The 56,225-nt window shown below is 62.1% G+C and carries 52 protein-coding genes and 1 pseudogene; 30 read left to right on the top strand and 23 right to left on the bottom strand.

Annotated elements, in window-relative coordinates; genetic code table 11:
* Nucleotides 1-133 precede the first annotated feature (133 nt).
* The 9 genes from pyrB (at nucleotide 134) to Q0063_RS04335 (ending at nucleotide 9,073) form a co-directional block, all read left to right on the top strand.
* Nucleotides 134-1,054: an aspartate carbamoyltransferase gene (gene pyrB / locus Q0063_RS04375; RefSeq protein ID WP_297870762.1), complete on the top strand. Its 921-nt coding sequence runs from the start codon at nucleotides 134-136 to the stop codon at nucleotides 1,052-1,054.
* A 16-nt stretch (nucleotides 1,055-1,070) separates the two neighbouring features.
* Nucleotides 1,071-1,496 carry an aspartate carbamoyltransferase regulatory subunit gene (locus Q0063_RS04370; protein ID WP_297870761.1) on the top strand — a complete coding sequence of 142 codons (426 nt, stop codon included), beginning with the start codon at nucleotides 1,071-1,073 and terminating at the stop codon, nucleotides 1,494-1,496.
* Nucleotides 1,497-1,505: 9 nt separating this feature from the next.
* Nucleotides 1,506-2,027, top strand: coding sequence for a M48 family metallopeptidase (locus Q0063_RS04365; RefSeq protein WP_297870760.1), 522 nt, complete (start codon nucleotides 1,506-1,508; stop codon nucleotides 2,025-2,027).
* 250 nt (nucleotides 2,028-2,277) lie between these two features.
* Entirely contained in the window at nucleotides 2,278-3,186 is a 909-nt protein-coding gene (locus Q0063_RS04360; RefSeq protein ID WP_297870759.1) for a DUF5104 domain-containing protein, read from the top strand.
* A 10-nt stretch (nucleotides 3,187-3,196) separates the two neighbouring features.
* The gene (locus Q0063_RS04355) at nucleotides 3,197-3,895 is read left to right on the top strand and encodes an IMP cyclohydrolase (protein WP_297870758.1); all 699 of its coding nucleotides are present in this window, start codon (nucleotides 3,197-3,199) and stop codon (nucleotides 3,893-3,895) included.
* 507 nt (nucleotides 3,896-4,402) lie between these two features.
* Nucleotides 4,403-5,134, top strand: a complete 732-nt coding sequence (locus Q0063_RS04350) for a glycerophosphodiester phosphodiesterase (RefSeq protein WP_297870757.1) — start codon at nucleotides 4,403-4,405, stop codon at nucleotides 5,132-5,134.
* Between the two features lie 120 nt (nucleotides 5,135-5,254).
* Complete coding sequence (locus Q0063_RS04345; protein WP_297870756.1) at nucleotides 5,255-6,481, top strand: L-serine ammonia-lyase, iron-sulfur-dependent, subunit alpha; 1,227 nt, start codon at nucleotides 5,255-5,257, stop codon at nucleotides 6,479-6,481.
* 56 nt (nucleotides 6,482-6,537) lie between these two features.
* Entirely contained in the window at nucleotides 6,538-7,650 is a 1,113-nt protein-coding gene (locus tag Q0063_RS04340) for an Ldh family oxidoreductase (protein ID WP_297870755.1), read from the top strand.
* 250 nt (nucleotides 7,651-7,900) lie between these two features.
* Nucleotides 7,901-9,073: an NADP-dependent malic enzyme gene (locus Q0063_RS04335; protein ID WP_297870754.1), complete on the top strand. Its 1,173-nt coding sequence runs from the start codon at nucleotides 7,901-7,903 to the stop codon at nucleotides 9,071-9,073.
* Nucleotides 9,074-9,280: 207 nt separating this feature from the next.
* Here the strand turns inward: Q0063_RS04335 and Q0063_RS14685 are convergent.
* Nucleotides 9,281-10,075: pseudogene (locus Q0063_RS14685) on the bottom strand (AraC family transcriptional regulator); the annotation flags it as partial.
* Nucleotides 10,076-10,333: 258 nt separating this feature from the next.
* Here Q0063_RS14685 and Q0063_RS04330 point away from each other — a divergent pair.
* The 4 genes from Q0063_RS04330 (at nucleotide 10,334) to Q0063_RS04315 (ending at nucleotide 15,133) form a co-directional block, all read left to right on the top strand.
* Nucleotides 10,334-11,263, top strand: a complete 930-nt coding sequence (locus tag Q0063_RS04330; RefSeq protein ID WP_297870753.1) for a sugar phosphate isomerase/epimerase — start codon at nucleotides 10,334-10,336, stop codon at nucleotides 11,261-11,263.
* A 41-nt stretch (nucleotides 11,264-11,304) separates the two neighbouring features.
* Nucleotides 11,305-12,483 (top strand): Gfo/Idh/MocA family protein, encoded by a 1,179-nt coding sequence (locus Q0063_RS04325; protein ID WP_297870752.1) that lies wholly within the window; start codon nucleotides 11,305-11,307, stop codon nucleotides 12,481-12,483.
* A gap of 79 nt (nucleotides 12,484-12,562) precedes the next feature.
* Nucleotides 12,563-14,197: a solute:sodium symporter family transporter gene (locus tag Q0063_RS04320; RefSeq protein WP_297870751.1), complete on the top strand. Its 1,635-nt coding sequence runs from the start codon at nucleotides 12,563-12,565 to the stop codon at nucleotides 14,195-14,197.
* 21 nt (nucleotides 14,198-14,218) lie between these two features.
* Complete coding sequence (locus Q0063_RS04315; protein ID WP_297870750.1) at nucleotides 14,219-15,133, top strand: sugar phosphate isomerase/epimerase; 915 nt, start codon at nucleotides 14,219-14,221, stop codon at nucleotides 15,131-15,133.
* A 326-nt stretch (nucleotides 15,134-15,459) separates the two neighbouring features.
* Here the strand turns inward: Q0063_RS04315 and Q0063_RS04310 are convergent, their stop codons facing one another.
* From Q0063_RS04310 to Q0063_RS04275, 8 genes are all read right to left on the bottom strand, one after another.
* Entirely contained in the window at nucleotides 15,460-17,955 is a 2,496-nt protein-coding gene (locus Q0063_RS04310; protein WP_297870749.1) for an ABC transporter permease, read from the bottom strand.
* Complete coding sequence (locus Q0063_RS04305; protein ID WP_297870748.1) at nucleotides 17,952-18,623, bottom strand: ABC transporter ATP-binding protein; 672 nt, start codon at nucleotides 18,621-18,623, stop codon at nucleotides 17,952-17,954. Before Q0063_RS04305 ends, Q0063_RS04310 begins: the two co-directional genes overlap by 4 nt.
* 106 nt (nucleotides 18,624-18,729) lie before the next feature.
* Nucleotides 18,730-19,833, bottom strand: a complete 1,104-nt coding sequence (locus Q0063_RS04300; protein ID WP_297870747.1) for a HAMP domain-containing sensor histidine kinase — start codon at nucleotides 19,831-19,833, stop codon at nucleotides 18,730-18,732.
* Nucleotides 19,821-20,492, bottom strand: a complete 672-nt coding sequence (locus tag Q0063_RS04295) for a response regulator transcription factor (protein WP_297870746.1) — start codon at nucleotides 20,490-20,492, stop codon at nucleotides 19,821-19,823. Before Q0063_RS04295 ends, Q0063_RS04300 begins: the two co-directional genes overlap by 13 nt.
* A gap of 125 nt (nucleotides 20,493-20,617) precedes the next feature.
* On the bottom strand, nucleotides 20,618-21,670 hold the full coding sequence (locus tag Q0063_RS04290) for a DUF4179 domain-containing protein (RefSeq protein WP_297870745.1): 1,053 nt from the start codon (nucleotides 21,668-21,670) through the stop codon (nucleotides 20,618-20,620).
* A complete protein-coding gene (locus Q0063_RS04285; RefSeq protein ID WP_297870744.1) occupies nucleotides 21,654-22,151 on the bottom strand; it encodes an RNA polymerase sigma factor in 498 nt (165 codons plus the stop codon). Before Q0063_RS04285 ends, Q0063_RS04290 begins: the two co-directional genes overlap by 17 nt.
* A 644-nt stretch (nucleotides 22,152-22,795) precedes the next feature.
* Nucleotides 22,796-23,122, bottom strand: coding sequence for a hypothetical protein (locus tag Q0063_RS04280; protein ID WP_297870743.1), 327 nt, complete (start codon nucleotides 23,120-23,122; stop codon nucleotides 22,796-22,798).
* Nucleotides 23,123-23,671: 549 nt separating this feature from the next.
* Nucleotides 23,672-24,067, bottom strand: coding sequence for an immunity 22 family protein (locus Q0063_RS04275; RefSeq protein WP_297870742.1), 396 nt, complete (start codon nucleotides 24,065-24,067; stop codon nucleotides 23,672-23,674).
* Nucleotides 24,068-24,294: 227 nt separating this feature from the next.
* Here Q0063_RS04275 and Q0063_RS04270 point away from each other — a divergent pair, with 227 nt between their 5' ends.
* The 3 genes from Q0063_RS04270 to Q0063_RS04260 are packed head-to-tail and all read left to right on the top strand — an operon-like array spanning nucleotide 24,295 to nucleotide 27,028.
* Nucleotides 24,295-25,290, top strand: coding sequence for a PhnD/SsuA/transferrin family substrate-binding protein (locus Q0063_RS04270; protein ID WP_297870741.1), 996 nt, complete (start codon nucleotides 24,295-24,297; stop codon nucleotides 25,288-25,290).
* 53 nt (nucleotides 25,291-25,343) lie between these two features.
* The gene (locus Q0063_RS04265; protein WP_297870740.1) at nucleotides 25,344-26,645 is read left to right on the top strand and encodes a methionine gamma-lyase family protein; all 1,302 of its coding nucleotides are present in this window, start codon (nucleotides 25,344-25,346) and stop codon (nucleotides 26,643-26,645) included.
* A 5-nt stretch (nucleotides 26,646-26,650) separates the two neighbouring features.
* Nucleotides 26,651-27,028, top strand: coding sequence for an SMI1/KNR4 family protein (locus Q0063_RS04260; protein ID WP_297870739.1), 378 nt, complete (start codon nucleotides 26,651-26,653; stop codon nucleotides 27,026-27,028).
* A 165-nt stretch (nucleotides 27,029-27,193) separates the two neighbouring features.
* On the opposite strand, the gene Q0063_RS04255 is transcribed toward Q0063_RS04260, so the two are convergent.
* From Q0063_RS04255 to Q0063_RS04225, 7 genes are all read right to left on the bottom strand, one after another.
* Complete coding sequence (locus Q0063_RS04255; protein WP_297870738.1) at nucleotides 27,194-28,054, bottom strand: DUF368 domain-containing protein; 861 nt, start codon at nucleotides 28,052-28,054, stop codon at nucleotides 27,194-27,196.
* Between the two features lie 209 nt (nucleotides 28,055-28,263).
* Nucleotides 28,264-28,545: a hypothetical protein gene (locus Q0063_RS04250; protein ID WP_297870737.1), complete on the bottom strand. Its 282-nt coding sequence runs from the start codon at nucleotides 28,543-28,545 to the stop codon at nucleotides 28,264-28,266.
* A 60-nt stretch (nucleotides 28,546-28,605) separates the two neighbouring features.
* Nucleotides 28,606-29,970: a penicillin-binding transpeptidase domain-containing protein gene (locus Q0063_RS04245; RefSeq protein WP_297870736.1), complete on the bottom strand. Its 1,365-nt coding sequence runs from the start codon at nucleotides 29,968-29,970 to the stop codon at nucleotides 28,606-28,608.
* Nucleotides 29,971-30,088: 118 nt separating this feature from the next.
* Nucleotides 30,089-31,816, bottom strand: a complete 1,728-nt coding sequence (locus Q0063_RS04240) for an FtsW/RodA/SpoVE family cell cycle protein (RefSeq protein ID WP_297870735.1) — start codon at nucleotides 31,814-31,816, stop codon at nucleotides 30,089-30,091.
* 171 nt (nucleotides 31,817-31,987) lie between these two features.
* Nucleotides 31,988-33,193 carry an S-layer homology domain-containing protein gene (locus Q0063_RS04235; protein ID WP_297870734.1) on the bottom strand — a complete coding sequence of 402 codons (1,206 nt, stop codon included), beginning with the start codon at nucleotides 33,191-33,193 and terminating at the stop codon, nucleotides 31,988-31,990.
* Nucleotides 33,194-33,256: 63 nt separating this feature from the next.
* Entirely contained in the window at nucleotides 33,257-34,414 is a 1,158-nt protein-coding gene (locus Q0063_RS04230; RefSeq protein WP_297870733.1) for a DUF4317 domain-containing protein, read from the bottom strand.
* Nucleotides 34,415-34,459: 45 nt separating this feature from the next.
* Nucleotides 34,460-34,843, bottom strand: coding sequence for a hypothetical protein (locus Q0063_RS04225; RefSeq protein WP_297870732.1), 384 nt, complete (start codon nucleotides 34,841-34,843; stop codon nucleotides 34,460-34,462).
* A gap of 230 nt (nucleotides 34,844-35,073) precedes the next feature.
* Here Q0063_RS04225 and Q0063_RS04220 point away from each other — a divergent pair, with 230 nt between their 5' ends.
* The 14 genes from Q0063_RS04220 to Q0063_RS04155 all read left to right on the top strand — a co-directional run bounded on the left by Q0063_RS04220 (nucleotide 35,074) and on the right by Q0063_RS04155 (nucleotide 50,535).
* Complete coding sequence (locus Q0063_RS04220) at nucleotides 35,074-36,609, top strand: DUF1538 domain-containing protein (RefSeq protein ID WP_297870731.1); 1,536 nt, start codon at nucleotides 35,074-35,076, stop codon at nucleotides 36,607-36,609.
* Nucleotides 36,610-36,675: 66 nt separating this feature from the next.
* Nucleotides 36,676-37,353, top strand: a complete 678-nt coding sequence (locus Q0063_RS04215) for a P-II family nitrogen regulator (protein WP_297870730.1) — start codon at nucleotides 36,676-36,678, stop codon at nucleotides 37,351-37,353.
* Between the two features lie 830 nt (nucleotides 37,354-38,183).
* Nucleotides 38,184-39,152 carry a LacI family DNA-binding transcriptional regulator gene (locus Q0063_RS04210; protein ID WP_297870729.1) on the top strand — a complete coding sequence of 323 codons (969 nt, stop codon included), beginning with the start codon at nucleotides 38,184-38,186 and terminating at the stop codon, nucleotides 39,150-39,152.
* A gap of 114 nt (nucleotides 39,153-39,266) precedes the next feature.
* A complete protein-coding gene (locus Q0063_RS04205) occupies nucleotides 39,267-41,150 on the top strand; it encodes a PTS transporter subunit IIBCA (protein WP_297870728.1) in 1,884 nt (627 codons plus the stop codon).
* Between the two features lie 234 nt (nucleotides 41,151-41,384).
* The gene (locus Q0063_RS04200) at nucleotides 41,385-42,323 is read left to right on the top strand and encodes a carbohydrate kinase family protein (RefSeq protein ID WP_297870727.1); all 939 of its coding nucleotides are present in this window, start codon (nucleotides 41,385-41,387) and stop codon (nucleotides 42,321-42,323) included.
* A gap of 16 nt (nucleotides 42,324-42,339) precedes the next feature.
* Complete coding sequence (locus Q0063_RS04195; RefSeq protein WP_297870726.1) at nucleotides 42,340-44,208, top strand: amylosucrase; 1,869 nt, start codon at nucleotides 42,340-42,342, stop codon at nucleotides 44,206-44,208.
* The gene (locus Q0063_RS04190) at nucleotides 44,205-45,038 is read left to right on the top strand and encodes an MBL fold metallo-hydrolase (RefSeq protein WP_297870725.1); all 834 of its coding nucleotides are present in this window, start codon (nucleotides 44,205-44,207) and stop codon (nucleotides 45,036-45,038) included. Before Q0063_RS04195 ends, Q0063_RS04190 begins: the two co-directional genes overlap by 4 nt.
* 32 nt (nucleotides 45,039-45,070) lie before the next feature.
* Nucleotides 45,071-45,265: a hypothetical protein gene (locus Q0063_RS04185; RefSeq protein WP_297870724.1), complete on the top strand. Its 195-nt coding sequence runs from the start codon at nucleotides 45,071-45,073 to the stop codon at nucleotides 45,263-45,265.
* 103 nt (nucleotides 45,266-45,368) lie between these two features.
* A complete protein-coding gene (locus Q0063_RS04180; protein ID WP_297870723.1) occupies nucleotides 45,369-46,853 on the top strand; it encodes a glycoside hydrolase family 32 protein in 1,485 nt (494 codons plus the stop codon).
* Nucleotides 46,854-47,326: 473 nt separating this feature from the next.
* Entirely contained in the window at nucleotides 47,327-47,539 is a 213-nt protein-coding gene (locus Q0063_RS04175) for a 4Fe-4S binding protein (protein WP_297870722.1), read from the top strand.
* Nucleotides 47,536-48,159 (top strand): 4Fe-4S binding protein, encoded by a 624-nt coding sequence (locus Q0063_RS04170; protein ID WP_297870721.1) that lies wholly within the window; start codon nucleotides 47,536-47,538, stop codon nucleotides 48,157-48,159. Before Q0063_RS04175 ends, Q0063_RS04170 begins: the two co-directional genes overlap by 4 nt.
* A gap of 47 nt (nucleotides 48,160-48,206) precedes the next feature.
* On the top strand, nucleotides 48,207-48,512 hold the full coding sequence (trxA, locus tag Q0063_RS04165; protein ID WP_297870720.1) for a thioredoxin: 306 nt from the start codon (nucleotides 48,207-48,209) through the stop codon (nucleotides 48,510-48,512).
* A 12-nt stretch (nucleotides 48,513-48,524) separates the two neighbouring features.
* The gene (locus Q0063_RS04160; RefSeq protein ID WP_297870719.1) at nucleotides 48,525-48,839 is read left to right on the top strand and encodes a rhodanese-like domain-containing protein; all 315 of its coding nucleotides are present in this window, start codon (nucleotides 48,525-48,527) and stop codon (nucleotides 48,837-48,839) included.
* A 1-nt stretch (nucleotide 48,840) separates the two neighbouring features.
* The gene (locus tag Q0063_RS04155) at nucleotides 48,841-50,535 is read left to right on the top strand and encodes an FAD-dependent oxidoreductase (protein WP_297870718.1); all 1,695 of its coding nucleotides are present in this window, start codon (nucleotides 48,841-48,843) and stop codon (nucleotides 50,533-50,535) included.
* A 63-nt stretch (nucleotides 50,536-50,598) separates the two neighbouring features.
* Here Q0063_RS04155 and Q0063_RS04150 read toward each other — a convergent pair whose 3' ends face one another.
* The 7 genes from Q0063_RS04150 to Q0063_RS04120 form a co-directional block, all read right to left on the bottom strand.
* A complete protein-coding gene (locus Q0063_RS04150; RefSeq protein ID WP_297870717.1) occupies nucleotides 50,599-51,258 on the bottom strand; it encodes a Crp/Fnr family transcriptional regulator in 660 nt (219 codons plus the stop codon).
* Nucleotides 51,259-51,367: 109 nt separating this feature from the next.
* Nucleotides 51,368-52,114 (bottom strand): esterase family protein, encoded by a 747-nt coding sequence (locus Q0063_RS04145; RefSeq protein WP_297870716.1) that lies wholly within the window; start codon nucleotides 52,112-52,114, stop codon nucleotides 51,368-51,370.
* Nucleotides 52,095-52,592: an isocitrate lyase/phosphoenolpyruvate mutase family protein gene (locus Q0063_RS14680; RefSeq protein WP_367180325.1), complete on the bottom strand. Its 498-nt coding sequence runs from the start codon at nucleotides 52,590-52,592 to the stop codon at nucleotides 52,095-52,097. The genes Q0063_RS04145 and Q0063_RS14680 overlap by 20 nt, the downstream gene beginning before the upstream one ends.
* The gene (locus Q0063_RS04135; protein ID WP_297870714.1) at nucleotides 52,498-52,977 is read right to left on the bottom strand and encodes an isocitrate lyase/phosphoenolpyruvate mutase family protein; all 480 of its coding nucleotides are present in this window, start codon (nucleotides 52,975-52,977) and stop codon (nucleotides 52,498-52,500) included. Before Q0063_RS04135 ends, Q0063_RS14680 begins: the two co-directional genes overlap by 95 nt.
* A 327-nt stretch (nucleotides 52,978-53,304) precedes the next feature.
* Nucleotides 53,305-54,522 carry an FprA family A-type flavoprotein gene (locus Q0063_RS04130; protein ID WP_297870713.1) on the bottom strand — a complete coding sequence of 406 codons (1,218 nt, stop codon included), beginning with the start codon at nucleotides 54,520-54,522 and terminating at the stop codon, nucleotides 53,305-53,307.
* 21 nt (nucleotides 54,523-54,543) lie between these two features.
* Nucleotides 54,544-55,380, bottom strand: coding sequence for a DUF1963 domain-containing protein (locus Q0063_RS04125; protein WP_297870712.1), 837 nt, complete (start codon nucleotides 55,378-55,380; stop codon nucleotides 54,544-54,546).
* A gap of 9 nt (nucleotides 55,381-55,389) precedes the next feature.
* On the bottom strand, nucleotides 55,390-56,225 hold an 836-nt coding region (locus Q0063_RS04120; RefSeq protein WP_297870711.1), incomplete at its 5' end, for an FAD-binding protein.

Here is a 56,225-nt window from a genome sequence, read left to right as displayed (position 1 = left end):
GAATGAGGAATGAGGAATTTTTCCATCATTTCAGTTATTCCTAATTCCTAACTCCTAATTCCTAACTCCTAATTCCTAATTTCTAATTTCTACCTCCTAATTCCTGATTTCTAATTGACAGAAAGGACGAATTATGCCCAGAAACATCATTGACGTGGTAGACCTCACCGTGGAGGAAATCGACGAACTGATTGCCACGGCGGAGGACATCATTCAAAACCCCGCCAAATATCAGGAGGCCTGCCGGCACAGGCAGCTGGCCACCCTCTTCTTCGAGCCCTCCACCCGGACCCGGCTCTCCTTCGAGTCCGCCATGCTGGCCCTGGGGGGCAGCGTGCTGGGCTTCTCCGAGGCCAATTCCAGCTCCACCGCCAAGGGCGAGACCGTGGGGGACACCGTCCACACGGTCAGCTGCTATGCCGACATCATCGCCATGCGCCACCCCAAGGAGGGCGCTCCCTACGCCGCCGCCCAGTTCAGCGAAGTGCCCATCATCAACGCCGGAGACGGCGGCCACAATCACCCCACCCAGACCCTTACCGACCTGCTCACCATCCACCGGGAAAAGGGCCGGCTGAACGGCTTTACCGTGGGCTTCTGCGGCGACCTGAAATTCGGCCGGACGGTCCACTCCCTGGTAAACGCCCTGAGCCGGTACGACGGTATCAGATTCGTGCTGGTATCCCCGGCAGAATTGAAGCTCCCCCGCTACGTGAAGGAGGAGGCCCTGAAAAAGCGGAACCTGCCCTATGTCCAGACCACCGACCTGGATTCCGTCATGCCGGAGCTGGACCTGCTCTACATGACCCGGGTCCAGAAGGAGCGCTTTTTCAACGAGGAGGATTATCTCCGTCTGAAGGACAGCTATATCCTCACCCCGGAAAAGCTGGAGCGGGCCAAAGCGGACCTCTCCATCCTGCACCCCCTGCCCCGTGTCAACGAGATTGCCGTGGCGGTGGACAGGGACCCCCGGGCCGCCTACTGGAAGCAGGTGAAAAACGGAAAGTTTATCCGTATGGCCCTGATTTTGAAGCTGCTGGACATCCATGTGTAAAAAGGGGGAGGAGCTTATGAATATCGACAGCATCCAAAACGGCGTGGTTCTGGACCACATCCAGGCCGGGAAAAGCATGGACATCTACAAATACCTCCACCTGGACCGGCTGGACTGCTCCGTGGCCATCATCAAAAACGTCCGCAGCGGCCGGATGGGGAAAAAGGACATCATCAAAATCGACACGCCTCTGGAGCTGGACCTGGACGTACTGGGGTATATCGACGCCAACATCACCGTCAACGTCATCCGGGACGGCGTGCGGGTGGAGAAAACCCATCTGGAGCTGCCCCAAAAGCTGGTGAACATCATCCGCTGCAAGAACCCCCGGTGCATCACCGTGGCGGAACCCCAGCTGGACGCCGTGTTTCTCCTCAGCGACCCCGCCCGCCACACCTACCGCTGCGCCTACTGCGACACCGCCAAGGACCGGAAGCGCTGACCGGAGCATATGGAATCCTTTGAGCTGATCCGCTCCCGGCGGAAGACCCTGGCCCTGGAAATCACCCGGGAGGGCCGTTTGCTGGTCCGGGCCCCCCTGCGCTGCTCCCGGGCCCGGATCGACGCCTTTGTGAAAAGCCATGCCGCTTGGATTGAAAAGCACCTGGAGACCCAGCGGCAGAGGGCGGCCCTCCGCCCACCGCCCCCCACCGAGGCGGAAATTCAGGCTCTGAAAGAGAGAGCCCGGGCGGAGCTGCCGGGAAAAGTGGCATACTGGAGCGAAAAAATGGGCGTGAGCCCCACCGGGTTCAAGGTCACGGCGGCCCGGCGGCGCTACGGCAGCTGCTCGGCAAAGAACAGCCTGTGCTTTTCCTGCTTCCTGATGAACTGCCCGCCGGAGGCGGTGGAGCTGGTGGTGGTCCACGAGCTGTGCCACATCCGGGAGAAGAACCACGGCCCCGGGTTTTACGCGCTGCTGGAGACGTATCTGCCGGACTGGCGGGAGCGGAAGAAACAGCTTTTTATGAATTAGGAATGAGGGGTGAGGAATTGCCCCCTTATGATGGCTGATTCCTGATTCTCAGCTTCTGATTTCTAGGGTCTGTTCACATAAACCACATGTGCGGATTTTCGAGCAAATTTTAGCCGGATGCGAGGCAAAAATTTGCAGGCGTACTGGCGTACGGCAAAAATTTTTAACGAAGCAGGCGGCAAAATTTGCCGAAAAGACGTGCGCGTGGGCTTATGTGAACAGGCCCTAATGGAAAGGGAGGGCGCTGCCTATGAAAAAGACCGCACCGGCGGTGCTGCTGGGTCTCCTGCTTCTTCTGACCGGCTGCGGCCTGGTTCAGCGGACCGCAGATGGCCTTTCCGAGGGGCTCCGGGACGCGGCCCTGGGGGCCCTGGAAGGCCTGTCCGGCAGCCGGTGGAGCCTGCAGGACCCCATCGACGAATTTTTTGCCGCCGTGGATGCCCGGGACGCGGAGGCCGTCCGGGCTCTGTTCTCCCCCAATGTCCGGGAGGCGGACGGGGACCTGGACGAGAGCATTCAGGCCCTGTTGGACCTGTATCCCGGCCCCACGGAGGACTGCGAGATGCTGACCCCCGTGGGGGCCTCCAAGCACCTGGAATACGGACGGCAGACCATGGTGGATGTGCACAATTCCCTGCCGGCGGTCTGCGGGGGCGTGAACTACTACTGTTCCTTCAGCTATGTGACGAAGGACGAGGAGGACCCCGGAAACGTGGGACTGAGAAAGGTGGTCGTCGCCACGGAGGCGGCGAGGTGCCACCCGGACTACTACCAGAACAGCCTGGACCTGGAGGACGGCCTCAGCGTCGTCACCGCCCCCGCCGCGGAGGGGGAGACCCGCCGCATCGGAGACGAGCCCTTCGCCTTCACGCCCTATGACCGGACCGTCACCCGGGAGGAGCTGCCGGCATTCCTGGAAACGGACGACAGCTGGGAGGGCTTCACCGCCCGCTTCGGCCCGCCCAACGCGGAAGGCTGGCTTGGCACAGGCTATTATTACGAGCTGGTTCCCGAGGACGGGCAGGCCCGGTACGTCCACATCTACACCCATGATTTCGGGGACGGGGCGCGGCGGGTCTGGTCCGTGTACCTCTACAACGGCCGTGATTCCCGGGAGCTGGAAACGGTCTGGAAGAATCCAAAAGGAGAAGAAACATAAGGAGCTTGTTATGAAAAAAGAGAATCTGTCCGCCCTTCTGGAAAGCAATCCCTATCCCGGCCGGGGCATCGTTCTGGGGAAGAGCGGCGAAAGCGCCGTGGCGGTGTACTTCATCATGGGCCGCAGCGAGAATTCCCGAAACCGGGTGTTCGTCCCCACGGAGGACGGCATCCGCACCCAGGCCCATGACCCCTCTAAAATGACGGATCCCAGCCTCATCATCTACCATCCTGTCCGTGAGGCGGGCCGGGGCCTCATCGTCACCAACGGCGACCAGACCGACACCATCCGAGACTATATTTTCAGGGGCCGCACCTTTGCCGAGGCCCTGAAAAGCCGGACCTTCGAGCCCGACGGCCCCAACTGGACCCCCCGCATCTCCGGCCTGCTGAGCCCCGACGGCAGCTTCCAGCTGTCCATTCTGAAAAGCGCCGACGGAAATCCCGACTGCTGCTGCCGCTATTTCTACCACTATGACGCTCCTCTTCCCGGCGAGGGCCGCTTTATTCACACCTACACCGGCGATGGGAACCCTCTGCCCTCCTTCGAGGGGGAGCCGAAGCGGGTGGCTCTGGAGGAGGATACGCCGGAGGCGCTGGCGGACCGGGTGTGGGCCGCCCTGAATCCGGAAAATAAGGTGTCCCTGTTCGTACGCTTTGTCTCCCTGGCGGACGGAACCTGCCGGGAGGCCATCCGCAACCGCTATTGAAGCCCCGGGAAGAGCCGCCCTGGACAGGGCGGCTCTCAGCATCCCGGACCGGCAAAACACCCAAAGCCGCCCCATGAATCCTGTGCCTTTTGTATGAATTACCTGCGGATTTGAGAAATCCCCTTGCCAGAGAGACGCCGGGATGCTATAATCGGGCTATCGTCAATTCTGGAGCGCAGCCCGCTGAAAGACGCCGGCGGAATTTCAGGCGGACCGCGCAGATGGACGGAATGGACGCAGCTGCCAAAAAGAGTATCGCCGCATGGAGTTTGTGAGACATGGCAATTGACACCGTAGACATACGGTGCCTGTTGTCGTGTTTTTCTTTCAATTTTCACACGGGAACAGGCAGCGAACGCAGGCATCTCTGTATGCCGGGTCCGTGGGGCCCGGCGGAACCGACGGAGGCCGAAACAGGGAAATTCTGACTATAAGGAGGTACGTCCCAACCGCTTCCCGGCCGGCATGGGCCCGGGCGGACTGGAGCGGTTTGAACGAACAGGCATCATGACGAAAAATTTTGCACACCGCGGCTACAGCGGCAAATATCCCGAAAATACGATGCTGGCCTTCCGCAAGGCGGTGGAGGCCGGCGCGGACGGCATTGAACTGGACGTTCAGCTCACCCGGGACGGGGAGCCCGTCATCCTTCACGACGAGCAGGTGGACCGCACCACGGACGGAACGGGCTGGGTGAAGGAGCTGACCCTCGCGGAGCTTCGGAAGCTGGACGCCTCCTATCTCTATACCGGGCAGTATGGGTTCAATCCGGTTCCCACCCTTCGGGAGTACTGCGAATTCATCAGGGACCTGCCGGTTATTACCAATATCGAGATGAAAACCGGCGTTTTTGAGTATCCCGGCATGGATGAAAAGGTCTGGGACATGATTCAGGAGTACCATCTGGAGGAAAAGGTTATCATCTCCAGCTTCAACCACTACACCATTCTGCGGATGCGGGAGCTTGCGCCGGCGCTGAAGTACGGCTTCCTCAGCGAGACCTGGATCATCGACGCGGGCAGGTACTGCCATGAGCACGGCGTCGCCTGCTATCACCCGATGTTCCGCAGCCTGACTCAAGAGGCGGTGGCGGAGCTCAAGCAATACGGCCTGGAAATCAATACCTACACCGTCAACACAGAGGAGGACGTGCGGGACCTGGCGGCCAAGGGAATCGACGCCGTCATCGGGAATTTCCCCGAAATGACCCGGGACGTGCTGGCTTCCTTGCAGAGCTGAGAACGCAAACAAAATAAACAAAAAAGCAATATAAGCTAAAAAAGCAAAAAACAAAAGAACCGCTGTGAGGCTCCGGCAGGCGCTGTCCCGCCCGGCCGGACCAGGAAGGAGTGACACACCATGAAGTCTATCCGCGACATCTACAAAATCGGCAAGGGACCCTCCAGCTCCCACACCATGGGGCCGGTCAAGGCCGCCGCGATCTTCCGGAGCGAGACGCCGGAAGCCGACGCCTACCGCGTTTTTCTCTACGGCTCCCTCGCCAAAACCGGAAAGGGCCACGGTACAGATCGGGCGGTCACCGACACCCTGGCTCCTGTCCCAACAGAAGTGGTGTTTTCCCAGGAGGCGCAGGAGAACCTGCCCCACCCCAACACGCTGGACTTCGTTGCCCTCCGGGAGGGGGAGGAAATTGCCCGGCAGCGGTTCTACAGCATCGGCGGCGGCGATTTGACGGTTGAGGGCCGTCCGCAGCCACAGAAGGCCGAGGAGACCTATCCCGAAAATTCCTTTGCCGAAATCAAGGAGTTCTGCAATTTCCGCTATGTCAGTCTGGTGGACTACGTGGAGATGAACGAGGGAAGGGAAATCTGGGACTATCTGGCAGAGGTCTGGGAGACCATGCAGAAGTCCATCCGGGAGGGGCTGGCCGCCTCCGGCGAGCTGCCCGGAGGACTGCGCATCAACCGCAAGGCCAAATCCATTTATGACCACATTCTGGTCAACAAACACCCGGAGATTGTGGAGTGTCAGATGGTCTGCTCCTACGCTTACGCGGTTTCCGAGCAGAACGCCGACAACGGCACGGTGGTCACGGCCCCGACCTGCGGCGCCTGCGGGGTTCTTCCGGCAGTGCTGTATTATATCAAAAATAAACGGGGCCTCAGCGACGAGGACGTGATTCACGCACTGGGCGTGGCGGGCCTCTTCGGTGAGCTGGCCAAGTGCAACGCCTCCGTGTCCGGAGCGGAGTGCGGCTGTCAGGCGGAAATCGGCGTGGCCTGCGCCATGGCCGCCGCGGCGCTGGGCTATCTCTTCGGCTACTCCATTAAAATGATTGAGTACGCCGCCGAGGTGGCTCTGGAGCATCACCTGGGTCTGACCTGCGACCCCATCTGCGGGCTGGTGCAGATCCCCTGCATCGAGCGCAACGCCGTCGCCGCCATGCGGGCCATTAACTCCGCGAACCTGGCCTATTTCCTGTCCGATACCCGGCGCATCAGCTATGACATGGTGCTCCGGACCATGTATGAAACGGGGATTCATCTGAACCGCGGATACCGGGAGACCTCGGAGGGCGGCCTTGCCCGAATTTACTCCCGCCGGAGCGGAGAGCCCGCCTCTTGATTTGCCATGTGCGCCCCGCATTGGCGCACACCAAAAAATAAAAGGAGATCAACGCTATGGAGACAAGACCTTATGTATCCTGGGAGCTGATGAACAGCTTCCTCATCGACGCCTTTAAGGGCTACGGCGTGCCTGAGGACGACGCACGGATCTGCGCCGACGTCCTGCTGGAATCCGACCGCCGGGGCATCGAAAGCCACGGCTGCAACCGCTTCAAGCCCATCTATATTGACCGTATCGTCAACGGCACCCTGCTGCCGGAGACCAAAATGGACATCGTAAAGGACACCCCCACGACGGTGGTTATGGACGCCAACAACGGAATGGGCATGGTGGCCAGCTACCACATGATGGAGCTGCTGATTGAAAAGGCCGCCAAATACGGCATGGCCGGCGGCGCGGTCTTCAACTCCACCCACTACGGCATCGCGGGCTATTGGACCACCATGGCGGAAAAGGCGGGCATGATCGGCATAACCGGCACCAACGCCCGGCCCTCCGTGGCCCCCACCTGGGGCGTGGAGCCCATGATGGGCACCAATCCCCTGACGTTTACCATGCCTACCGACGAGGAATTCCCCTTTAACTTCGACTGCGCCACCTCCACCATCCAGAACGGCAAAATTGAGTACTATCAGCGCATCGGCCACGAGACGCCGGCGGGTCTGGTGGTCACCGCCGACGGCGGCACCATGACCGACTCCGGTCAGATTCTCAAGGATATGCGGGCCGGCAAGTGCGCGCTGGTGTCCGTGGGCGGCCCCGGCGAGGAAACCGGCGGCTATAAGGGCTACGGCTTTACCACCATTGTTGAGATTCTCTCCGCCGCCCTGGCCGGAGGCCCGAGCCTGAAGGAGCTCAGCGGCAAGGCTCCCGACGGAAGCAATCAGATGTACCGCCTGGGCCACTTCTTCTTTGTCATCAACCCCGAATTCTTCATGGGTCTGGACACCTTCAGGAAGACTGCCGGCGACATCTGCCGCGGCCTCCGGAACTCCAAAAAGGCCCCCGGCGCCGAGCGCATCTACACCGCCGGCGAGAAGGAATGGCTGGCCTGGCAGGACCGCAGGGACAAGGGCGTGCCCGTCAGCGAGTCCGTCCAGAAGGAAATTCTGGAGGTCCGGGACAAGCTGGGCCTGGCCCAGTACAAGTTCCCCTGGGAGACATAAGAGATGCCCGTCAGTCCCGCGCCGAAGGCGGCCGTTCAGGCCGTCGCGGATATGGACGTCCGGGAGGGAATTCCCATCAGCGTGAGGATGCCATCTTCTCCGAAGACTGCGGCGTGCCGGCCACCGTATTTATGCTGCTCCGGCACGCCGGCGTTTCCGAAGAGGACGTAAGAGAGAAAATTCTCAGCACCTGTGACCGGGCGCTGAACCGTTACAATAAAAATGGAGAAATGCAGGAGGAAGATCAATTATGGATTACGCAAAGGAATCCCTTCGGCTCCACGGCGAGTGGAAGGGTAAAATCGAGGTTATCGCCACCGTTCCCGTGGAGACCAAGGACGACCTGAGCCTGGCCTACACCCCCGGCGTGGCCCAGCCCTGCCTGGAGATTCAGAAGGACATCAGCAAGAGCTATGAGCTCACCCGGCGGCACAACCTCTGCGCCGTCATCACCGACGGCTCCGCCGTCCTGGGCCTGGGAGACATCGGCCCCGAGGCCGGTATGCCCGTCATGGAGGGCAAATGCGTCCTCTTCAAGGCCTTCGGCGGCGTGGACGCCTTCCCCCTCTGCGTGAAGACCCACGACGTGGACGAGTTTGTCAACGCCGTCTATCTGATGTCCGGGTCCTTCGGCGGCATCAACCTGGAGGACATCGCCGCCCCCCGCTGCTTTGAGATTGAACGGAAGCTGAAGGAAAAGTGCGATATTCCCATCTTCCATGACGACCAGCACGGCACCGCCATCATCACCCTGGCGGGCCTGACCAACGCCCTGAAGGTGGTCGGAAAGAAAAAGGAGGACGTGAAGGTGGTCACCTCCGGCGCAGGAGCCGCCGCCATCTCCATCGTAAAGCTGCTGCTGTCCGCGGGCTTCAAAAACGTCACCATGTGCGACCGCAAGGGCGCCATTTACCAGGGCCGTGAGGGTCTGAACTGGATCAAGGAGGAAATGGCCCAGGTGACGAACCTGGAAAAGAAGGCCGGTTCCCTTGCCGACGTCCTGGTGGGCGCGGATGTGTTCATCGGCGTCTCCGCCCCGGGCACCGTCACCGCGGACATGGTGAAAACCATGAACAGGGACGCCATCGTCTTCGCCTGCGCCAATCCCACGCCGGAGATTTTCCCCGACGAGGCCAGGGCCGGCGGCGCGGCGGTCATCTCCACCGGCCGCAGCGACTTCCCCAACCAGATCAACAACGTTCTGGCCTTCCCCGGCGTGTTCCGGGGGACCTTCGACGTCCGGGCCAGCGACATCAACGAGGAGATGAAAATGGCCGCCGCCCGGGCCCTGGCGGAGCTGATCTCCGACGAGGAGCTGAACGCCGACTACATCATTCCCAAGGCCTTCGACAAGCGGGTGGGTCCCGCTGTGGCCAAGGCCGTGGCCGAGGCCGCCCGGGCCTCCGGCGTGGCCCGTCTGTAAGCGCCGTCGGACCAGGGCGGACACGCTCTCTGTGAAAAAGCCGTTCCCGAACGATTGCAAAGAATCGTCCGGGAACGGCTTTTCCCTGTCTCCTTTTCCGGAAATACAGGAAGGGACTGTGATAGCCGGCGTCCTGGGAAATCCGGGCAGCGGCGGAAAAGCGGCCTGCTTCCCCCGCATCATTTCCAGATACCACCGCCGGTATTGGACCGCCGGCAGGCCCGCGACCTGTTTGGACATGCTGCTGAAATGGCTGGCGCTGTCATAGCCCGCCATGACGGCAATCCGGGCGGCGCTGAAGTCCGTGGAAATCAGCAGGTTCTGCGCCTCGCCCATCCGGCAGCGAATGACGTACTGAATGGGGGAGGAGCCGGTGATCTCCCGGAACACATGGGCGGCGTGACAGGGGGAGACCGCCTCTCCGATGCGCTCCAGGGCCAGCGGCTCTGCGTAATGGGCGGCGATGTACTGGCCAATCCGGTTGACCAGAATCACGGACCCCGTCTGCGCCCCGTTTCTGTCGTCGGCGGGAAGACTCAGCGCCAGAGGCAGCAGCGCCGAAAACAGATGCTGGGCCACGGTTCTGCCCTGGGCGGTGCCCAGCTCCAGCTGGTCGTACAGCAGCCGGCACAGGGCTTTCATCTGCTCCCGGCTTCCCCCGGACGGGCGGATAAAGCCGTCCTCCGCCTGGGTCAGACAGCCGGGCGGCAGCCCCTTCAGCGCCAGGTTTCCAATGCCGAAGCAGATGGTTCCGATTTCCCTGTGGGTGGCGGACTGGACCTCGTGGAGGTCCCCCTGGTTGCTCAGCAGAAAATCCCCGGGATAAATGGGGCTGCTGCGCCCGTTCAGAATGTAATAGCCCTCTCCCGCGTTGACAAATACCAGCTCGCAGACATGGCTGTGGGAGTGGAGAACCCGGTTGATCTTGGGGTCCTCCTCCCGCTGCAGCGTGGCGTACAGCAGAGTGGGCTGACGGTGAGCAAACGACGTATGGGCATTCATGGCATATCCTCCCTGCGCCGGCAAATCGCCCTGCGCCACCATTATTGCAGAATTCAGGCGGAACCGCAAGAATCAGTAATGTCCAAAAATTTTGAACAAAATTTGTGCAGTTTACAGCGGATTTATCAGAAATGCCCCGCAAGAAACCGTAAACATTCCGCTGGCTCTTCTGCTAAAATCAAAATTGTTCAGGAGAGAAGATTCAGGAAGAGAACGGATACAGCATGGAGAAAACTTGTATATTGGGGAGGAATGACCATGATTCAGATTTGCGGCGCACCCTGCTGCTGGGGGGTGGACGACCCGAAAAATCCCTATCTGCCCCCCTGGAGGCGGGTGCTGGAGGAGGCCGGTCAGGCCGGCTACAGCGCCATCGAACTGGGGCCCTACGGCTATCTGCCCATTGACGCGGCGGCGGTGTCTGCGGAGCTCAGGAAGAACGGCATCGCCATTGTGGCGGGCACCATTTTTCACGACCTGCTGGACCCCGCCAATCAGGAAAACGTCCTGAAGGCGGCGGACGACATCTGCCGCCTGATTACGGACCCGGCCCTGCCGGGCCTGCCGGTTCATGAGGGCCAGAAGTTCCCCACGCCCTATATGACCGTCATGGACTGGGGCCATGACGAGCGGGACTACGCCGCCGGACACCCGGACCGGGCCCCCCGTCTCTCTCCGGAGGAATGGGCGGGCTTCATGGACAACCTCTGGGCGGTCTGTGAGCGGGCCAACCAGTACGGCGTCCGGCCCGTCATCCATCCCCACGCCGGGGGCTACATCGAGTTTGAGGACGAGATTGAGGCGGTGGTCCGGGATATCCCCTATGAGACCGCCGGGCTGTGCCTGGACACCGGGCACCTGTATTACTCCCGCATGGACCCGGCGGCCTTCCTGAGAAAGTACGCGGACCGTCTGGATTACGTCCACTTCAAGGACGTCAACGAGGCCGTCTATCAGGAGGTTCTGGGGCAGCGCATCCGCTTCTTCGACGGCTGCGGCAAGGGGGCCATGTGCCCCATCGGCACGGGGAGCCTGGACTATCCCGGCATCAAGCAGGCCCTGGAGGACATCGGCTACAGCGGCTACATCACCATTGAGCAGGAGCGGGACCCCCGGAATGTGGAGGGGAGCCTGAGGGATGTAAAAGCCAGCGTGGAATACCTGAAAGGCGTGGGCTATCAAATCTGATTGAGCAGACAGCATATAAACACTGCAAGGAGAGATGTACTATGATTAACGGCTCCAAGGTCCTGGATCATCCCATCCGCTGGGCCATGGTGGGGGGCGGCAAGGGCAGCCAGATCGGCTATATCCACCGTTCCGCCGCCCTGCGGGACCATTCCTTCCAGCTGGCGGCGGGGGCTTTCGACATCGTGCCGGAGCGGGGCATTGCCTTCGGCCGGGAGCTGGGTGTGGCCCCGGACCGCTGCTACCCGGACTACCAGACCATGTTCGCCGCCGAGGCCGGGCGGCCCGACGGCATTGAGGCGGTGTCCATCGCCACCCCCAACGGCACCCATTACGCCATCTGCAAGGCCGCTCTGGAGGCGGGCCTCCATGTGGTCTGTGAAAAACCCCTGTGCTTTACCTCCGCCCAGGCGGAGGAGCTGGTTTCCCTGGCGAAGGCGAAGAATAAGGTCGTGGGCGTGACCTACGGCTATTCCGGCCACCAGATGATTCAGCAGGCCCGGCAGATGATCCGCCATGGGGACCTGGGGGAAATCCGGGTCATCAACATGAGCTTCGCCTTCGGCGGGTACAACGTGAAGGTGGAGGATACGGTGCCCGCCGCCAGGTGGCGCTTTGACCCCGAGAAGGCAGGGCCCTCCTTCGCCCTGGGGGATGTGGGCACCCACCCGCTGTTCATCATCGAGGCCATGATTCCGGACCTGGAAATCGACAGTCTCATGTGCACGAAGCGGGCTTTTGTAGAGGGGCGGCAGCTGGAGGACAACGCCTTTGTCATCATGAATCTCAAGGGCAGCACATCCGTCCAGGCCGGCGCTCAGGTCTACTGCTGGGCCAGCTCCATCAACTGCGGCGCCCGGCACGACCACAAAATCCGCATCGTGGGCTCCCGGGCGTCCCTTGAGTGGGACGATGAGCGGCCCAACCAGATGACCTATGAGATTGAGGGCGAGCCGGTGCGGGTCCTGGAGCGGGGCGCGGGCTACCTCTATCCCGAGGCCAGGGTGGAGGACCGCATCGGCGGCGGCCATGCCGAAGGCCTGTTTGAGGCCTGGGCCAACCTGTACCGCCGGTTTGCCATCGCCATGTCCGGCGCGGGACAAGAGGAGTACGGCGATTTCTGGTATCCCAGCGTGGAATCCGGGGCGCAGGGCGTGAAGTGGATTGAAAAATGCGTGGAATCCGCGGACCATGGCGCCTGCTGGGTGAGCTTCAACTGAATCCCGGGAACAGGCTGACGCTGTCAGCCTGTTCCTGCGCGGACCGCGCTTCCCCATGAAACAATCGAGAAAGAAGGGTATGCACATGCTATTTACCGTCGTAACTTTTGTGGCGTTTACCGTACTGGTGGCCGTGCTCTCCTGGTGGAAGACCCGGGACGACGACCTCTCCACCAAGGAGGGCTATTTCCTGGCGGGCCGGGGGCTCCCGGGCATCGTCATTGCCGGCTCCCTGATGATGACCAACCTGTCGGCGGAACAGCTGGTGGGCACCAACGGCCAGTCCTTCGCAGGCAACATGAGCACCATGGCCTGGGAGGCCACCTCGGCCTTTGCCCTGGTGGTGCTGGCCTTCAGCTTCCTGCCCAGGCTCCTCCGGGGCGGCATCGCCACCATTCCGGAGTTCTTCGAGATGCGCTATGACACCTTCACCATGCGCCTGTTTTCCCTGCTGTTCCTGGTGGCCTATGTCATCACCATGCTGCCCACCATTCTCTACTCCGGAGCGGTGGCCCTGGTGAAGATTTTCGACATTGAGAGCATGTTCGGCATCAGCTATTTCACGGCCATCACCTGGATCTGCGTGGGCACCGGCATGGTGGGCATGTGCTATGCCGTCTTCGGCGGCCTGAAGGCCGTGGCCTACTCCGACACCATCAACGGCGTGGGCCTGATTATCGGCGGCTTCGCCATTCCCATTCTGGCCTTTGTGGCCCTGGGCAGACTGGACGGCGGCGGCTTCATGGCGGGCGTGGAGCACTTCATCACCGCCACGCCGGAGAAGATGAACGCCTGGTCCGCCCCCGGCGCTCTGCCTCCCGAGATTCCCTGGCCCCTGCTCTTCACCGGCATGTTCGTCAACAATCTCTTCTACTGGGCCACCAACCAGTCCATCATCCAGCGCTCCCTGGGAGGAAAGAACCTGGCCGAGAGCCAGAAGGGCGCCATCTGGGCGGGCTTTTTCAAGTGCCTGGACGTGTTCGTCATCGTCATCCCCGGCGTCATGGCCTTCCAGCTTCTGGCCGCCGAGGGCCAGATGGACGCCACCGTGGGTCTGGCCGCCGACCAGGCCTATCCCCTGCTGGTGATGGAGGTCCTGCCCAAACCCCTGATGGGCTTCTTCGCCGCCGTGATGTTCGGCGCGATTCTGTCCTCCTTCAACTCCGTGCTGAATTCCGCCTCCACCATTTTCAGCCTGAACCTCTGGCAGCCCATCTGGGGCAAACATGCGGACGCCAAAAAGGTGGTGAAAACCGGCCAGATTTTCGGCACGGTGGTTGGCGTGGTGGCCATTGCCATTTCTCCCTTTGTCATGTACTTCGGCACCGGCATCATGAACTTCATCAACGAGTGCTGGGGCTTCTTCTCCATGCCTCTGCTGACGGCGGTGCTCTTCGGACTGCTGACCCGGCGGGCTCCCGCCATCGCCCCCAAGATTGTGGTGCCCATTCACATGGTGCTCTACGGCCTGAGCAAGGTGATTCCCTTCTTCGACCGGTTCCATTACCTCTATGTGGTCTTCGCCCTGTTCGTTCTGGAGTGTGTGATTTACGCCGTGTGCATCAAGGTCTGCCCCCGGAAGGAAGCCTGGGAGATGCCCGACGCCGGGGTCATGGATATGACCCCCTGGAAAACCGGAAAAATCTGGGCCGCCGTGGGCGTCGGCGTGGTGGTGGTCATGTATATCATTTTCTCCCCCCTGGGAATCGGCTGATTGCGGAAAGGAGCAATTGACATGAAAATCGCTTTTGACGTGGACGTACTGGCTAAGCAGATGCCCATTCGGGACTATGTCCGGAAGGTGGCCGACTGGGGCTACAAGTACATCGAGCAGTCCCCCCATCCCCGCATCAATCCCTTCTACAAGCATCCCCTGTTCTCCAGGGAGTGCGAGGAGGAGTACCGCAAGGCCCTGAAGGAGACCGGCGTGGAAATCTCCAGCTTCATCGTGGTCTACCGCTGGTCCGGCCCCACCGAGGAGCAGCGCCAGCACGCCGTGGCCAACTGGAAGCGGATGATTCAGATTGCCGTGGACATGGGCGTGCCCGTCATCAACACGGAGTTCTCCGGAGACCCCAATCAGCAGGAGATTTGCAACGGCATGTTCTTCCGCTCCATGGAGGAGCTTCTGCCCATCATTGAGCGGGAGGGCCTCCGGGTGGAAATCCAGTCCCATCCCTATGACTTCTGCGAGCTCAACGACGAGACCTGCGACATTGTGAAGTCCTTCCGCTCCAAGAACCTGGGCTATGTCTACTCCGCGTCCCACGGCTTTTTCTACGACCAGGGCAAGGGCGACGTGCGGCACATGCTGAAGTGCGCCGGGGACGAGCTGACCCACGTGCTTCTGGCGGATACCTGGAACCAGACCAAGGACTGCCGCTATATCCTGAATCCCCCCTGGCTGAACCAGCGGGGCCGTGCGGACGCCACCATCCACCAGCACACCGCCATGGGCGAGGGGGAAGTGGACTTCGACGGCATCTTCGAGACCCTGCGGGAGATGGATTTCGTCAATAAACAGCTGAAGTCCGACGCCCCCAAGGCGGGCGGGGACAACATCATCTGCGTCAGCTACTTCGGCTTCCCGGAGAAGATGGACAAACAGGCCCCCGAAGCCCTGGAGCGCATTAAGAAGGAGCTTTTGTAAACTGGAGGCAGTCCTGGCCGCTCAAAAATCCGCGGATGTTTGAGTGAGAGCCGGAGGAAATGAAGCGGAACGGACGCCTGCCCAAAAGGGCGGGCGAAGCGGACCGGAATTTCTGACGGCGAGGACCCCGAGGCCCTGGAGCGCATCAGGCGGGAACTTCCGTAGGCCGGAGGCGGCCCGGACCGCCGCAATCTCCGGGGAAACCGGCGGGCCAGGCCCGCCGGTATGACACAGCTGTAAGGCGGCCCACTCGCTTTACATATCTTTTTCTCCACCGAGACGCTCAACCGGACTGTCCGGCTGGGCGTCTCGGTGATTTTGCGGCGTTATTCCGCCGTCTCTATGGAGTCCACAATGCTCATGGCGCTGATTCTCCTCAGAGGGACGCAGGTGGCCAGCAGGCAGGCGGCGGTGGCCAGCGCCGAGGCCTCCAGCATGGGCAGGACCGGCACGGCGGCAAGCCGCAGTTCGTCCGTCACCGCGGCCTCCACAAGCACCGTGCAGAGATACCCGGCGATGCTCCCCGCCGCCGACGCGATGATGCCGTAATAGGCCCCTTCCCACAAAAAGACCCTGAACAGGCTCCCCGCGCTCATGCCTACGGCCCTCTGCATCCCAATCTCGGCCACCCGGGTGTGGATGTTGGTGTAGACCGTGTTGACAATGTTCAGAAGGCCGATCAGCGCCACGAACAGAATCAGCCCCCAGGCCAGAAGCTGAATCTGCCGGAAGCTCTCCGCCAGCTGCCGGTCCGTGTCCTCAAAGGACAGCCAGAGGGTGCCGGGGACCCGCCCCGCCAGGGCCTCCGCCGCGGCGTCAAACTCCGCCCGGTCCGTCCCCTCCGCCAGGGCGGGCAGCAGCCAGTTGTATTCCCTCCGCCCTGTGAGGGCGGCGTACAGCTCTTCGTTCACAATCATCTGAACCCCGTTGGTAAAGCCGTTGTTGCCCACGCTCAGATAGGTGTCATAGCCGTCCAGAGTGTGCAGCACCGTCAGCTCCCGGCCCGCCACGGTGACGGTATCGCCGGTCCGGATGCTGGTGCGGGGAATCTCCTGGCCCTCATAGACCAGGGGAATGGGGTTCCGGACCATGCAGCCCTCCCCGGCCTTTAAGCGTTCCAGAGTCTCCGGGGGCAGGGCGGAAAAGGCCCGGTCCCAGTAGGCCCCGTTGAGCCCGACCACCTGAAAGGTCTCCGCCGGCTGGAGGGGGACGCTGAAGCCGATGCCCTCCGGACAGCCGCCGCTTCCCTGCTCATAGAGGGAAAACTGCATGGCGGCCAGCGTCTCCACCCGGGGGTCCTCCGCCATGGCCCGGTACTCCTCCGGGGAGAAGCCCGCCGTCTCGTTGGTGATGGAGTAGTCACCGTAGTGCTCCGCCGTGCGTTCTCCGGCGCTGTTCAGCAGACCCACGGCGCTTTGCAGGGTGATGAACACGGTGATGCTCATGACCAGGGAGAGAACGGTGATGGCGGTGCGGCCCGGGCTGCGCCTGAGATTGAGCCGGGCATAGAAGGCCTCGAAATTCCGAATGCTTTTTGCGCGCCGGCCCCGGCGGCGGATGCGCACCCGGGGCCCCGCCATGGCGGCGGTGGGGGCCACCCTGGCGGCGTACCGGGCGGCAGGGAGGGCGGCGGCCAGGGCAAAGACCAGGGTGACGGCGGCGCTGGCCAGCAGGAAGGCGCCCTTGCCGCCGCTGTTCTCCGCAATCAGGCGGTTCAGCTCCCCGGCGTCATTCACCAGGAAGATCTTCGGGGACAGCAGCCCCGTGGCGGCAGTGAGGATGCCTTTTGCCGACAGGGCCCCCAGCAGCAGGCCCAAGGGGATGCCCAGGGCGCACAGCAGCAGAACCTGCCCGGTCACAAGGGAATAGAGCTGTCTCCGGTCCGCCCCCAGGCAGCGGAGGACGCCGTACTGGGTCATGCGCCGGGAGACGGCGATCTTCAGAATGTTGTAAATCACCAGACCCGCCGCCAGCAGGACGAGGCCGCCCACCAGGGCCCCTGCCGCCGCCATGAAGGGGAACCCGTCCCCGGAGACGTCACCGGCGGCTTCTGCGCTGTACCGGATGCCCAGGGCGTCCAGCAGCGGAATGTTATAGAGGGCGTCCAGCTCGTGGACGTTCAGGGCGGACACGATATCGTCCATAACCGCCTGGAAGGTCCCCTTGTCCGCCATGCGGACGTCCACGTTATAATAGATATAGTCCTCCGGGAGAAGGGCCTCCACCGTCCCCGGTCCCACGATGCCGTTGACGACTCCGGCGGCGTAGTTCATGTAATTGCTCTCGGTGATTCCAACCAGGGTGAATTCCGCGGTGAAATCAAAGGTCTGCGTCATGACGCCGTGGCGCAGGGCCTTGGAGGGGGAGAGGGTCAGGGTGTCCCCCAGACGGCCCGCAAAGCCCAGATAGCCCAGTACATCCTCCGGCAGGGCAATCTCCATGGGGGCCTCGGGGAGACGGCCCGATTTCAGCGAGGAGATGGAGGGGTAAACGGCGCTGACGTCCTCCTGAAACTCGCTGAGGCCCAAGTTCAGGGTGTTGTCCAGCCGGACGTTGCCCAGCACCACCGTGGTGCCCACAAAGGACAGGCGGGGGTCGTTTCTCAGGGTCTCCACCTGGGCGGCGTCCATCTGGACAAAGCCGGCGTGGCGGTTGCCGCCGATGGCAATGGCCTGCTGCTGCCGCATGGCGGAGAGGACCCCCAGGGACTGGCCGATGACCGCCGTCATCATGGTGGACAGGACCACGGCCAGAAGAATCAGAACCGAGGTGACCCGCTGGGCCAGCAGCTCCCTCAGGGCCAGGGTATGCCAGCGCCTCATTCCGCCACCTCCGACAAAACGCCGTCCACAATGGTCAGCCGCCGGGCCGCCATGGCCGCAATGCGGCTGTCGTGGGTGATGACCACCAGGGCCTTCCCCAGCTCCTTCCCCACGGTTTTCAGCAGTTCCATCACCTCGCCGCCGCTTTTGCTGTCCAGATTCCCCGTGGGCTCGTCGGCAAAGATGACGTCGGGCCCGGCAATCAGGGCCCGGGCAATGGCCGTCCGCTGCTGCTGCCCGCCGGAGAGCTCATGGGGCAGGTGGGTCAGCCGGTCCCGGATGCCCAGCATGCCGGCCAGCTCCTGGAGATATCTCTCGTTGGGCTGCTTCCGGTCCAGAAGCAGGGGCATGATGATGTTCTCCCGGGCGGTCAGCACGGGCAGCAGGCGGAACTGCTGGAAGATGAACCCGATGCGCCGGCGGCGGAAGGCGGACAGCTCCCTGTCGGACAGGCTGTAGATGTCCCGGCCGTCATAGGTCAGACGGCCGGAGGTGGGCCGGTCCAGACCGGACAGCAGGTGCAGCAGCGTGCTTTTCCCGCTGCCGGAGGGGCCCATGATGGAGATAAAATCCCCGGGGGCGATGGACAGGGATGCCCGGTCCAGGGCCGTCACCCGGTTTTCGCCTCCGCCGTAGACTTTGGAAAGGTCCTTTGCTTCGATGTTCATAAAATACACCCTCCTTATATGGAATAAGGAGAGTGTAAGGGGCAAATCTCAAGAAAGTATCAAGAAAATCAAAAAATCGAAAAAATCAGGAAAATCTCAAAAAGCTTCAGAATTCACGATTTATTTTCAGGGAGGCGAGGGCGGCAGCGCCGGTTCCCGGCCGGTTCTCCAGCCGGAGCCCGCCGCCGTGCTTCCGGCACAGAAGGGCGCTGGAGTACAGTCCCATGCCGAAATGCCCCTCCCCGGTTTTCCCGAAGGGCTTCGGGCCGCCTTTCAGCAGCTCCGGGGGAAAGCCGGGGCCGTCGTCCTCGACGGAGAGAAGGAGATGGTCCCGCTCCAGGGTCAGGGTGAGCGCCAGCCGCTTCCGGGCGAACCGGGCGGCGTTGCCGGTGAGGTTTTCCGCCACGGTGAGAAACATCCCGTGGTCCAGCTCCGCCGTGCCCTCCTCCGGCCCCCGGACCGCCGTTTCCAGCGCCGGGGCCAGCAGCCGGGCCGTCTCCTCCAGCTCCGTTTTCAGCACGGACAGGGAGACCGTCTCCGGCCTCACCGGCAGCTGCTCCAGCCGCTGGATGGAGCTCATGGCCTCCACATACTGTTCGATTCTCCACGTATAGCGCTCCAGCCGGTCCAGGGCCTGTTCGTCGGAGGGATTCTGCCGCAGCAGGCTGACGCTGCCCTTCAGAACCGTGATGGGGTTGCGCAGGTCGTGGGCGAAGGCGGCGTTGAGGCGGCGGCGCTCCTCCGCCTGCCGCCACAGCTCCCGGTTCGTTTTCAGCAGCTCCCGCCGCATGTTCTCAAAGGCGGCGCAAATCTGCCCCAGCTCGTCCGGCGGCGTCGGAGGGATGGAAAAATCCAGGTCGTGGGCCTGAATGCGCCGGGTCCCCTCCAGCAGCAGGGCAATGGGCTCCTTCAGCTTCCAGCGGTAAAAGAGGGCCCCCGACGCCGCCAGCCCCATCACCGGAAACAGGATCCAGCCCAGCAGGCCGGCGATGTCCAGCGCCCGCAGCATCCGCAGCTGCTCCGGCGTGGGCTGGGGCAGGGGCGTTATGGTTCCGTCGACGTCGATGCTCACCCCGCCCAGGGGATACCGGGAGTAAACGGCCCTGCACCCCATCCACAGCGCCGCCGCCAGGGCCGCCGCCGCCAGCAGGCCGCAGAGGGCCAGCAGGAAGAAGGCCCGCCGCAGGCGCATCTGTTTCAGCCGTTCCATTTGTATCCGCACCCCCAGACGGTTTCGATGTAGCTGTGCAGCGTATGGCGGGCCAGCTTGGCCCGGATTTTCCGGATGTGCTCCATGACCGTGGCGCTGCTGCCCTCGCCGTCGATGCCCCACACGGCTTCATAAATCCGTTCCCGGTCGAAGACCTGGCCCCCGTTCAGGCTCAGCAGCTCCAGAATGTCAAACTCCCGCCGGGAGAGGGGGACGGCCTCGCCCCGGATGGTGACGGTCCGGGCAGAGTAGTCCACGGCGCAGTCCCCGAAAAAGCGGACGGCGGAGGAGCGGTTCCGCCGCCGCTCCCGGCGGAGGTGGGCGGCGACCCGGGCCGAGAGCTGGTCCAGGTCGAAGGGCTTGACGATGTAGTCGTCCGCCCCCGCCTGAAAGCCCATGATCTGGTCGGCGGATTCAATGCGGGCCGTCAGGAATAAAATGGGGCAGGCCACATGCTCCCGGATGGTCCGGCAGACGGTCAGACCGTCCATGTCCGGCATGTTGATGTCCAGCAGAATCAAATCCGGCTGCCTCTCCGCCTTCTGAACGGCCTCCGGCCCGGAGCGGGCCGTGAGAACCTCATACCGGGGGGAGAAATAGGCGTTCATGGTGTCCACAATGCCGGGCTCGTCGTCTACAATCAGCAGCGTCTGTTTCAAGGGGATGCTCCTCTCCGAGTGGTTTTGTTTATTGTACCACACAAATCTCAAGAAACTTTCAAGTTTTCAAATTTTCTGAAAAACGGAGAACGGGACCCTGCCGGGTCCCGTCCGTGTCCTTGGGGTTACGCCTGGGGGATGTCATACACCACGCCGCCTACGGAAATGCTCCGCAGCTCCTCCAGGGGAATGATCTCCTCCAGCACCTGGCCCTTGACGCAGCGGGAGACGTCCTGCCCGGCGTCCGGGCTGATGACGCCGCCGGAAAGGCTCAGGTCGACCACCGTGCCGTCGGTTTTGGTCAGGAGAAGTTCGACGTTCTCCAGATACCGCTGGGCCTGGCGGCCATCCTCCGGGTCCTGCCGCCCGCTGGGGGCGTCGCTCCAGACCACCGCCTCGTCCGCCGTATAGGCCGCCCGGACGGCGATGGGGGAGACGCTGATCTCGTCAATGGTGAAGTTCAGGCCGTCCTGGGAGAAGGTCTCGCCGCCGCCCAGACGGACGGAACAGTCCTCGTAGTCCACCTCGAAGCGGAGCTTCCATGTGCCGGAATAGAGGGGCTCGGCCTGCCCGGTCTCCGCGTTCCAATATTGCAGATTCTCAAACCTCGCGCTGGCGGTGCCCTTGGTCATGGCCGTGTCGGAGCTGGCGGTCTCCACCAGCTGAACCCTGTTGTCCTCCGGGTCCTCGTCCACAAACCAGGACCCGCCGTGGGTGCCGCCCCTGACCCAGCTGGCCCCGCCGAAGCCGCCCATCAGAAGAGAGGCCGCGTCCGCGCCCTGGGGCAGAAACCGCTCCCCGTCGTCCCGGGTGAGGGTGTAGACAATGACGGCGTTGTATTGGTCGCCCATGATGGCGTCCGCCGTGATGGTGATGCCGCCGTCCGAGTCGCTGGCCCCGATGGGACGCCCGATTTTGTCAATGACCTCCGTCTGAGCCGCGGCCCCGCCGAAGAGGGGGGCGAAGACGTCGATGGGCTCCGGCAGGATGCCCGCCGCGCTGGACCCCACCGCCAGGGCCATGGCCAGCACGGCGGCAATCAGGGCCGTGCGGAACACGGGGCGCTTCGCCTTTCTCCCCCGGGCGGCAGAGGCTGCGGCCTCCGCCAGGGCTTTCTTCTGAATCTCTGTAAAACGCAATGCGCTCATCTCCTTTTTGTAATCAAACAGATCGCTCATAGTCGGTCCCTCCTAAGATGTCCTTGAGCCTTGCCCGGCCCCGGGCCAGGCGGGTGTGAACGGTGGCGGCAGGCACGCCGAGAATCTTCCCGATTTCCGCCGCCTGATAGCCCTCGTAGTAAAAGAGGTAGATGACGGTCCGATAGTGGGTGGGCAGTTCATTCACCGCAGCCAGCACGGTTCCGTCCCCCGCCTCCGGGGCCGGGACCTCCAGCACGGTTTCCAGGCCGCAGGTCCGTTTCCGCCAGGGGCTTTTCAAAAGGTCCTTGCAGGCGTTGGCCGCCATGCGGAGCACATAAGCCCGCTCGTGCTCCGCGCTTTCAAACTTTTCCAGCACCCGGGGCTCCGTCAGGAGCTTGACGAACACCGTCTGACAGATGTCCTGGGCGTCGTCGGTATTTTTCAGATAGGTATAGCTGAGGCGGAGAATGGCGTCGGCGTAGGCGTTCGCCAGACGTTCCGCCTGCTGGTTCGTGTTCATGGCATCAACTCCTTTGGAGCGCTCTCGTAATGGATACGATTCAGCGGGGCGGAAACTTTCAGCCTCGGAAAAATTTTTTTGAAAAAGGGGAAGCCATGCGAAAGGGTTCTGCGAAAAGGGTCTTGCGAAAAGGGTATGCGAAAAAATCTGCGAAAAACCCCGCGCTCCCTTCCGGAAACGCGGGGTCCTGGGCGGCATGGGGAAAGGGAGTGTCCTTTTCGGAGATTTTATGTAGGGGGCGGGCTCTGTCCCGCCCTGTCCCCCTAGGGGGCTGTTCACATAAACCACATGTGCGGATTTTCGAGCAAATTTTAGCCGGATGCGAGGCAAAAATTTGCAGGCGTACTGGCGTACGGCAAAAATTTTTAACGAAGCAGGCGGCAAAATTTGCCGAAAAGACGTGCGCGTGGGCTTATGTGAACAGGCCTTAGTACCACATTACCGTCCGCCTCGTCTCCGGCAGCTCTTTTCGCGCAATTTCCCCTAACGCTTTTTTTGCGTGAGAAAGGTGTGCTCTGCACCATTCATAGCCAGGCGGAAGAGGTGTATTCTGCATTTGTCCATCGGGTATATGGAGTTCAATCTCTACGGGTTCTGTACAGTCCTCTATATAGGCAGTACAAGTAATATATTCCCCTTTGCGCTTAATTCGTTCCAGTTTTACCATAGTAGTACTCATACGCCTCCTGCGCATAATTGTATTTTCGAGATGTAATAACATGTGCTTCATCCTGGGTGAATCCTTGCAGCATAAGTTCTCTTTCCATCATCTCATGTTTCAGCAAAGTCAAATCATGAGGCTGAATATTCTTCCCGTCAATCAATCTTTGCCAGGATTCCGCCATTTCAAAAGATGCGTCAAACTGCGAGATTTTTCCATCTCCCAAATCATGCTTATCCAGGAAAATGAAGTTCTTGATGCGCTGAATGTCAGACGCTGTATAACCAGTATTTTCTGCAATCTGCTTCACATCTGTCGTCATCTTCCGGACAGCCGCGTAATAGCGTTCTGCGTGGGCTTCTGCGCGGGCACTTTGGGGATTCAACGCCCCGCTGATGCCTCCGGTTTTTATTATACCGGTTTTTCACTTTTTGCAAGGCTTGCTGCACATTTCCCTCCGGCAACCTTCCCCGTCATGGAGCGCGTTCCTTCGTACCGGGGCGTCAGCCCCGTTTTCCCGCAGAACGCTTTATATTCCTGCTGATACTTTGCCGCCCTGTTCCCGGCCTCCCTGGCTCCCAGCGTATCCCCGGCGGCTTTCAGGGCGTCCCGCTCATCCTTGGCTTACCGGATTTTTGTCTCCAGCTGTCTCTGCTTCTGGCTGGCCTCATAGCGGGTCATCTCCCGCCCCTTCCACTCCACCGGCTCCGTGCTCCGGCGGTTGATCTCCGCCAGCTCTGCGGGGCTGTAAACCGGGCGGGAAACGCCGCGAAAAAGCCCCCTCGGCAGGAGGGGGCTTCTTCGGAATTTGTCGCAACTTTTCGCAGCTTTCCGCGGCTTTTTCCGACCGGAACGCGGATTACTGGAAATGCTCGGAATAGGGGATGGAGGCCGCGAAGCGCACCGGAGCGCCGGGGACGTAGCGGCTGCCCTCGAATACATAGTCATAGACCACGAGGATGGCGTTGCAGGCCTGGTCCAGCCCCCTGGGATACAGGTCCGCCAGCGCGTTGGCCATGGTCTCCCCCAGAGGGGCCGCCACCACGGCGGGGTCCTGAGACGTGCCGCCGATGAACTCATAGTCAAAGACGTCCGGCTCGAAGGGCCAGAGGTCGCCGTTGAAAAAATCCTGTGTAAAGGACGAGACCGGTTCGCCGTTTTCATCCCTCTGAAAACGGGCCTCGGCATAGGCCGTCAAAGCGTCCTGATTCTCGAAATTACCCAGCCAAATGGAAACAATGCCTTCTTCTTCCATGGTGATCCTCCTGTTTGAATTGATATGGCGGACCGGGCCGCTTCGCCTTTATGTATCCAGCCGGAGCGAATGCGCCCTTGCGCGGCGGGCGGGGACGTGGTAAACTGGAAGCCGCACCCGCCGTTTCTACCAATAATATAACAGAGCCTGCATGGATTGTCCATAAAAAAGTCTCAGATGGACCCCATATTTTCACCCCGCTTTGCCCCGGCGGAAAAGGAGTTTCTATGAAAAAGCTGATGAAACCGCTCTCCCTGGCCTGCGCCCTGCTTCTCCTGGCCCTGTCCGCCTGCGGGCCCGCCGCCCCTCCGGAGGAGCCGGAGGCCCCGGAGCCCCTCCGCCTGGAGCGGCTGAATCTGGAGCTCTCCCGGAACGGACTGCCGCCGGAGGCTCTGGCCCAGGCGGTCCGGGACCTGCCCCAGGCCCTGAAAAGCGCCCTGGCGGACCAGGGCGTGGCCGTGGAGACGGCGACGGTTTCCGTGGGGGCCTCGGTGTCCGCCACGGTTCAGGCGGCAAAGGAGGGAGGGGTGGACGCGGCCATTCTCCCGGCGGAGGCCTTCGCGGCCCTGGAGACCCCGCCCCGGCTGATTCTGGCGGCGGGACCCGTTTCCCCGGCGGAGAATGGGGAAGACCGCCCCGGGGCCCCGGCGCTGATCTGCGCCGCCCCCACGGAGTACGGCAAAATGCTGGCTCAACAGGCAGGCGGACCGTCCTGGGAGGATCTGGCTGCCGCCCGCTGGGGCGTGCTGGAGGAGGGGTCTTTGCTGGGCCGGCAGGCGGTGGACCTGTGGCTGTGGGACCGCTATGACGGCGAGACCTCCGCCCATCTGGCCCTGTCGGTTTATGACAGCTACGAAGACCTGCTTCGGGCCGCGGCGGCGGAGGAAATCGACGTTCTGCCCCTGTGGGACGGCGTCCGGAGGGACTGGGCGGAGGCCTGGACCCTGGCCCCCTCCCGGACCGACGAACGGGGCGTCCGGGGCCTGGGCCGTCCCGCCGCCCTGGAGAGGGAACTGCCGGTGCTGGGGGAGACGGAACGGCTGTATACCTCCGCGGCAGTGGTCCGGGAGGACGGCGGGGTCCTGACGGACAGCCGCTTTGCCGCCGCCCTGGCGGCGGCGCTGGAGTCCCTCCGGGAGGCGTTCCCGGTCCTGGGTCCCTATCCCTATGCCCTGGCGGAAGACGGAGACCTGGACCCCCAGCGGCGGCTGGCGGGCCTCTGAGGCCCATCCATATCAACTGCTTTTAATATACCGGAAAGAGAGGATACCCCATCATGGATGAGGAACTGAAGCAAATCTATCTGACCCTGGGCATCAGCCCGGCGGTTTACCGCTATGGCGAGGACGTACTGAGGGCCCTCCGGCCCCGCTTCGACGCCATTGACCGGACTGCCGAATACAATCAGGCCAAGGTGCTGGCGGCCATGCGGAGCAACCGGGTCAGCGCCGCCCACTTTGCCGCTACCACCGGCTACGGCTATAACGACGAGGGCCGGGACAACCTGGAACGGGTCTACGCCAGTGTGTTTCACACCGAGGCTGCCCTGGTCCGGCCCCAGATTACCTGCGGCACCCACGCCCTGGCGGTGGCCCTGTCCGCCAACCTCCTGCCGGGGGACGAGCTGCTGTCCCCCGTGGGGGCCCCCTATGACACCCTGGAGGAGGTCATCGGCATCCGGGAGAGCAAATGTTCCCTGAGAGAGTACGGCGTCACCTACGCCCAGGCCGACCTCCTGCCGGACGGCGGCTTTGATTACGAGGCCATCCGCTCCAGAATCAACGAGCGGACCAGACTCGTCACCATCCAGCGTTCCAAGGGCTACGCCACCCGGCCCACCTTTTCCGTGAAGCAGATTGGGGAGCTCATCGCCTTCTGCAGGTCTGTGAAGCCGGATGTGAAGGTCATGGTGGACAACTGCTACGGCGAATTTGTGGAGACCGTGGAGCCCTCGGACTGCGGCGCGGACATGGTGGTGGGCAGTCTCATCAAAAACCCCGGCGGCGGCCTGGCTCCTATCGGCGGCTACATCTGCGGCACAAGGGAATGCGTGGACCGCTGTGCCTACCGTCTTTCCGCCCCGGGCCTGGGACAGGAGGTGGGGGCCAGCCTGGGGCTGATGCCCGCCCTCTATCAGGGCTTCTTCCTGGCCCCCACGGTGACGGCGGGGGCATTGAAGGGGGCCATTTTCGCCGCCAATCTCTATGAGAAGCTGGGCTTTGCCTGCGTGCCCAACGCATCGGAGGAGCGCCACGACATCATCCAGGCCGTGACCCTGGGCAGCCGGGAGGCCATGGAGGCCTTCTGCCTGGGGATTCAGGCCGCCGCCCCGGTGGACAGCTACGTCACCCCCGTGCCCTGGGCCATGCCGGGCTATGACAGCGAGGTCATCATGGCCGCCGGGGCCTTTATCCAGGGCAGCAGTATCGAGCTCTCCGCCGACGGGCCCATCCGCCCGCCCTACGCCGTCTATTTCCAGGGGGGCCTCACCTGGCAGCACGCCAAGCTGGGTATCCTCATGAGCCTCCAGAAGCTGACGGAGGCGGGTCTGGTCCGCCTTCCCCATACAGAGGAATGAGTCGAATGCTCTCTGAGATTTCGGCCCTGTACAAGGGACGCATCCGACTCTTTCCGCCCTGTGGAGCGGACCGGCCCCCGGAAATACCAAAGGCGCTGTATGACCTGCTCCGAATCAGCGACGGCATTGCGGAGACCATGCCGGACCCGGCGGGCGGCGGGGACCTGACGATTTCCTGGGTCCTGTATCCCCTGGCCCAGATGCTGGAGGAAACCGCCTTTTACCGGGAGGAGTACGGTCTGGAGGGGGCTGCCTTTGCAACGGACGGCTGCGGGAACCCCTTCCTGATGAAGCCCGGCGGCAGTATTGTCTGTTACGATGCCATAGACGGCACAGAGACAGCTGCCGCGCCGTCCCTGGCGGACTTTTTCTGCCGGGAATAGCGGGAATAGAGAGAAAAACGCTCTGCGGAACTACATTCCGCAGAGCGTTTTTTATAGTCAATAAACTTGAAAAGCAAAGAGCATGCGTTCCGCCGGAGCTGCTGAAAGCGGCTGGTTTATTTGACTTCATCGTTCAGTCAATGTGTGTTTTGCCGGTTTTCAGCTTTACTGGCTATCTCCGCTGCCGGCTGCCGTCCCCTGGAGCTTCCGGTCCAGCCGGTCCAGCAGAAAGGCCAGGACAAAGCCGCCGGCTCCGCACAGGGCCGAGAGGGCGATCTCCCCGGCTCCGCCGTAGGAGGAGGGGATAATAACCAGGGTGGAGGCCAGCACGAAGCCCAGGATGCCGTGAAAGGCCAGGGCGTAGTGCCGCCGGAAAAACCAGTTCACCAGCCGGGCCAGCAGCGCCACCGACAGTCCCAGCCCCGGCAGGGAGGCCGCCAGAACCTGGATATCCATGGCGGCCAGGCCCTCCAGCATGGGCCTGTAGAGCCCCAGGGCCATCATCACCGAGGAGGAGGTGAAGCCGGGGACCACGATGCCCACGCCCCAGAGGACGCCGCAGAAATTATACCACCAGAAGGAGGGCGTCACCGTCACCCCGGCCACCCGGCTGACATAAAAGAGCCCCCCGAACACCGCCAGGGCGCAGAGAATCAGACTGGCCCAGGCGCCGCCGGTCCGGCCCTCCTTCCCCGCCTCACGGAAGAGGGCGGGCACCGTTCCTACAATCAGGCCGATGAACAGCCAGGTGGTCACAGAGGCGGAGACGGAAATGGCGGCGGCGATGCCCCTGGCCACCCCCAGGAAGCCCAGGCACCAGCCCACGCCCAGGGGGACCATCATTCTCCAGTATTTGGGAAGGGCCCGGCGGGGGTGGGTCAGCACCTCCATAAAGGGACGGTAGATGTCGAACACCACCGCCAGCACGCCGCCGGAGACGCCGGGAAGTATGGCGCCCACGCCGATCAGCGCGCCGCAGAGCAGATTCCGCAGCCACTGCATCCGTCTGAGCTGATCTCCGGTCATTCCCGGTCCTCCTCCCTTCCCCCGGCCCCGGCTTTCGGGCGCCGCGGGCGTCTGTTCATCAAAAACCGCGCCGGGTTCCGCACCTGCCCCCGGATGCGGCGGCAGGCGGAACGGCTGAAATCATAATAGCAGTTTTGCCCCGGTTCTGCAATCCGATTCCGACATTGTTCCTGGAAAAATTTCCGTTTTCCCGCCGGTTTCCCTCCGCCTCAGGGCCGGAGCGCCAGCGCGGCGCACATGCACAGCAGCAGCGTCAGTGCCCCCTGGCCCCAGAGGAGGTTATAGCTCACCGCCTCCCTGTCCCGCCGGCGGCCCTCCGCCACGGAGACGAAGACATACAGCGAGATCAGGCCGAAGACCAGGGCCACGCCGTCCCGGACGCCCTCCGGCCCCAGGGCGGCGGCCCCCAGATACAGCAGAAAGCCCAGGCCGGAAACCACGGCCCCGGCGTTCATCTGCCGGATTGTTTGCAGCAAAAAGCTCTTTTTCATGGGTATCCCCTTCCTGTTTTTATACCGGGTCTATCTCGTATCTCCACTCTCCACTCTGAATCAATAGCCGTTGACCATCACGTCCAGCACCTTTCCCGCCACGCTGCCTGCCGCCGTGTTTCCCCCGCCGCCGTTCTCCACCAGCACCACGAAGGCATAGGGCGCGTCCTCGTTCCGCAAAAACCCGGCGAACCAGGCGTGGGGCGGCTGGCCCTCTCCCACCTCGGCGGTGCCGGACTTGGCGCAGAGGTCCATGTTGGGAAAACGGCTGTGTCCATAGGTCTGTTCCACGTTGCCCGCCAGCAGCTCCGTCAGCCGCTCCGCCGTGTCCCGGCGGATCAGGGTCCCGGTCATCCGGGGCCGCCGGGGGAGGGAGGGCAGAAGGCCCTTCGTCCTCAGAATCAGGCAGGGCTCCGCCGCCTTTCCCCCGTTGGCAATGGCCCCCATGTAGACCATCAGGGCGCAGGGGTTCACAAGGTCCTGGTCCTGGCCCACACCGGCCCAGCCCAGGCGGCCCCCGGTCATGCCCTCCCAGCCGAAGGAGCCCCTGGCGGAGGCAAGGCCGTCCACCTCATAGCTGTCTGTAAGCCCGGCCTGTTCCGTATACCGCCGGAGGACGTCCGCCCCCAGCTCCGCCGCGATTTCAGCGAAGGCCGTGTTGCAGCTGTTGGCAAAGGCGTCCCCGATGTCCTGCGTCCCGTGGACGCCGGAGCAGACGACGGTCTCCTCCCCCAGCTGAACGGAGCCGGTACAGGTCCAGGTCCGGCTGTCCAAATCGGGAAGGTTCTCCAGGGCTGCCGCCAGGGTGACGGTTTTGTAGACGGAGCCGGGTGTGAAGACAGAAGAGAGGAAGCGGTTCAGATAGGCTCCCCTGTAGCGCTCGCTGGTCTCGATGTCCTCCGGGACGTTCAGGGGGTCGTAGCTGGGGGCGGAGACCATGCAGAGAATCTCGCCGGTTTTATAGTTGTATACCGCCACGGCTCCGGCCCGGCCGTTCAGCGCCTGATAGGCCTCGTAATTGTATCGGGCGTCAATGGTCAGGGTCAGCTCTCCGCCGCCCCGGCCCGCCGAAAACGCGCCGTTGAGGAGGTTCCAGCCCGTCAGATGATGGGCGAAGGCGTTGAGGGCCCCGGTGCCCACGTTTCCCCGCAGGTCTCCCACGGCATGAAGGGTGGCTTTCCGGACGGTTGCGTTGTCATAGCAGGTCCGTTTCCCGTTTTCCACGGCGGATAGCACGTCCCCGTCCCGGTCCAGCACGGTTCCGGCGGAGAGAACGCCCTCGGTGTTGTACAGATGGCGGTTAAAGGCGGCAGAGGCCCACCTGCCCCCCTCAGTGACATAGCGGACCGTAAACAGGCCCAGTCCCGCCGTCAGCGCCAGGGCCAGCAGGAGGCAGACCAACGCCCGGTTCTCGATTTTCTTCATGGATTCTCCCTTCAGACGTCTGACGATGTTTTACGGGGCCCCTGCTCCCCGGCGCGGCCCGGTCGCGGCGGCCGCGGAGGGAGAGGCGGAGAAAACGGAACGAAAGGGCTGCCCGGCTTCAGCCGGGGGGAGCGGAGCGCGGTTTCTGCCGCCGTATGGCAAAGCTGGCGTGTTCTCTGGTGTCCGTGGCCTTCAAAAACGCCAGCAGTCCCCAGGAGGACATCATGGCGGAGCCGCCGTTGGACACAAAGGGGAAGGTGACTCCGGTGAGGGGCAGCAGGTCCACGGAGCCGAAGACGTTCAGACAGGTCTGGAACACCAGCAGGGACCCGGCGGCGCAGGCGGCGATGGTGTAATAGCTGGACCGGCCCACCCGGCAGGCCCGGACGGAGAACACCGCCAGCGTGACGATGGACCCCGCCGCCAGCAGGGCAATCAGCAGTCCCCACTCCTCGCAGAGCATCCCGAAGACCAGGTCGGTGTCCGCCGCCGGGACGCGGTGGAGCCAGCCCTTTCCCGCGCCCATGCCCAGCAGGCCCCCGGAGGCGGCGGCGGACATGGTCCGGGTCTGCTGATAGCCGCCGCCGGAGGCGTCGGCCCAGGCCCGGCCCCAGGAGGCGAAGCGGCTGAGAATATAGGGCTTGAATTTCACGATGATGCCCGCCCCGAACACCGCCCCGCCGCAGATCAGGGACAGCGTGGCGAAGTCCCCGGAACGGAGATAGGCGATGACCAGGAAGGTGACGAAGAAGACCGCCGCCGTGCCGAAATCGCTCATAAGGCCCAGCAGGCCGATGCACATGCCTGTGAGCACGATGAAGAGGGTCAGGTTCCGCCGGCGGAAGAGGCGTTCCAGGGTGGCGGACCCGGCGAAGATATAGCAGATTTTGGCAATTTCCGAGGGCTGGAAGGACAGAGGGCCCAGGGAAATCCAGTTGACCGCGCCGTATTTCCGGTTCCCCAGCACCAGCGTGACGCCCAGCAGGCCGATGGCCAGGGCGGCCATGAGCCAGCGGGTCCGTTTGGTCCGCTCCAGGTCCCGCAGGAACAGGCCCAGCACCAGGAACAGCCCCAGGCCCAGGGCCGCGGCCAGCAGCTGCTTGGGCAGGCTCCCCGGCGCGCTGGAGGCCGTCACCGCCAGGGAGAGGGTGGTGAGGAAGAAGGCGATGGTCTCCATCTCGAAGCCCACGCAGCGTCCCAGCCGCAGGACAATGAAATACAGCCACATCAGCGCCGTCAGCCCGAAAAAGGCCAGGGGAATCATGGGGGAGGTCTCCGCCCCGGCGGCGGCGGTCAATTGCAGGCAGGTCAGCGCCTGGAACAGGGTCAGCCACAGGAAGGAGGGCCAGACGGCGGCGGGGCGTTCCTTCCGCCGGGCCTCCTCCAGGGCCTTCCGCTCCTCCGCCGTCTGGGGCAGGAAGAGCAGGGGCACGCCCCCCAGGGTGATGGTGTCCCCCAGGGCCACGGGGGCGGAATCCTCCACCGTCTCGCCGTTTACCTGGGTGCCCCCCGTAGAGCCCAGCTCATAGAGGGTCCACCGGCCCCCGTCCCCCCGGCAGAGGGCGGCGTGCTGGCGGGAGATGCTGGGGTAGTTCAGCCGCACGTCGGCGCTGCGGCCCCGGCCGATGATGTTCTCCCAGTGGGTCAGGGGGATGGAGCCGCCGCCGGGCAGGCTCAGCTGGCCCCAGGTCTCCGGCGTGTGGGGAATCTTCAGCAGGGAGCGGACAGCCCGGAAGAGGATGAGCCCCGCCAGCAGGGGGAACAGCACCCGGACAGCGGCGGTGAACCAGCCCCCCAGCCGGGGGACCGCCGCCAGGGCCTCCGTCAGCGCCTGAAAACCGTCCATCTCCGCGCCTCCTCTCAGCGATGGTTTCACGCAAGCATACCACATTCCATGGGAAAAATCCACCTTTTCTTGTTTCCGGATGTGTTCCCGGGCGCGGTATGATGGTTCTGCCGCCAAAAAGAAAACCCCGGCCCCGGTTGTCAAACCGGGGTCAGAGAAAGTACGCAAGGGTCAATATCTGGAGTAGATGTAGGTTCCGGAAGCGACCTCTGGCTTGTCGAACGTGGTATATTTCCCTTGACTACTCCAAGAGACTTCACCGCCACTGTTGCCATCACAAGCAGAGTAATAATCAGACCCATAATAGGGATTTGTAAGCGAAGTGATAACAAATGCATGGCTATATCCTGTTGTGGAATTCTTCATCCACACCACATCGCCAACCTTGAGCTGGTCGAAGTTTTGATGTTTGGTGACAGGTGCGTCCTCGCCAAAGATGTAATCAGAGAGCCCGCATGCGAAGCTTGAGCAGGCTGGGCCAGAAAAAAGTTTGGGAGAGTTATAGTTATAAAAAGAATCTGTGTCCCAACGAATACCTTCCGGCATGCTTTCCCTTGCGGAGTTGAGAATCTCTTGGATGTTAGCCTCCATAATGGGCTTCCCGTTGCTTAAATATCCCGCCGTATACGCAGGGGTCGCCGCGTTGAGACGGTTCATCATCTGCTGGACATTCTCCCCGGCCTCCAGCTTGAAAGCCGGCAGCTCTGTTACGGTGGGAGTAGTGGGTTCGGAGGGGTCAACCGGGTCCACAGGCGGCTCGGTTGTGTTCCCCATGTAATCCCGCAGTCGATTGATGACGACACATCCCTGCGCCCGGTTCATGGGGTTCTTGGGGCCGAAACTGCCGTCATTCTGCCCGGTCAGCAGACCCAGGGTGTAGCAAACGAGCACACCGGTGCGGCAGTTGTAGGAGATGGAGTAAAAGTCGCTTATGGCAGAAATTGCTGCATTCTGCTCATTTACAGAGGGAATTTTTGCCCCCTTATCCACCAGGATGTTATACATAACCTGCGCCATGTCCTCGCGGGGGAGGGAAGCCCCGATAGAGGCAGACGAGCGGCTGGTGCCTTTCAGGATGCCATGCTTATTCATGATGGCCTCGCCGGCAGCCGTCCCCTGGTCGGAGTAACCCGCCAGCTCGCTGGCATAGAAGGCCCGGGCCAGCATGATGGAGAAGGCCCCATAGGAAACGGGATTGGTGGGCTTGAAGGCGCCGTCGGGGTAGCCGGAGACGATGCCGTCCTGCACACAGCGGCTGACTTGCTGATACGCCCAGTGGTCCGCCGGGACATCCGAGAGCTCCGCCGCCCTGGCCGGGATTGCCAGCCCCAGGCAAAGGGCCAGCGCCAGGAAGAGGGAGCCGAGCTGTTTGTTCATTGCAAAAACTCCTTTCGCACAGGGGCCTTGCCCCTCTGTCAAAATCAGGCGGCGCGTATGCGTTTATGTAGCTTCCTGCTCCGCCGCTTCCGTCCCCAGTCCCATGGGAATGCCGTTAATCTCCACGTCGCTCTCAATGGGAATCAGCAGGCAGCGCCGCCCGTCGATCATCCGGGTCTCCACCATGGCGCTGTGCTCCGGGTCGATGGAGATGGTCACAAGGTCGCTTTTGATGTCGAAGCGTTTGCTGTCGATCAGATTTTCCGGGTTCAGCACGGCCCCCTCGCCAAAGCGGTCGTTCCACTGCTCCAGGAAGGCGGCAGTCTGCTCCGGGGCCGCGCCGCAGTCCGCCAGAATGTCCTCCACGTCTCCGGCGGTGACGGCGGGGGCCTCCGGGTCCCGGCTCTCCTTGTGGGCCTCGATTTTGCTGAGGAGACCGCCGTGGACCGCCTGGACCACCTCCAGCCCGCAGGCGTCTCCCAAGGCCCCGGTGAGGGCGGACTGGAAGCTCTCCTTCTGCTCGGCGGCGGACATGGGGGGCTCGGTGCGGAAGACCGCGTCGATGAACTCCTGGTGCAGGTCCTCGGGCTTCCGGGCGTAATAGAGGGCGTTGTAAATGTTGGCGGACCGCTGATCGAAGGCGGGGAACAGGAAGCCCAGGTCCGGGGCGGAGACAATCTGCCCGGCGGCGCAGCTGTGGAATTCGTTCTCGCCGGGGAAATAGCCCAGTTCCATCTTGCAGCCCTTCACCGGGCAGACACAGCAGAGGATATAGGAAAAGACCTCGTCGGAGCCGTCCACCTCATCGTTTTTGTTCCGGTGGGGCACGTCGTAGGCGTCGTGGGCCAAGAGGATGATGTAGTTGGAGTCCCCCATGTCCAGACTGTCCATGACCTTCTGATAGAACAGGTCCCGGGCCTCGGCGTTCTTCAGCTCCGAGTCCCGCAGGTCCATCAGAAGACGGTGCTCGTCCCCCTCGGCCACCTGCTTAGTGGAAAACACCACGTCGATGAGGTTCCTGCCCAGACGTCCGGACAGGCTCTTTTTCAGCAGGCCCAGGTACTTCTCCGCCTCCTCCTGGGGCAGCAGGCCCAGGGACTCGTCCAGATAGGAGATGACCTCCCGGCTGGAGCCGTTGACATAGCACCCGTAGATTCGGCTGACGGCGCACTTCTCCGGGCGGAAGCGGCGGCGCAGCTCGCTGATTTCCTTTTGATTCATGGTATACCTCGCTTTCCGGCGGAGATGCGCCGGTTTATTTTGCCGTTATCGGGCGTTCAACACACAGGGAACGCCCCGCTCCCGAAGCGCCGCCTCCATGTCGGAGGGCAGGGCCAGCTTGGCGGTGCGGTAGCCCTTATAGAACACGCGCCTGGTTTTCCCGTTTTTCCGGGTGACCTTGACGGTCAGGCTGTAGGAGAGCTGATGCTCCAATTCCCAGGCGCTGCAGTCCAGCTCGACCAGCCGGATATCCTCCAGCGGAATGGGATAGGGCAGACCGGTATTGAGCACCAGACATCCGTTCTCAAAGAAAAAGGCCCCGGCGCCGCCCCGGTTTTTGTATTTCCTCCGCGCCATTGCAAAAATCACCAGAATCGCAATGACGGGGCCCAAGACAAACAGGGTGCTCAGAATCGCCATCCAGTCCATTCCGCTGTCTCCTTTCCGCCCGTCAGGCATGGAATAGAACAAGTATAGCATTGCGGCCAGGTGAAATCAACCATTTCTTTTTTCGGAAAAGGGCGGGGTGCTGATGAACGGTCTGGAGATCAGGAGGGTGTAAATTTCCCGTAAAGAACAGGGGGAATTCCTTGCCGGAGCCGGCATATTTATGCTATTATGAAAAAAATTGTACACTGCGCTGAGGGGAGGTGGCCGTGATGGACGGCATTGGACGCTGGCGGGAGCAGATGGGTCAGACAAAAACGGTCCTGGGGGAGAAGACTCGGGAGGCGCTGGCCTCCGTCCTGCCCATTACCGCCATTGTGCTGGCGCTGTGCTTCACCATTTCCCCGGTGCCCGCGGACGTGCTGCTGGCCTTTCTGGCGGGGGCGGTGCTGCTGATTCTGGGCATGGGCTTTTTCACCCTGGGGGCGGACATGGCCATGGGCCCCATCGGCCAGCAGCTGGGCTCCAAAATGGCGGGGTCCCGAAAGCTGTGGGTGGTTGTTTCCGTCAGCTTTCTGATCGGCGTGGTGGTCACCATGTCCGAGCCGGATTTGCAGGTTCTGGCCAATCAGGTTCCCGGCATCCCCAATATGCTGCTGGTGGGAACCGTGGCCCTGGGTGTGGGGGTCTTCCTGGTGGCGGCGCTGCTGCGCATCCTGTTTCAGGTTCGGCTTCAGTGGATGCTGATTGGAAGCTACGCCCTGGTGTTCCTGCTGGCGGCCTTCATCCCAAAGGATTTTCTGGCGGTGGCCTTTGACTCCGGCGGCGTCACCACCGGACCCATGACGGTGCCCTTCATCATGGCTCTGGGCCTGGGCGTGTCCTCCATCCGGAGCGACGCCAGCGCCGCACAGGACAGCTTCGGTCTGGTGGCCCTGTGCTCCGTGGGGCCCATTCTGGCGGTGCTGGTTCTGGCGCTGATCTTCCCGGCCTCCGGGTCCTATATTCCCCCGGCCATTCCCCAGGCGGGGGACAGCCGGGAGCTGGGCGGGCTCTTCGTCTCGGCTTTCCCGGAATATGCCTGGGAGGTTTTGAAGTGCCTCTTCCCCATCGCCGTCTTCTTCGCGGTGTTTCAGGTCATATCTTTGCGTCTGAAACGAAAAAAACTGTTGCGCATCCTGGTGGGTCTTCTGTATACTTATATAGGGCTGGCCGTGTTCCTCACAGGGGTCAATGTGGGCTTCCTGCCGGCGGGCATGTATCTGGGCCGGCAGATTGCCGCCCTGCCCGGGCGGTGGGTGCTGGCGCCCATCGGCATGCTGATGGGCTGGTACATCGTCCAGGCGGAGCCGGCGGTCCACGTGCTGAACAAGCAGGTGGAGGAGATCACCGCCGGGGCCATTCCCGGCAGCGCCATGTCCGCCAGCCTCTCCATCGGCGTGGCCGTCTCCATCGGCCTGGCCATGGCCCGGGTGCTGACGGGGGTTTCCATCCTCTGGTTCCTGATACCCGGGTATCTGATCGCCGTCGTGCTGTCCTTTTTTGTGCCGGAGATGTTCACCTCCATCGCCTTCGACTCCGGCGGCGTGGCCTCCGGCCCCATGACGGCCACCTTCCTGCTGCCCTTCGCCCAGGGGGCCTGCGAGGCCCTGGGGGGCAATATCGTCACCGACGCCTTTGGCGTGGTGGCTATGGTGGCCATGACGCCGCTGCTGACCATCCAGCTGCTGGGTCTGGTCTATCAGCGGAAGCTGAAGCGGGCCGGGAGCGAGGCCGCGGCGGCAGACGAGGACATCATTGAGCTGTGAGCGCCGGTCCGCGGCGCTTCCGAAAACCGTCCGCCATACATAGAAACGAAAAAGGGGGAGAGGGCCATGGGCGGAGCCGTTCTCATGATTACCATAACGGACCGGAGCCGGGGCGGGGAGTTCGCCGCCTGGTTTCAGAGCCAGGGCATCCCCCTGGTGCTGGCTGCGCCGGGCCGGGGCACGGCCACCACGGAGATTCTGGACTGTCTGGGTCTGGAGGCCACGGAAAAGGCCGTTTTGATGCTGGCGGCCCCCAATTCCCGCCGCCTGGTCCGCCGGGCGGAGCGGGAATTGTGGCTGGACGTGCCGGGCCGGGGCATTCTGATGACCGTGCCCATTGCCAGCATCGGCGGGGCCCGTGCCCGGGACTATCTATTGCCGCAGGAGGGGGAGGAATCCATGGAGCAGGAACGCACCCACGAGCTGATTATCGTCATCACCAACCGGGGCCGGACCGACCAGGTGATGAACGCCGCCCGGTCCGCCGGAGCCGGCGGCGGCACCAGCATTCACGCCAAGGGCACCGGTACGGAGCTTGCCAAGAAATTCTTCGGCGTGTCCATTGCGGCGGAAAAGGAGCTGGTTTTTATCCTGGCGGAGGCGGAGAAACGCCGCCCCATCATGAAGGCGGTGATGGATCAGGCCGGGATGCAGACCGAGGCCCAGTCCCTGGTGTTCTCCCTGCCGGTGACGGACATCGCGGGACTCCGGCGGCTGGACCTGGAGCACCCGCCCCAGGCATAGCGCGCATGAAGCGGACTTGTCCCGGCGCGGATTTTTCCGCCGCCGGGGCTGCTTTTTTTGGAAGGCCGGAAGCCGGCAGGGCGCACCCGTTCACAAGCGCCGGTTTCAGACCGGCGGAAGCCGGCGACGGCGGTCCGTATCATCACGAAAAGAAAGGCCCCTGGAATCTGAGGCATTCCAGGGGCTTTTGACGGTTTTTCGTCTTATGTAGAATATGGAGGACATAACGGGACTGCGGAGTGCGCAGCGGTGGTTCCGTTTCCGCGGGGAACAATCTCGGGCGGCGCCTGGCGGATGATAAAAGCAGACCACGGGCCTGGTTTGGAAAAAACGGAACCCTTTGCTCATAAAACCCCGTCTTGAAATTGGAGCAATGTATGAAAACGGGGATACGGGCGGAACGCCGGTATCCATTCCAGGGCTTTCAGGTTTCCCGCGCCGGAATCTGTGTGTCTCGCCTTGGGGCACAGGCTCGATTGACCAAAACAGCCTCGTTGGTCATGTATGGACCTGTTTTGGCTGTTTTTTCAGAGTGGCCGGAAAAGGCGGCTGCCGCCCCGGACGGGAATCCGGCGGCGGGGAATTTCCTCTCCGGCAGCTAATGAAAAGCCTGCAGAGGAGACACTTTTTCCCAGGACAGCGGTCTGCAGTTCATGATCAACACATCTCCCCAATCAGCGGCCGTAAAATAGAAATTCCTTCTCTGTGCCCGTTCCGGCGAAATCACAAAAAAATATTCAAAATTTTATGCGCTCTGCGAATTGAACCCCGGTTGAGGACATGTTATATTGTATTTGTCCTCAAGAATACGAATTCACATGGTAATAGCTATGATTACAATGACTGAAATTGCAAGGCTGACCCACGTATCCCAGCCCACAGTATCCCGGGTGCTTAATGGCAGCCAAACAGTCGCTCCGGAGATTCGGGAACGAGTGCTGGCCTGCGCCAGGGAACACGACTATCAGTTCAACGCCCTGGCAAAAGGGCTGCAAGGCAGCAAGACCCAGCTTCTGGGAGTGCTGGTCACCGACATCTCCAACGGCTTTTTTGCTGACCTTGCCAAACAGATTGAGACGGCGGCCCGGAAACGCGGGTACAGCATGATCCTGTTCAACAGCGACTACAACCCTCAGAATGAACAGGAGTACCTGGATGTGGTCCGCCGCTATCGGGTGGACGGCGTCCTGGCGGTTCCCATCCGGGAAACCAGCGCCGAGTGGCAGGAATATGTTAAAAAGCTGGATGTCCCCATTGTCACCGTTACCCGCCGGGCCAAGGGCCTGGATTCAGTCTATGTGGATCACATCCAGGCCGGTTCCATGGTGGCGTCGCACCTGCTGGAACAGGGCTTCCGCCGTTTCCTCTTTATCGGAAAGGACTACGATGGGAAATATGTGGGATTTCGTCAGAAGCTTGTTCAAACGGGCTATGGCGAACAGACGGCAAATCTTGTCTATCAGGACGATGTCCAGCTGAAGCAAGCCCTGGAAGGCTGGTTCCGTCAAGCTTCAGAGCGCGGGGCCGTCTTTGCCGGCAACGACATTTACGCCCTGCGGGTGCTGGACGCCCTGCGCAAGCTGGATGTTTCCATCCCGGAGGAGGTCGGCGTCATCGGCTTTGACGACACCTCTACCGGCCGCTATCTCAATCCCCGGCTGAGCAGCGTATCCCAGCCCATTGCACAGATGGCGCAGGAAGCTGTAGCGCGTCTGCTGGACCGGATCGAGCACCCTGGGCAGCGGGAGGTTCTGGATTACCCACTTTCAGCGGAACTGGTGCTGCGGGAGAGCACATAAAAAGGACGGCGTCTGGTTGTCCTTTTTTTGGGATTGTCAAGAATACGTATTCTTTAAATGGCTTGCCTATCTGCTCCAAGTGGAGCTGAAATAAAAAGGAAGGGAACATGCGCTATGGACTACAAAAAAACAGCCCAGGAAATCTATGAAAAGGTAGGCAGAAAGGAGAACCTCGTCTCCGCCGCTCACTGCGCCACCCGGCTGCGGCTTGTGCTGGCGGACAACGCCAGGTGCGACGCCAAGGCTGTGGAGGACATCGACGGGGTCAAAGGGGTGTTCAGCGCCTCGGGCCAGCTCCAGATCATCCTGGGCACCGGTACGGTAAACAAGGTCTATGACGAGTTTATCGCCATCTCCGGTCTCACCGCCGCCACCAAGGAAGAGGTGAAGGCTGCCGCCGCCGCCAAACAGAACATCTTCAAGCGGGCCATCAAGTGCCTGGGAGATATCTTTGTTCCCATCATCCCCGCCATCGTAGCCAGCGGCTTCCTCATGGGCATTATGGAAGCGCTGAACTTCATGGTAAACAACGGCTTCCTGAATATTGACACCTCCGGCTCAATCTATGTTTTCGCCAATCTTTTTGCCAATACAGCATACGTATTCCTGCCGATTTTAATCGCCTATTCCGCCGCAAAAGCCTTTGGCGGCAATCCCTACCTAGGTGCGGTCATCGGTATGCTGATGATTCATCCCGACCTGCAAAACGCCTGGACGGTGGCTACAGAAGGCGTGCTTCGGACCCAGAGCGTGTGGTTTGGACTGTATGAGGTGGACCTGGTGGGCTATCAGGGCCATGTGATTCCGGTGATCATCGCCGTATGGGTGATGTGTTTTATCGAAAAGAGACTGCACAAAATCGTCCCGGCCATGTTTGACCTGTTTGTCACCCCCCTGGTCAGCGTGTTCGTCACCGGCTATCTGACTTACTCCGTCATCGGTCCCATCTTTGTCACCATTGAAAACAGCGTCATCGGCGGTATTCAGACCCTGCTCACTCTGCCCCTGGGCCTGGGCAGTCTCATGATGGGCGGCCTGTACTCCACCACCGTGGTGGCCGGCATCCACCATATGTACACGGTCATCGACATGGGCCAGCTGTCCATGTACGGCGTAACCTACTGGCTCCCCCTGGCCTCCGCCGCCAATATGGCCCAGGGAGCAGCCACCCTGGCGGTGGCCCTCAAGACTAAAAACGGCAAGACCAAGTCCGTAGCTCTGCCCTCTGCCTTCTCCTGCTTCATGGGCATCACTGAGCCCGCCATCTTCGGCGTCAATCTGCGCCACTTCAAGCCCTTTATTTGCGGCGCCATTGGCGGGGCGGCAGGCGCTATGTACGCCTCCCTGGCAGGCCTGGGGGCCAGCGGCACTGGCGTGACCGGTCTGTTCGGCCTGCTGCTCTGTCTCAATGACCCCATCAATTACATCATCATGGCCGCCATCGCCATCGGCGTGTCCTTCGCCCTCACCTGGATGTTCGGCTACAAGGACGCCGCCCCTGCGGAGAAAAAAGCTGCTCAGCCCCAACCCGCCGTCCCCGCGATCCAGTGCCGGCCCGGCGCCGTGTACGCCCCCGTGTCCGGTACGGTCATCCCCTCCGAGGAGATTCCCGACGAAACCTTTGCCGCGGGCGTTCTGGGCCAGGGCGTGGGAATCCGGCCCGAAAACGGGGTTGTGGTTGCCCCCTTCGATGGAGAAATCTCCTCTGTCACCGACACCAGGCACGCAGTGGGCATCTCCTCCCCCGACGGCATGGAGCTGCTCATCCACGTGGGTATAGACACCGTCGCCATGAACGGTGATGGCTTTGAATGCTTCGTTCAGGAGGGCCAGCAGGTAAAGGCCGGAGACAAACTGATTGCCTTTGACCGGGAGAAAATCGCCGCCGCCGGACACCCCGACGTGGTAGTGATTCTGGTAACCAACTCCGATGATTACGAGAATCTCACCATTCAAACCGGAGCCTGCAATGTGCTGGACAAGGTCATTCAGGTCTGATATGATATAGGCGGCACAGCTGAACACCGGCAGATACCGGTTTTCAAACAGCGGCAGAGCCGCTGACGGGTAAGACCAAACCCCTGTGCCGGCTATGAAGTCCACCGCAAGGCCGTTTTGCGGCCTGCGCGGCGAATGATCGCCGCGCTTGCTGAAAAGAAGCGGATGCTTCTTTTCAACTGCGGTGACCATAGCAGCAAATCCGCAAAAATTTTCCAGGGAGGCCGCTTTTATATGAAGGACATCACTGCTGTTGGAGAAATTCTGATTGACATGACCCAGACCGGTCTCAGCGAAGCGGGAGTCCCCCTGTTCGCAGCCAACCCCGGTGGGGCGCCGGCCAATGTGGCTGTAGCGGCCTCCCGCCTGGGGGCCTCCACGGCATTCATCGGCAAGACAGGCAGAGACCCGTTCGGCGCCTATCTGCGCAGGGTACTGGAAGACGACTTTGTGGACTGCTCCGGGATGCACACTGGAGACCAGCCCACCACCATGGCTATCGTCTCGGTGGACAGCACCGGGGAGCGCAGTTTCAGCTTTGTCCGGGGAGCGGACTGTGAGCTTTCCCCCGACGAAATCAACGAGTCTGCCGTTTGCCGGAGCAAATTTCTCCACTTCGGATCGGTCAGCCTGACCCGGGGGATCGCCCGCGGCGGAACCATCTTTGCCGCCCGGGCCGCCCATCTGGCAGGGGTGCTGGTGAGCTACGACCCCAATTACCGCCCCGCCCTGTGGCGCAGTGAGGCCGAGGCGGCGGAGTGGATGCGGGTTCCCCTGCCCCTGGTAGATGTCATTAAGCTGTCGGAGGAGGAACTGCCCCTCCTCACCGGTTCCTCCGATCTGGAGGAGGGCAGCCGTCTGCTGGCGGAGCAGGGCATCTCCCTGGTGCTTGTCACCCTGGGCGGCACGGGCAGCTTCTGCCGCTGGCAGGGGGAGTGCTTCACTGTCCCGGGCGTCAGCGTGAAGGTTACCGACACCAACGGTGCGGGGGACACCTTCCTGGGCGCGGTCCTCAGCCGACTGAGCCGCCGGGGGGAGAGGCCTCTGGAGGGCCTGACCGGGGCTGAGCTGAGGGACATTCTGGACTTCGCCAACCGGGCTGCCGCCCTCACCTGCGCCCGCAGCGGTGCAATCCCCGCCATGCCCTTACTGGATGAGTTGAGTGACAAATAGGAGGCGCATATTTGTTATGAAATACGCCAAAACAGAATTTACTCGCCGTCTGGCGCGGCACTATGACGAGCTGAAATGGCTGTATCTGGAGCTGTATCGGGACGAGGGCGCTTTCAGCTATTTTACGGGGATGCTGGAGCGCTGCTGGAAGGACCGGAAACAGGCCCTCCGGAACCAGGACGCGAAGCGGGAGGCGGACCCGGACTGGTACCGCCGGCCGGACCTGCTGGGCATGATGCTCTACGTGGACGCCTTCGCGGGGAACCTGAGGGGCGTCAAGGAAAAGCTGGGATATCTTCAAGAGTGCGGCGTGAACTATCTCCATCTCATGCCCCTGCTGGATACCCCCAGGGGACGCAGCGACGGAGGCTATGCCGTCAGCGACTTCCGGGCCGTCCGTCCCGACCTGGGAACCATGGAGGACCTGGAAAAGCTGGCCGATGCCTGCCGGAGGCAGGGGATCAGCCTGTGTCTGGATTTTGTAATGAACCACACCAGCGAGGATCATGAATGGGCAAAAAAAGCCCGGTCCGGAGAACCGGGTTACCGGGAGCGGTATTTCTTCTATGACAGCTGGGATATCCCCCGGGAGTTTGAGAAGAGCGTCCCCCAGGTGTTTCCCACCACCGCCCCCGGCAGCTTTACCCAGCTGGAGGACGGGCAGATTGTCATGACCAATTTCTACCCCTATCAGTGGGATTTAAACTATGCCAACCCCGCGGTATTCAACGACATGACGGAAAACCTCCTCTTCCTGGCCAACCGGGGAATCGACGTCATCCGCCTGGACGCCATTCCATACATCTGGAAGGAGCTGGGCACCGACTGCCGGAACCTTCCCCAGGTCCACACCCTGGCCCGGCTGCTGCGGATGGTGTGCGAAATCGTGTGCCCAGGCGTGCTGCTGCTGGGGGAGGTGGTGATGGAGCCGGCCAAGGTGGCGCCCTACTTCGGCACGCCGGAAAAGCCGGAGTGTCACATGCTCTACAACGTCACCACCATGGCCACCACCTGGCACACCCTGGCCACCGGGGACGTCTCCCTGCTGCAGCGGCAGATGGAGGCGGTCTGTGCCCTGCCCAGGGACTTTCTGTTCCTCAACTACCTGCGCTGTCACGATGATATCGGCTGGGGACTGGACTATCCCTGGCTGGCGCAGAACTCCGGCGCCGGCGAGGTGGCCCACAAGCGCTATCTGAACGACTGGTTTACCGGGAAATTCCCCGGCAGCGACGCGAGAGGAGAGCTGTATAACGACGACCCCCGTCTGGGCGACGCCAGGCTCTGCGGCACCACCGCCTCCCTCTGCGGACTGGAAACGGCGGAATACGAGGGGGACCCCTTCAAGCGGGAACGGGCCGCTGCCTGTGACCTGACCCTCCACGCCTGGATGCTGTCCCAGAGCGGCATCCCGGTTATCTACAGCGGGGACGAGGTAGGCCGGTTCAACGACTATACCTATCATGACGATCCGGACAAACGGGACGACAGCCGGTATATCCACCGGGGGGCCTTCCAGTGGGACCTGGCGGATGGGCGGAAGGACCCGGATACCTACCAGGGCAGACTCTTCCAGGGCCTGCGGCGGCTGGAGTCCATCCGCGGGTCGGAACCCTGCTTTGACGCGCAGGCGGACGTGAGGGTGGAGGACAGCGGAGATTCCCGGGTGCTGGCCCTGTGCCGCCGGATGGGAGACCGGGAGCTGATCTGCCTGTTCAACTTCAGCAATCAGTTTGTCCGGGCCGGCGCAGACCGGCCGGGGCGCTACACGGAACTGATGTATGGCACGCGCTATGATGATATCCGCCGGGTTGAGCTGTGGCCCAATGGATTTGCATGGCTGCTGAGAGATACGGAACATCCCGAAAAGGAGGCATCTCAATGAAAATACGCTACTTGGGTACTGCCGCAGCCGAGGGCTGGCCCGCCCTCTTCTGCTCCTGCCCCATCTGCACCCATGCACGGATACAGGGCGGCAAAAACCTGCGCACCCGCACCCAGGCCATTCTGGACGGTGAACTGCTGATTGATTTTCCTCCGGACACCTACTGCCACGCTCTGCAATACGGTTTGGAGCTGGCTAAAATCCACACTCTGTTGGTGACCCACAGCCATATGGATCACTGGTTTCCCACCGATTTAATTCACCGCCATGAGCACTTCGGCCATGGGGCGGCAGGTACTCTGGAGATCTACGGCAGTCAGGCGGTCAAGGACACTTTTGACGCGCATATTCTTATTGACCGCTTCAAGCCCCACCCCATTGACGGTGTGGTGAATTTCCATGTTATCCGCGGCGGCGACCGCATCCAGGCAAATGGCTGGGAGATTGCCGCCGTCCCCGCCGACCATGACAAGCGTGAGGAATGTCTGGTTTACATCTGCAAAAAGGACGGTAAAACGGTTTTTTACGGCCATGATACCGGCGTCAACCTGAGTCCTGATGCATGGGCGCTTATCACAGCTGAACACTACGACCTCATCAGTCTGGACGCCACGATGGGCAAAAAGACGATTCCGGGCTATCACATGGGCCTGCCCAACGATGAAGCTATGTTTCAAAGGCTGACGGAGCTGGGATGCGCGGACGAACACACGGTCAAGGTAATCAACCACTTCAGCCACAATGGCGGGATGACTCACGACCAATTGGCCGCATGGGGCGCCGAACGAAATATTCTTGCGGCCTATGACGGCATGGAAATTGAATTTTAACAGAAAGGAAGTATCCCCGCAAAAAGCCTTGAGTGCGCTGTCACCGATTCCCCGGCATTCCCGCCAGTCCCGCCGGCCTGCCGGAAGAAGCTGCCGAGGGCATGGCCGACGGCAGCCTCTTCCGGCCGGAGACCTTCCTGACCATCGGCATCGACGGGCTATCCATCTTCCCCGCCTCAGTCCTGCCTCTCCGGGCGGAGATTCGCAAGTCCATTGCAAAAACCTGAAACAGCCGGAGTGCTGTCCCCCCAAAAAAAGAAGCCAGAAACTAAAACAGTGCAGGGGCACAGGGCCACTGCACTTTATCAAACAGGAGTCGGAGGAACCGTTATGATCAGCGAAACATTGCAGAAAGCCCGGGCGTTTGAGGCCCAATACGGCCCCCATATTCCCGACAGCGAGCGTCCCGCGTTCCATGCCACTCCCACCATCGGCTGGATGAACGATCCCAACGGCTTTTCCTTCTATAAGGGCGAATGTCACCTGTTCTACCAATATTACCCCTATTCCAACGAATGGGGCCCCATGCACTGGGGGCATCTGAAAACCCGGGATTTCCTCCGATGGAAACGCCTGCCCGCCGCCCTGGCCCCGGACCAGGAGTATGATTCTTCCGGGTGCTTCTCCGGCGGCGCGGTAGAGCTGCCCGACGGACGGCAGCTGCTGATGTACACCGGCGTTCAGCGGAGCCACAATGCCGACGGTTTCCTCCAGGATGTGCAGACTCAGTGCGTGGCCGTGGGGGATGGCGTGAACTACGAGAAGTGGGGAGGCAACCCCGTCCTGGATGGGAAGGATCTGCCCGAGGGCGGCAGCACCACCGATTTCCGGGACCCCAAGGTCTGGCGGGACAAGGACGGGGATTTCTACGCCGTCATTGGCAACCGGACCGCCGACGGCAGCGGCGCAATTCTCCTCTATCGGGGCATTGAAGACTTCAAAGGGGAGTTTGTCCGCACGCTGGACCAGTGTCACAACCAGTATGGAAAGATGTGGGAGTGCCCGGATTTCTTTCCTCTGGACGGGAAGCAGGTGCTGATGACCAGCCCCCAGGACATGAAGCCCGTAGGTCTGGAGTTCCACGCCGGAAACGGGACCCTCTGCCTGATTGGTGAATACGACCCTGAAAAAGGATTTTTCCGGCAGAGTGCGCAGGCCATTGACTACGGCCTGGACTTCTACGCCCCCCAGACGCTGGAGGCCCCGGATGGGCGGCGGATCATGATCGCCTGGATGCAGAACTGGGACACGGTCAACTCCAAGCCCTATCACTGCCGGTGGTTTGGGCAGATGACCCTGCCCCGGGAGCTGTCCCTGAAAGACGGGCGGCTGATTCAGAACCCCGTCCGGGAGCTGGAGGCGTACCGGGGGGCCCGGGCGATCCATCAGAACATTCCCGTCTGCGGCGAAATCAACCTCCCCGGCGTCCGGGGCCGGGTGCTGGACATGACCGTCACCGTCCGTCCCACCGGTCCGGAGCTCTACCGCTGGTTCCGTGTCCGGGTGGCCAAGGACGGGGAGCATGAGACGAGCATTCGATACCGCCCGGACCAGGGCACGCTGAAGCTGGACCGCATCCGCAGCGGCCTGCCCCGTGATATTGTCCATACCCGTTCTTTTTTAGTGCGGCCCCGGAATGGTGAAATCAAATTGCGAATCATTCTGGATCGCTATAGTCTGGAGGTCTTCGTCAACGACGGTGAGCAGGCGGCCAGCGCGGTGATTTACACCCGGCAGGAGGCGGACGCCATTACCTTCGAGGCCGGCGGCTCCGTGATGATGGACGTAGAGAAGTACGACCTGGACTTTTTCTAAATCGACGTTCACGTTGACGGTTCATTTGCAATCAATTAGACGCGCTGACCCCGGTTCAGAAAATCCCGCCCTCAGGGCGGGATTTTTGCTTTGCACCCACGTCCTCCCTCCCACAAAGAAAACAGCCCCCTCCCCGGCCGCCGGACAACCCGGCGGTTCCTGGAAGGGCCTGCCGGTTCAGCCTGTTTCCCTGCTGCCTCACGGGCCCTGCCCGCCGGGCATTTCTCCGGTTCCGGCCATCGTGTTCGCCCGGCGCTTCCGCTTCTGTGATCTTGTCACGGAAGCCGCCCATGATTTCTGATATCATGCGTACAGTCACCGCAGCTGAAGCGAAGCAGAGGCTTCCGTTCAGCCCTGCGGCGGACCTCACGGTCAGCACCCGGGAAAATCCGGACGGCCCGCCGCTGCCTGAAAATCGGTATATACTGATTTTCAGGTGTGCTGACCGTACAATCCATGAGGGAGGGCATGTTATGGAACCCAAAACAAGAACGAGACGAAAGGCCTTCGCTGACACTGATCTCTGCGTTGCCTGCGGCTGCTGCGCCAGGGTCTGTCCGATGAACGCCATACAGATTCGGAACGGAATTTACGCCCGGGTGGACAGGACGCGCTGCGTGGGCTGCGGGAAGTGCGCAAGGGAATGCCCCGCGTCCGTCATTGAGATTCGGGAGGCGCAGGCATGAAAAGCACAAAAAACCCGAAAAACCAGAAAAAACGCTGGTATGACTATCTGTGGATGGTAGAGCTGACCTATATGGCGCTGGGTTTTTTCAATATCCTGTTTGCCTGGCTGGGCATGCTGTTTTTCTGCATTCCGCTTATCATTTCACTGGTCAAAGGCACCAAGGGCTATTGCAACCGGTACTGCGGCCGGGGACAGCTGTTCGGCCTGCTGGGAGGCCGGTTTGGGCTGTCCCGAAAAAAGGATATTCCCAGGTGGATGAAGAGCAGGGGATTCCGCTATGGATTTTTGCTGTTCTTCTTCGTCATGTTTTTCCAGATGCTCTGGAACACGTATCTGGTGTTTGCCGGGGCGCGGACGCTCAGGCAGGCGGTGACGCTGCTGTGGACCTTCAAGCTGCCCTGGCACTGGGCCTATCACGGCACCCTCTTTTCCCCCGGCGTCGCTCAGTTCGCCTTCGGCTTTTACAGCGTCATGCTGACCTCCACCGTCCTGGGCCTCATCACCATGGTTCTGTTCAAGCCCCGCAGCTGGTGCGTCTGCTGCCCCATGGGAACCATGACCCAGCTGATCTGCAAAGCGAAAAGCCCGAAGGGTGACATTGTCACGGAAGAGCCGTGACGCTTCTGGTATCATAGAATCACCACATCAGAAAAGGAGGACATACAATGTCTGTCATCAATATTAGCAAGGATAACTTCGCCGGCGAGGTGCTCCGCTCGGACCGGCCCGTTCTTCTGGATTTCTGGGCCCCCTGGTGCGGCCCCTGCCGCATGGTCGGCCCCATTCTGGATGAGATTGCCCGGGAGCGCGCCGACATCAAGGTGGGCAAGATCAACGTGGATGAGCAGCCGGAGCTGGCCGGACAGTTCGGCGTCATGGGCATTCCCGCCATGGTGGTGGTGAAAGACGGAACCGTCGTGAATCAGGCCACAGGCGCAAGGCCCAAAAGCCAGATTCTCGCCCTGCTGTAAGGAGGACGCGCCATGGGATTGTTTGATTTCCTGAGCGGCCCCCGTATTGACCAGGGCGTGAGCGAGTTCCGGGAGATCCCCGGCGCGGTGCTGCTGGACGTCCGCACGCCCCAGGAGTACCGGGAGGGCCACATCCCCGGAAGCCGGAACGCGCCGCTTCAGACCCTTGACCGGGAGGAGGCGGCAGGGAAGGACGCGCCCCTGTTCGTCTACTGCCACAGCGGCGCCCGGAGCAGTCAGGCGGTACGGATACTGACCCGAATGGGCTATTCGAATGTAAAGAATATTGGCGGGATTGCCGCCTATACAGGAAAGGTGGAACGCTGACATGAAGGTAGTCATCATCGGCGGCGTGGCGGGAGGAGCCACGGCGGCGGCCCGGCTGCGGCGGCTGGACGAGACGGCGGAGATTGTGGTGTTCGAGCGGTCGGGATACGTCTCCTATGCCAACTGCGGCCTGCCCTACTACATCGGCGGGGTGATTGAGGACCCCGAGGCCCTGACCCTCCAGACGCCTGAGAGCTTTTTTGCCCGGTTCCGGGTGGATATGCGGGTGCGCCACGAGGTCACCGCCATTCACCCGGAGAGGAAAACCGTCTCCGTGAAGAATCTGGAGACTGGGACGGAATTTGAGGAGCGCTATGACAAACTGATTCTATCCCCCGGAGCCAGGCCCACACAGCCCCGGCTTCCCGGCGTGGGACTGGAAAAGGTGTTTACCCTCCGGACCGTAGAGGACACCTTCCGCATCAAGGACTTTATCAACGCCCATCATCCCGGGTCCGCCGTGCTGGCGGGCGGCGGCTTTATCAGTCTGGAGCTGGCGGAAAACCTGCGGGAGCTGGGGATGGAGGTTACCGTCGTCCAGCGGCCCCGCCAGCTGATGAACCCCTTCGACCCGGACATGGCGGCCTTCATCCACAGCGAGGCCCGGCGGCACGGCATCCGGCTGGCCCTGGGGCAGACGGTGGAGGGCTTTGAGGAGCGGGACGGCGGCGTGGACGTGCTGCTGAAGGACGGGGCTCCCCTCCATGCCGGTATGGTGGTGCTGGCCATCGGCGTCACCCCGGACACCGCCCTGGCGAAGGAGGCGGGCCTGGAGCTGGGCCTGAAGGGCAGTATCGCGGTCAACGACCGGATGGAGACCTCTGTTCCGGACATCTACGCCGTAGGCGACGCGGTGCAGGTGAAGCACTTCGTCACCGGACAGGACGCGGTGATCTCCCTGGCGGGCCCCGCCAACAAGCAGGGGCGCATTGCGGCGGACAACATCTGCGGCGGGGACAGCCGGTATTCGGGGAGCCAGGGCAGCAGCGTTGTAAAGGTGTTTGATTTGACAGCGGCCTCCACCGGCGTCAACGAGACCAACGCCCGGAAGGCCGGGCTGGAGGCGGACGCGGTTGTGCTGTCCCCCATGAGCCACGCGGGCTACTACCCCGGCGGCAGGGTGATGACCATGAAGGTGGTCTTTGAAAAGGGAAGCTTCCGTCTGCTGGGGGCCCAGATTGTGGGCTATGAGGGCGTGGATAAGCGGATTGACGTGCTGGCCACCGCCATCCGCGCCGGAATGACGGCCATCCAGCTCAAGGACCTGGACCTGGCCTATGCGCCGCCCTACTCCTCCGCCAAGGACCCGGTGAATATGGCGGGTTTCATGGTGGAAAATCTGGCCGGCGGCGTTGTGAAGCAGTTCCGCCTGGAGGACGTGAAGACCCTGCCCCGGGACGGCAGCGTGACGCTGCTGGACGTCCGGACCCCCCAGGAGTACGCCGGCGGCGGGATTGAGGGCTTCCGGAACATCCCCGTGGACGCGCTGCGGGAGCGGCTGGGGGAGCTTGAGGCCGGCAAGCCGGTGTATGTTGTCTGCCAGAGCGGCCTGCGGAGCTACATCGCCTGCCGCATCCTGGCCGGACACGGCTTTGAGACCTATAACTTTTCCGGCGGATTCCGCTTCTATGACGCGGTGGTCAATGACCGCCGTCTGATTGAACAGGCCGCGGCGTGCGGCATGGACCTCCCGTGACAAAAATCCCCTCTCTGCGGCAGCCGCAGGGAGGGGATTCCGTTTGCTTGTTTCCAGCTCCGCTTAGTCGTTTCCCAGCTCCGCCAGCCTCTCCCCGGCGGTAAGCTCCACAACGCCCCGGGACAGCTTCACCAGGCCCTCGCTTTGGAAATAGCGGAGAATCCGGGTGATGACCTCCCGGTGGGTCCCCAGGTGCCTGGCGATGGTCTCGTGGGTGATGGACAGCCGGTTCCCGCCCTCAATGGCGGACTCCTCCGTCAAAAACGAGGCCACCCGTTTATCCATGCTTTTCCACATGACCTGCTCCACCAGCCACATGACTTCGGAGAACCGGGCGGCCATGACCTCGTTGGTGTAGTTGGCCGCGGCGGCGGATTCCTCCATGAGGCTCCGGTATGCCTCCGGGGGAATTACCCAGAGCTCCGTGTCCTTCTCCGCCTGGATGGTGATGTCGAATTGTACGCTTTTCAGCACGCAGGAGGCGGAAAACAGGCAGATATCCCGGTCAAACAGGCGGTAGACGGTGATTTCCCGGCCCTCGTCCGAGAGGATATACGCCCGGAGCTGGCCGGATTTCAGCAGCAGCAGCCCGGCGCAGTCCGTGCTGCCGTTGTGAATGACGGCCCCTTTTTGAATCTGCCGGAAGGCCAGACCGGCAAGGATGCGGTCCTGCTGGGCCTTTGTCAGTTGATCCCATATGGGAAAACAGCTTTGAAACTCCATGATGCCGTCCCCGGGCCATGCCGTCCGCCAGCTTCACGTGCCGGCGCGATGGTCATGGCTGGCCCTCCTTTCCCCGTGGTTTCGCCGGGTTAGTCTGCCGCTCTGACGCTCAGGCCTCCCCCAGGGCATGGGGCAGGAAGTAGCGGATCTGCTTTTTCCACCAGGGCCAGTCGTGATTCACGTCGTGTCCCCAGTAGTCCACCCAGGCGTGGACGCCCTTGCTCCGCAGCACGGCGTCCAGACGGCGGGTGCCCGCCAGCAGGGGTTCCTCCCAGGCCCCCTGACCCACGCAGATCATAATCTTCCGCTGGTTGTACAGCCGGAGATAGGGGTGGTCCTCCGGCATCCCGGCAATGCTGGCGCAGGGGTCGTTGGCGTAGACCACCTCGTCCATGTATCCGTTGTACATGTCATAGGTGTCGTAAACGCCGGAGAGGGCGATGACGCTGTCGAAGACGTCCGGCCGCCGGAAGAAGAAGTTGCCCGCGTGATAGGCCCCCATGGAAAAGCCTGTGACCAGCAGGCTTTGTCCTGTGCCGTTGAGCTCCCGAACCCGGGGAACCAGCTCCTCCATCACATAGCTGAACCAGCCCTCGTGAAGCCGGACCCGGTCATAGGGATTGCCCTCCACCAGGGAGAGGGTTTCCCCGTCGATGGTGTCGGCAGTGAAGAGCTGGATTTTCCCGCTCTCCAGATAGTCCCCCAGGGTCTCCAGCATGCCGAAGCCCTCCCAGTCGAAAAAGCGGCCGTTCTGGCAGGGGAAGACCAGCACCGGCTTGCCGCCCTGACCGTAGACCTTGAATTCCATGTCCCGGTTTAAGTGGCGGCTGTATTCCTTAAAGTATTGGATGTTCATAGCTGTCTCCTTTCATGTTCAGCCCCGGGGGGAAAAGCTGGCTTCCAGAGCCCGGAGCTCCTCCAGACCGATCATGCGGTTGAAGGCGGGGAAATCCACCTCCCGTTCCATGCAGGGCCGCAGGTCCCCGGTTTCCCGCAGCAGGTCCCCCGCCGCCTTCGTGGCGGCGTAGAGGGGAGCCATCGGGCAGATGGCGATGCGGAAGCCCATGCTGAAAAGGCGGTCCGCCGTGTCCAGGGGGGGCCTGCTCCACCATGTTGGCCATCAGGGGAGCCCCCACACGGGCGGCGGCGCTCTGGACCTGCTCCGGCGTTTGCAGGGCATCCACAAAAATCACGTCGGCCCCGGCGTCCCGGCAGGCGGCGGCCCGCTGACAGGCGTCGTCAAAGCCTGTGACGGCCACGGCGTCGGTCCGGGCAATCAGCACGGTGTCCGGGTCCCTCCGGGCGTGGACGGCGGCCCGGATTTTCGCCGTCATCTCCTCCCTGGAAATCAGCTGCCTGCCCTCCATGTGGCCGCAGTGCTTGGGCCCTGGTCCTCCAGCTGGATGCCCGCCGCACCGGCGGCCTCGTACTCCGACACGGTCCGGACCACGTTCCGCCATAGCCGTTGTCCGCGTCTGCGATGACGGGGACGGCGGTGCAGGCGCAGGTGCTTCGGAGGGCGGCGGCCATCTCCTGAAAGGAGATGAGGCCGATGTCCGGCCGGCCCAGGACGCTGGCGGACACGCCGCAGCCCGTCATGTACACCGCAGGGAAGCCCGCTGCCTCAATCAGCCGGGCGGACCAGGCATCATAGGCCCCCGGGGCCATGACAATCCGGTCCCCGGCCAGCAGGGCCCGGAGCTGCGCGGCTCCGGTCATAGGTAAAGCCTCCTTTGCAGGTGGGGATGGGAGGCCCTGGGGCCTCTCAACGCGCTGGCCTTATCATAGCAGAAAGTCCCGCCGGACGCAAGGACTCCCTGCCGGCGGGACGTGCCTATTTCCGCATTTTATAACATGCCATGCAGGGGAGGGGCTCTGTCCCCTCCCGTTCTTCCTCCATGCTTTCAGGGGATGGGCGGCCCCTGCATGAAGGAACACGCCTCCGTCCTCCGCCGGAGGGCCGGCGTTCCTCTCCCCAAGGCCACGGAAGCGTACAGGGACCAGCCTTCCGGCTGGTCCCTGCGGCGGGGGGACGCGCAAAGCGCGTTACTTCTGAATGGAGGCGGCAATGGCGTCGGCCAGGGCGTCGATCTCCGACTCGTTATCCGCCTTGAGGGAGGAGGTAACGGTCATCTCCTCGTCCAGAACGGTCATGTTTTTCAGGCTCTCGATTTCCTCCCGCATCAGCGCGCCGGAGCGGGGGGCCCAGGAGCCGCTGCCCATGATGGCAACGGTGCGCTTCTGGAGGTTCAGGGCCTTCATGTCCATCAGGAAGTTGTGCATGGGCGGGAAAATCCCCAGGTTGTAGGTGACGGAGGCCAGAACCAGGTGGCTGTACTTGAAGAGGTCCGAAATCAGATAGCTGACATGGGTGCTGGACACGTCGTAGAGCCGGGTGTTGGTGACGCCCCGGGCGGTGAGCTTGGAGGCCAGAACCTCGGCGGCGGCCTCGGTGTTGCCGTACATGGAGGCGTAGACAATCATGACGCCCTTTTCCTCCGGCTCATAGGTGGCCCAATGGGTGTATTTGTCGATGATATAGCCCAGGTCCTTCCGCCAGATGGGACCGTGGAGGGGGCAGAGCATCTTGATGTTGTCCAGGCCCACGATGCTGGCGGCCTTGTTCAGCAGGGCGACAACCTGGGGACCGTACTTGCCCACGATGTTGGTGTAGTACCGCCGGGCGTCGTCGATCCACTCCCGGTCAAAGTCCACCTCGTCGGCGAAGAGCTTGCCGTCCAGAGAGCGGAAGGAGCCGAAGGCGTCGGCGGAGAAGAGGACGCCGTTGGTGGTGTCGAAGGTGACCATGGCCTCGGGCCAGTGGACCATGGGGGCATAGACAAAGGCCACGGTGTGTTTGCCGAAGCACTTGGTATCCCCCTCGGCCACCTCTTCAATGGCGCTGGGGTCCAGGCCAAAACCGAACTGGTTGAGCAGAGTGACCGCCTTAGGAGTGGTGATGATCCTCACGTCGGGCCAGCGCAGGAGAATTTCCTCGATAGACGCGGCGTGGTCCGGCTCCACATGGTTGATGACCAGGTAGTCCAGAGGACGGCCCGCCAGAACGGCCTTGACATTGGTGATGAACTGCCGGCCCACGGCCCAGTCGGCAGTGTCGAAGAGGACAGTCTTCTCGTCCAGCAGGACATAGGCGTTGTAGGAAACGCCGTGGTACAGGGGGTGGATGTTCTCAAACAGGGCCAGCCGGTGCTCGTCCGCGCCTACCCAGTACAGGTCGTCGGTGACCATGCGGTAATTATACATAGAGAGTTTCCTCCTTATCGTTCAATAGCAGTTGTGGTGTACCATCAAAATATCGTCAAACCGGCCGGCCTTCAGGTCCTCTGGCTTGATGAAGAAGCAGAAGGTGTCTGCATCGCACCTCTGGGACAGGAGCGTCAGGTCGAACTGGAACAGCAGGACGGAATAGGCGGCATACGCCGTGTCCTCCAGGCGCAGGTCGTCGCTGCGCAGGGATGGGTGCCCCCCCAGCTTGAAGCCCCAGTTGCCAAAATCCTCGGTCAGGTCCATCACGCCGCCGCAGTCGCCGAGGTCGTAGCCTTCGGGATTCTCGTCCGGCTCGCCGGCCTCCTGACGCTGGTAATCCGCCAGAAAGAGCTTTTCCACCGTTTCTGCCCCGGTCTCAGAGCCCAGGTCGAAGAAAAATCCCTCTACGCCAAGCCCCAGTGTAGCAACCTCCTCTGCGGAGGCAAATTTCATGCCGCCGGTGACCTTGTCCATGGCCCAGCGCGTCTCAGGGACCTCATCCGGGTGGGCGGGGCCGTCCTCAGGGACCTCCGGATACCAGCGCACCTGAAAGAAGCCAGCGTCCTGTTTCCACGCGAAGCTGTCCTCATAGAAAGACTCGAACTTCTCCTCCTCTGTGCAGAGGAAGAATTGCAGCAGACCGCGTTCCGGAAAGTCCTTCAAACGGGGGACCTGGGCAAAGTTGATCTGTGCCATAAATTCCAACTCGGACGCTTCCGTCCCGGCGGGGAGGCAGTAATCCCCACCGAATCTGCTGTCTGTGGGACCGGGTGTTTCGTCAGGCTCTGGGATAATGCGGACACAGGGAAGCTTTGTGGACTCCAGAACCGACAGGATTTGTTCCTTTGTGACCATACTTCTTTTTTACGCCTCGATCTCAATAAACTGGTCTGCCGGTTCGCCGCAGTGGGGGCAGGTCCAGCCCTCGGGCAGGTCCTTGAAGGCGGTGCCGGGCTTGACTTCGTTCTCCGGGTCGCCCTGCATGGGGTCGTACTCGTGACCGCAGCCGTTGCAGATATAGAGCTTCCGGGGCTGATAGACCTTTTTGGGAACCTGCCGCTTCATTTTCACCATAGGCGGCGCGGGCTGCTTTTCCCCGGTGTCCAGGGCGGCGGTGAGCAGCGGGAGAATTTCCATCACATCTCCCACGATGCCATAGTCGCAGTTCTTGAAGATTTTCGCATTGGGATTTTTATTGATCGCCACAATACAGGACGCGTCCTTGATGCCCTTCAGGTGCTGAATGGCGCCGGAGATGCCGCAGGCAATATAGAGATTTCCCTTGAACTTCTGGCCGCTCATGCCCACATAGCGGTTCAGGGGCACGTATTTCAGCGTCTCGGCCACAGGACGGCTGGAGCCGATGGCGGCGCCGGCGGCTTTGGCCAGGTCCTCAATCAGCTTCATGTTCTTTTTCTCCCCGATGCCCTGACCGGCGGAAACCACCCGCTCCGCCTGGGTGATGGGGGTGTCCAGGGGGATGCCCACGGTGAAGTCGTGGCCGTCCTTCTTCAGGCTGGCCACCAGGGCCTCCACCTTCTCCTGAGGGGCGCCGTCCTTGAAAATCTGGCGTTTTCTCGCCCCGGTCTCAGGGCCTCTGGGGCCCGCGGCGGGGGCGGAGGCCTCTTTGGCGGCCTTGCCCAGAATGTGGGAGGCGATGACCACCCGCTGAATTTCGTTGGTGCCCTCGTAGATGGTGG

The sequence above is a fragment of the uncultured Oscillibacter sp. genome (genome assembly GCF_947654275.1).
Classification (GTDB): domain Bacteria; phylum Bacillota; class Clostridia; order Oscillospirales; family Oscillospiraceae; genus Oscillibacter.
This window is presented reverse-complemented; position numbering and strand designations above follow the sequence as displayed.

What these genes read in the sequence shown, in the direction of transcription:
- pyrB (WP_297870762.1), top strand. Translation starts at nt 134, where the DNA reads ATGCCCAGAAACATCATTGACGTGGTAGACCTCACCGTGGAGGAAATC.
- Q0063_RS04370 (WP_297870761.1), top strand. Translation starts at nt 1,071, where the DNA reads ATGAATATCGACAGCATCCAAAACGGCGTGGTTCTGGACCACATCCAG.
- Q0063_RS04365 (WP_297870760.1), top strand. Translation starts at nt 1,506, where the DNA reads ATGGAATCCTTTGAGCTGATCCGCTCCCGGCGGAAGACCCTGGCCCTG.
- Q0063_RS04360 (WP_297870759.1), top strand. Translation starts at nt 2,278, where the DNA reads ATGAAAAAGACCGCACCGGCGGTGCTGCTGGGTCTCCTGCTTCTTCTG.
- Q0063_RS04355 (WP_297870758.1), top strand. Translation starts at nt 3,197, where the DNA reads ATGAAAAAAGAGAATCTGTCCGCCCTTCTGGAAAGCAATCCCTATCCC.
- Q0063_RS04350 (WP_297870757.1), top strand. Translation starts at nt 4,403, where the DNA reads ATGACGAAAAATTTTGCACACCGCGGCTACAGCGGCAAATATCCCGAA.
- Q0063_RS04345 (WP_297870756.1), top strand. Translation starts at nt 5,255, where the DNA reads ATGAAGTCTATCCGCGACATCTACAAAATCGGCAAGGGACCCTCCAGC.
- Q0063_RS04340 (WP_297870755.1), top strand. Translation starts at nt 6,538, where the DNA reads ATGGAGACAAGACCTTATGTATCCTGGGAGCTGATGAACAGCTTCCTC.
- Q0063_RS04335 (WP_297870754.1), top strand. Translation starts at nt 7,901, where the DNA reads ATGGATTACGCAAAGGAATCCCTTCGGCTCCACGGCGAGTGGAAGGGT.
- Q0063_RS04330 (WP_297870753.1), top strand. Translation starts at nt 10,334, where the DNA reads ATGATTCAGATTTGCGGCGCACCCTGCTGCTGGGGGGTGGACGACCCG.
- Q0063_RS04325 (WP_297870752.1), top strand. Translation starts at nt 11,305, where the DNA reads ATGATTAACGGCTCCAAGGTCCTGGATCATCCCATCCGCTGGGCCATG.
- Q0063_RS04320 (WP_297870751.1), top strand. Translation starts at nt 12,563, where the DNA reads ATGCACATGCTATTTACCGTCGTAACTTTTGTGGCGTTTACCGTACTG.
- Q0063_RS04315 (WP_297870750.1), top strand. Translation starts at nt 14,219, where the DNA reads ATGAAAATCGCTTTTGACGTGGACGTACTGGCTAAGCAGATGCCCATT.
- Q0063_RS04310 (WP_297870749.1), bottom strand. Translation starts at nt 17,955, where the DNA reads ATGAGGCGCTGGCATACCCTGGCCCTGAGGGAGCTGCTGGCCCAGCGG.
- Q0063_RS04305 (WP_297870748.1), bottom strand. Translation starts at nt 18,623, where the DNA reads ATGAACATCGAAGCAAAGGACCTTTCCAAAGTCTACGGCGGAGGCGAA.
- Q0063_RS04300 (WP_297870747.1), bottom strand. Translation starts at nt 19,833, where the DNA reads ATGGAACGGCTGAAACAGATGCGCCTGCGGCGGGCCTTCTTCCTGCTG.
- Q0063_RS04290 (WP_297870745.1), bottom strand. Translation starts at nt 21,670, where the DNA reads ATGAGCGATCTGTTTGATTACAAAAAGGAGATGAGCGCATTGCGTTTT.
- Q0063_RS04285 (WP_297870744.1), bottom strand. Translation starts at nt 22,151, where the DNA reads ATGAACACGAACCAGCAGGCGGAACGTCTGGCGAACGCCTACGCCGAC.
- Q0063_RS04275 (WP_297870742.1), bottom strand. Translation starts at nt 24,067, where the DNA reads ATGGAAGAAGAAGGCATTGTTTCCATTTGGCTGGGTAATTTCGAGAAT.
- Q0063_RS04270 (WP_297870741.1), top strand. Translation starts at nt 24,295, where the DNA reads ATGAAAAAGCTGATGAAACCGCTCTCCCTGGCCTGCGCCCTGCTTCTC.
- Q0063_RS04265 (WP_297870740.1), top strand. Translation starts at nt 25,344, where the DNA reads ATGGATGAGGAACTGAAGCAAATCTATCTGACCCTGGGCATCAGCCCG.
- Q0063_RS04260 (WP_297870739.1), top strand. Translation starts at nt 26,651, where the DNA reads ATGCTCTCTGAGATTTCGGCCCTGTACAAGGGACGCATCCGACTCTTT.
- Q0063_RS04255 (WP_297870738.1), bottom strand. Translation starts at nt 28,054, where the DNA reads ATGACCGGAGATCAGCTCAGACGGATGCAGTGGCTGCGGAATCTGCTC.
- Q0063_RS04250 (WP_297870737.1), bottom strand. Translation starts at nt 28,545, where the DNA reads ATGAAAAAGAGCTTTTTGCTGCAAACAATCCGGCAGATGAACGCCGGG.
- Q0063_RS04245 (WP_297870736.1), bottom strand. Translation starts at nt 29,970, where the DNA reads ATGAAGAAAATCGAGAACCGGGCGTTGGTCTGCCTCCTGCTGGCCCTG.
- Q0063_RS04240 (WP_297870735.1), bottom strand. Translation starts at nt 31,816, where the DNA reads ATGGACGGTTTTCAGGCGCTGACGGAGGCCCTGGCGGCGGTCCCCCGG.
- Q0063_RS04235 (WP_297870734.1), bottom strand. Translation starts at nt 33,193, where the DNA reads ATGAACAAACAGCTCGGCTCCCTCTTCCTGGCGCTGGCCCTTTGCCTG.
- Q0063_RS04230 (WP_297870733.1), bottom strand. Translation starts at nt 34,414, where the DNA reads ATGAATCAAAAGGAAATCAGCGAGCTGCGCCGCCGCTTCCGCCCGGAG.
- Q0063_RS04225 (WP_297870732.1), bottom strand. Translation starts at nt 34,843, where the DNA reads ATGGACTGGATGGCGATTCTGAGCACCCTGTTTGTCTTGGGCCCCGTC.
- Q0063_RS04220 (WP_297870731.1), top strand. Translation starts at nt 35,074, where the DNA reads ATGGACGGCATTGGACGCTGGCGGGAGCAGATGGGTCAGACAAAAACG.
- Q0063_RS04215 (WP_297870730.1), top strand. Translation starts at nt 36,676, where the DNA reads ATGGGCGGAGCCGTTCTCATGATTACCATAACGGACCGGAGCCGGGGC.
- Q0063_RS04210 (WP_297870729.1), top strand. Translation starts at nt 38,184, where the DNA reads ATGATTACAATGACTGAAATTGCAAGGCTGACCCACGTATCCCAGCCC.
- Q0063_RS04205 (WP_297870728.1), top strand. Translation starts at nt 39,267, where the DNA reads ATGGACTACAAAAAAACAGCCCAGGAAATCTATGAAAAGGTAGGCAGA.
- Q0063_RS04200 (WP_297870727.1), top strand. Translation starts at nt 41,385, where the DNA reads ATGAAGGACATCACTGCTGTTGGAGAAATTCTGATTGACATGACCCAG.
- Q0063_RS04195 (WP_297870726.1), top strand. Translation starts at nt 42,340, where the DNA reads ATGAAATACGCCAAAACAGAATTTACTCGCCGTCTGGCGCGGCACTAT.
- Q0063_RS04190 (WP_297870725.1), top strand. Translation starts at nt 44,205, where the DNA reads ATGAAAATACGCTACTTGGGTACTGCCGCAGCCGAGGGCTGGCCCGCC.
- Q0063_RS04180 (WP_297870723.1), top strand. Translation starts at nt 45,369, where the DNA reads ATGATCAGCGAAACATTGCAGAAAGCCCGGGCGTTTGAGGCCCAATAC.
- Q0063_RS04175 (WP_297870722.1), top strand. Translation starts at nt 47,327, where the DNA reads ATGGAACCCAAAACAAGAACGAGACGAAAGGCCTTCGCTGACACTGAT.
- Q0063_RS04170 (WP_297870721.1), top strand. Translation starts at nt 47,536, where the DNA reads ATGAAAAGCACAAAAAACCCGAAAAACCAGAAAAAACGCTGGTATGAC.
- trxA (WP_297870720.1), top strand. Translation starts at nt 48,207, where the DNA reads ATGTCTGTCATCAATATTAGCAAGGATAACTTCGCCGGCGAGGTGCTC.
- Q0063_RS04160 (WP_297870719.1), top strand. Translation starts at nt 48,525, where the DNA reads ATGGGATTGTTTGATTTCCTGAGCGGCCCCCGTATTGACCAGGGCGTG.
- Q0063_RS04155 (WP_297870718.1), top strand. Translation starts at nt 48,841, where the DNA reads ATGAAGGTAGTCATCATCGGCGGCGTGGCGGGAGGAGCCACGGCGGCG.
- Q0063_RS04150 (WP_297870717.1), bottom strand. Translation starts at nt 51,258, where the DNA reads ATGGAGTTTCAAAGCTGTTTTCCCATATGGGATCAACTGACAAAGGCC.
- Q0063_RS04145 (WP_297870716.1), bottom strand. Translation starts at nt 52,114, where the DNA reads ATGAACATCCAATACTTTAAGGAATACAGCCGCCACTTAAACCGGGAC.
- Q0063_RS14680 (WP_367180325.1), bottom strand. Translation starts at nt 52,592, where the DNA reads ATGACGGCGAAAATCCGGGCCGCCGTCCACGCCCGGAGGGACCCGGAC.
- Q0063_RS04135 (WP_297870714.1), bottom strand. Translation starts at nt 52,977, where the DNA reads ATGACCGGAGCCGCGCAGCTCCGGGCCCTGCTGGCCGGGGACCGGATT.
- Q0063_RS04130 (WP_297870713.1), bottom strand. Translation starts at nt 54,522, where the DNA reads ATGTATAATTACCGCATGGTCACCGACGACCTGTACTGGGTAGGCGCG.
- Q0063_RS04125 (WP_297870712.1), bottom strand. Translation starts at nt 55,380, where the DNA reads ATGGTCACAAAGGAACAAATCCTGTCGGTTCTGGAGTCCACAAAGCTT.